Origin of the sequence: Pseudoalteromonas sp. SG43-1 (assembly GCF_014164415.1) — a bacterium.
Taxonomy (GTDB): Bacteria; Pseudomonadota; Gammaproteobacteria; order Enterobacterales; family Alteromonadaceae; genus Pseudoalteromonas; species Pseudoalteromonas distincta.
In genome coordinates this window covers 1-57,671 of the sequence record NZ_JACJFD010000025.1, presented here as the reverse complement: position 1 = coordinate 57,671, position 57,671 = coordinate 1, and the positions used below count along the sequence as shown (strand labels likewise).

The window sequence follows — 57,671 nt, the reverse complement described above, 5'->3', positions numbered from 1 at the left end:
CTATTGATTACGCTCCTTTTTCGGGGCATAAGCTTTACGCACCTAAAGGTATTGGCTTTTTATATATTCGTAGTGGCAGTGCGTACACACCTTTTATAGCGGGTGGCGGTCAAGAAAGTGGAATGCGCTCAGGCACCGAAAATCTACCCGGTATTGCAGGGTTAAATAAACTATTTAGTATGTTGCTTGATAAATCAGACGATACATTTAAACCAATTAGCATACTTAACTCTTATCGAAGCCAGTTACAAAGCGCGATAAAAGACACCTTTGGCGATATTACATTCAATCATGATTTTGCTTATAGCGTGCCTACCACACTTAACTTTGCGGTAAACGATTTAACGAGCAAAGAAGTGATTGATTTATTTGATGCTGCGGGCATTCGCGTAAGTGGTGGCTCGGCTTGTAGTACGGGCGCATCAACAAGTTTTGTTTTAGATGCAATGGGTGCAAGTAAGTGGCAAAGTGAAAATGCGATTAGGCTATCGTTTGGACCTGCGGCAACACAACACGATATTGATGATGCTTGTGTGCGGATTCGCGCTCTTAAAGCAATACTACAGGCTAACTGTTTAATTGTATCTGATAGCACTACACCACAACAAGAGGTGTGCGCACTTGGCCTTACTCAGTTTAGGCACCAAGGAGCATGTAGTTGGCTTTATGTAAGCGATGATAAGCGCGCAGTTATAATAGACCCGATTGTTGAGCTTATTCCGCGTTTTGAAAAAATAGCCAATACACAAAACTTAACTATATCAGCGGTGCTTAATACTCATCTGCATCAAGAGCGAGAGTCAGCGACTAATTTATTAACCAGCGTTCTTGCATCAAGAGTTGTAAAAGGTGAGGTTGATGCTTTAGGTTGGCCACTAAATGCAGAAAGTATTAGCTTAGCAAATGACGTACTTGAAAAAATAGCGACACCTGGGCACAGCAAAGATAGCGTAAGTTATTTATTAAAAAATAGTAATGGCGAAACGCGTTATTGTTTTTGTGGTGATTTAATTTTGCCTGCAGGGCTTGGCAATACATCGCTTATAGGTGGGGATGCAAAAGCAATGGCACGCTCTATTTTAGCAATAAGCGAGCAACTTAATAGCACCAGCATTATTTGCTCAGGGCACGACTACCAACAATGTTTTGCCATGAACTGGGCTGTACAACAAAACCAAACGCCATTACTCAATGCGTTAGTAAGCGGCAGTATTTCAGTTGATGAATTTACAATACAAAAGCAGCAGTACGACGCTTCAAAGCAAGTAAATAACACGCAATTGTGTGGTTATGTAAATGCATTGCCTGAGATTGATACACAGCAATTAAATTTTGATGACGCTAAAGCAATGTTAAACACCAGCGATGTGTATTTAATAGATACTCGGGAGCCGTATGAACATGGAGCAAATAATGTTGCTCAGTTATTTAATACACTAGATGAAAAAACATTAAATATACCGCTTAGCAGAATGGCAAATGCGGTATTTGAAGGGCAGTTAAGTAAAAATAACAACTATATTTTATTATGCCGCAGTGGTAACCGCTCAAAGATTGCTGCGAGCAATTTAATGCAGCTAGGATACAAAACTGTTTATAACCTAAGTGGTGGGCTAGCGCTTAGTAATTAAGCAAAGATTTTAATTTATACAAAATCGGCTTTAGAGCCGATTTTTTGTTTTTAAGGTTTATTTGTTTGCAAGGCAAACAATTACAGTAATTAGTGAATAACTATGAAAAGTAATTAGCAGCGCTTATAAAAATTCATTAATATTTCATTTTGATTGATTAAGCTATGCCGTTGCCTTTAAAATTACAGGTAAATTAATTTATAAAATTTTTATGATACCGGTGTCAAAAGCTAAAAATTGCGTTATCATCTGCACATAAAATTATAAAAACAGCACTTTTTTTGCATTTTTAGTTATACTATTTGCGCTTTAATTTAGTGTGAATAAGTAGTATTAAGAGTTTTGCTTTTATAAAAAACATTTTTAAATCAATTGATTGAAAAAAATAGAGGATATTTCCATGTCTAACCGAACGCAACTAGCAAGTTGGCAAGCACTAGAACAAAGTGCAGCTAAGATGAAACAAACACATCTAAAAACGTTATTTGCACAAGATGACACGCGCTTTTCTCAGTTTTCTACTCAAGTACCAGGCGTATTATTCGACTATTCTAAGCAACTTATTGATAACGATGTTTTTGCTAACTTAATGTCGCTTGCTAAAGAATGCGATATTGCATCGTGGCGCGATAAAATGTTTAGCGGGGAAAAAATAAATATCACTGAGGACCGCTCAGTTTTGCATACGGCACTTCGTAATCGTGCTCACACTCCATTAATTGTTGATGGCGAAAACGTGACACAAGCCGTAGACAACGAATTAGCTAAAATTAAAGTGTTTGTAGAAAAAGTTCGTAGCGGTAAATGGTTAGGCTATACCGGCAAAGCGGTAAAAGATGTTGTAAGTATTGGTGTTGGTGGCTCTAACCTTGGTCCACAAATGGCAACTGAGGCATTAAAAGCACTTGCTGATGATACGTTAAATGTTCACTACGTATCTAATGCTGACGGTGTACAAATTTCGTCTATATTAAAAGCCATTGACCCTGAAACAACATTATTTGTTATTTCGTCAAAAACATTTACTACGTCAGAAACCATGACAAACGCAAAGACGGCGGTTGACTGGTTTTTACAAACAACAAAAGATGAAAGTACAATTGCAAAGCATTTTGTTGCAGTAAGTACAAATTTAGAAAAAACGGCAGCCTTTGGTATCAGCGACGAAAACGTATTCACTATGTGGGATTGGGTTGGTGGTCGCTTTTCACTTTGGAGTGCGATAGGCTTACCAATTGCATTATATTTAGGCTACGACGCCTTTGAAGCAATTTTAGAAGGTGCGTTTGAAATAGACGAGCACTTTAAATCTGCGCCGTTTGAACAAAATATACCATTAATTATGGCATTGCTTAGTGTATGGAACACGAGCTTTTTAGGTTATACAGCGCAAGCTATATTACCGTACGATCAAGCACTGCATATGTTGCCTGCGTATTTACAGCAAGGCGAAATGGAAAGTAACGGTAAACACGTTAACTTTGCAGGCGAAACGGTACCTTATACTACGGTTCCAATTATTTGGGGCATGACGGGTATTAATGGCCAGCACGCATTTTATCAGTGTTTACACCAAGGTAATGTAATTGTACCTGCAGATTTTATTGCATCAGTTAAGCCACAAGTGAATGTTGATAAGCATCACGATATTTTATTATCGAATTTCTTTGCACAAACAGAAGCGATGATGAGTGGTGTAGATGCAGCGCAAGTTACAGCTGATTTAACCGCTAAGGGTAAATCGCAAGCAGAGATTGATGAGTTATTAAATCATAAAATTCATCAAGGCAATCGTCCTACAACGTCTATGCTATTAGATACAGTAGATGCTAAAACAGTGGGCCGTTTAATTGCACTGTATGAGCATAAGATATTTTGCCAAGGCATTATTTTAGAAATATGCTCGTTTGACCAATGGGGTGTAGAGCTGGGTAAAGGTTTAGCATCTAAAATTGAGAGTGAACTCACTGATGATAGCGTGAAACACGCTCATGATAGTTCTACAAACGGCTTAATGGCGTACTACAAACAAAACCGTACGCAGTAAAAAATTCGCTTACGCAAGTAAGTAAACCGAGTACCTTTGAACGGGTAGCGCTGGAGTGCTTAGGGTCTGTATTTTTGTGAGAGGAGATACAGGGCCCCTAAGGCTCATTTAATAAGCGCAATGATAAACAATAATAATAAATCATCGATACAGAACAATTCAGCAGGCTTTTATTTAAATACAGCTATAAAAGCCATCTAATCTAGCAATAAATAGGCATACCCGCGCATTTACAAAATGTACTGGGTATCACAACGTAGAGAGTAACTATGCTTAATCCTTTTGATATTATAATTTTTGGGGGCGGTGGTGATCTTGCGTTACGCAAATTGCTACCTGCAATGTACAGAGCATATCAAGAAGGTAACTTACCTGAAGGCTCACGTATCCTACCAACAGTGCGCGAAGAATCGAAACGTGCTGAATACATAGAAACAGCGCATAAAGCATTACAAGAATTTTTAAGCAAAGGTGAGTTTAACGCTAAAGATTGGAAAGCGTTTTCTACTTTTTTAGTGCCAGTGGTAAGTAATGTTACAGAAGCAGACGACAACTGGGATGTGCTAAAAGGCATTTTAGATGAGCACGAAAGCACTAAGTCTCGCGTGTTTTACTTATCGCTTCCGCCTGCTGTTTACGGCACATGTTGTGAAATATTATCGACTAAAGGTTTAATTACCCCTACATCACGCGTTGTTGTTGAAAAGCCAATTGGTTATTGCGGTGATTCTGCTGAAGCAATTAATGGAAAAATTGCAGAGTTTTTTAATGAAGAACAAATTTTCCGTATTGACCATTACTTAGGTAAAGAAACAGTACAAAACTTAATGGCGCTGCGTTTTTCAAACTCATTGTTTGAAAATATGTGGGATGCTAAATCTATTGATAATATTCAAATTAGCTTGTCAGAAACGGTTGGTCTTGAAAGCCGCGCTGGTTTTTATGATAAAGCCGGTGCACTTCGTGACATGGTTCAAAACCACTTATTACAACTACTTTGCTTAGTTGCAATGGAGTCGCCTAATAAGCTAAACGCTAACAGCATTCGTAACGAAAAACTAAAAGTATTAGAAGCACTTCGCCCGCTTGTAGATGGTGATGTTGATGAAAATATTGTTCGTGGTCAATACGTACCAGGTGACTTAAACGGTAAAATTGTACCGGGTTACTTAGAAGAGCTAAATGAAGGTTCTAGTAAAACAGAAACGTTTGTAGCTATTCGCGCGCATATTGATAACTGGCGCTGGGCAGGTGTTCCATTTTACCTTCGTACGGGTAAACGTATGGCTAAGCGCTGTGCAGAAATTGTGGTTGAATACAAAAAAGTATCTCACAATATCTACGAAGATAACGTGGGCAATATCGAGCCGAATCGCCTTGTTATTCGTTTGCAGCCAGAGGAAACAATTCAACTAACGCTTATGTCTAAGCGCCTTGATAATCTTCAAATGCAACTTGAGCCAGTAACAATGAATATTGAGCTTTCACAAGCTTACAGCAATGGTTTCCATTCAGATGCGTACAAGCGTTTAATGCTTGATGCTGCTGCAAATAACCCATCGTTATTTATTCACCGTGATGAAGTGCGCCAAGCGTGGAAGTGGATTGATCCAATTATTGATAGATGGCAAGGCAAAGGCAAACCTGCGCTTTACCGTTCTGGTAGTTGGGGACCTGATGATGCTGATGAATTATTAGCAGAAAACAACCACGTATGGTTTAACACAGGCGATAAGGTATAAGCATGGCAACATTAGTTGAAAAGTTTTTTGACGATAAAGACGCGTTAACAGCTGAGCTTTCTGCAACGCTTGAGCAATCATTACGTGATGGCATTAAAAACGATGGCCGTGCTGTATTAATGGTGTCGGGCGGCTCGTCTCCTGCGCCCGCTTATAAGCATTTATCAACGCTTGATTTAGATTGGCAACATGTTGATGTTGCTATGGTTGATGAGCGTTGGGTAGATCCAAACCATGAAAAAAGTAATGAAGCATTTATTAAAAGTACTTTATTACAAAATCATGGTAGTGCTGCCAACTTTATTACTATGAAGAACGCTGCAGCAACGGCTCAACAGGGCGCACAAGAGTGTGAAGCGGCTTATAGCGAGCTAAAAAGCCCATATGATGTAACTATTTTAGGTATGGGCCCAGATGGCCATACAGCGTCGTTATTCCCAAATGCAGACGGTTTAGAGCATGGTTTAACAACTGAGCAAACAGTATGTGCGATTAATGCGATACAAAGTGATGTGACGGGTAGTATTACTGAGCGAATGACGCTTACGTTAAATGCCATTGCGCAATCTAAAGTGGTTAAGCTTTTAATTAGCGGTGAAGAAAAACTCGCTGTTTATAAGCAAGCAAAAGCGGGCGGCGATGTTAATGACATGCCACTTCGCGCTGTGCTTAATCACCCAAGTATAAATATTGAAGTATATTGGGCGCCTTAATTTAGATGCCAATTTAACTTTTAAAGGCCGCTTATATAAGCGGCCTTTTTTATTTGCTTAAATTTAAGCCTAAACACTGCAAAAAAATAGCTTTGAACTGTTAACCAATGTTAATGAATAACTTTGGTTTGTATTAAAATTAACCACGAAGTGTGTTGTTTTTGAACAAAATTTATGAGTTTGAGCTGTATGTTTTTTAGCAACGTTCAGATTTAGTTAAATTTTATTTTTTCATGGTTGTTGTCATAAAAGTTTCCCTTCCTTTTTTAGCTCAAAAGCATTAGCCTAAAGGCATTAACAATGAAACATATAAATTAAAATAAACGGAGCAGTAACATGGCGGAGCAACAAGTACAGCCTTTACACAACGAAAAACATGCCAACACTAAAATTCAAAACGGCATCAATGTAGAATTCATGAAAACTCAACACTTAGTGCCAGTAGTTGCACATGAGTTTGCACGTGTAGCAAACGAGTTTCCAATGTCATTCGTTAAAAATAACGAAACCGGCACTTTTCAAGCAGTTGCTATGTTTGGCTTAGAGCCAGGCGAAAACCTTTTTGTAGAAGATGGTAAATGGACTGCAGCATTTGCACCTATGGCATCTACTCGTTACCCACTTGGTTTAGTTAAACACCCAGATCAAGATCAATACGGTATCGTAATTGACGAAGCAAGTGCGCTTGTTGGTGAAGACGAAGGTAATGCATTATTTGAAAACGGCGAAGAAACAGATTACCTAAAACGTCGTAAAGAAGCGCTAGTATCATTTATTGAGTTTTCTCAAGTAACTGAAGCGTTCACTAAATTCCTTGCTGATAAAGAGCTACTAATTGCGCAAACGCTAACAGTAGACATTAAAGGCGAGAAAAAAGACATCAACGGTATTTACCTTATCGATGAGAAAAAACTAAACGAGTTAAGCGATGCTGATTTCTTAGAGCTTCGTAAACGTGGTTACTTAGCACCAATTTACTCGTTCTTAACGTCTACTCACCAAGTAGCACGTTTAGCGCGTTTAAAAGCTAAACAAGCTTAATTACAAACACGTAAAATTTTAAAAAGCGCCTTAAGGCGCTTTTTTTATGCCATTAAACTCACTTTAGTTGAAATTAAGTCCGTAACCATTCACATTAGTTTATAACTTCCCCATAAAAGAACTCATTATGAAAACACCATTATTAGCGATTTTTGCGAGCAGCTTTGTTGCTTTAAGTAATAGCGCAGTAGCTGCAGAGACTCCTTTTGCCATTGCGATTCATGGTGGGGCAGGGACAATTGAAAAAGCACGATTTACACCCGCTCAAGAAAAAGAGTATCGTGCAAAATTAACGCAAGCAGTAGAGACAGGTTATAAAGTATTACACCAAGGCGGCGAAAGCTTAGATGCGGTAATTGCAGCAATTGCAGTATTAGAGCAATCCCCTTATTTTAATGCAGGGCGTGGAGCGGTATACACCTACGATGGCGGGCATGAGCTTGATGCATCCATAATGGATGGTCGAAACCGTGAAGCAGGCGCAGTTGCGGGTGTAAAGCATATTGAGAGCCCAATTAACTTAGCGCGTTTGGTAATGGATAACTCTGTACACGTAATGCTTAGTGGGCAAGGCGCTGAAGAGTTTGCTAAAGAGCAAGGTGTTGAGCTTGTCGAAAATAACCTATTTGATACCGAGCCTCGTTACAAAGCGCTTTTAAAAGCAAAACAAAAATTAGATAAAGCCAAAGCAACCAGTAAAGAGTACCAAGCCGCGCACAAAGCATTACCTAACTCTTACAAAATGGGCACGGTTGGCGCAGTGGCGCTTGATAAAAATGGTAATTTAGCGGCAGGTACATCAACAGGTGGTATGACCGCAAAACGTTATGGTCGTGTGGGGGATGCGCCGGTAATTGGGGCCGGAACATTTGCTGAAAATGAATCGTGCGCGGTATCGGCAACAGGGCATGGTGAATACTTTATTCGCTATAATGTAGCGAGCGATATATGTGCGCGAGTTAAGTACCAAGGTAAAACCATTGCTGAGGCAGGGGATGAAGTTATAAACGGTGTGCTTAAGCCTATTGGCGGCACTGGCGGCGTAATTATTATTGATACAAAGGGTAATATTAGCTTACCGTTTAATACCTCTGGCATGTATCGGGCAAGTAAATCGAATACGCAAGCGACCTACGTGGGCATTTTTAGTGACGAATAAGTCAACGTCATTTAATTTATTCAATGTAGTTAGCCCTGAAAATAATTGTTTAAAATAAATTTATTATTCACAGTTTAGTTCAATAGCAGCGTTTATATAACAAACAACCCCGCGTTATGCATTTTGTAGGATTAACCCCAGCCGTTTAATTTGATACAATTACGGCTCTTTAACTAATTTTATAAGGTATGCGGGTGGTAAACCTAGGTCAGTTGTTTGGCGAGCTAAAAACGTGCTTAAAAAAAGATCAATTCATTTTCAAAAAACGCTTACATGGCGTAAAAAAAATAACGGATGAAAACAAGCATGCCAACGCGCTTGAAAAAATAGCGGCTGATATAACCCGTAGCCAAGAATTACGCGATAAACGCTTAGCTGGCCTCCCTAAAGTGACTTACCCTGAGCAATTGCCGGTAAGTCAAAAAAAGGAATTAATTAAAGACGCCATTGCAAATAACCAAGTGGTTATTATTGCCGGTGAGACGGGCTCAGGTAAAACAACGCAAATACCTAAAATGTGTTTAGAGCTTGGTCGCGGTGTTGATGGTTTAATTGGTCATACGCAACCACGTCGATTAGCAGCGCGTACTGTGGCTAATCGTATTGCTGAAGAAATGAAGTGTGTACTTGGCCAGCAAGTTGGCTTTAAAATTCGTTTTAGCGATCAGGTATCTAATAATACGTATATTAAATTAATGACTGACGGTATTTTGCTGGCTGAAATTCAGCAAGACCGTTTTTTAAATCAATACGACACGATTATTATTGATGAAGCGCATGAGCGTAGTTTAAATATTGATTTTATTTTAGGTTACTTAAAAAACCTGCTTCCAAAACGCCCTGATTTAAAAATAATAATTACCTCAGCGACTATCGATCCTGAGCGTTTTTCAAAGCACTTTGATGATGCGCCCATTATAGAAGTATCGGGTCGTACTTTCCCTGTTGATGTGCGCTACAACTCTATTACTGATATTAATAAAGATGATATGGAAGCGGAAGGCGATCAGCTACAAGGTATTTTTGATGCCGTTGATGAGCTGTGTGCTGAAGGCCCTGGCGATATTCTCATATTTTTAAATGGTGAGCGTGAAATACGCGATACCGCAGATGCACTTAGCAAGCGTAATTTAAAACACACCGATGTATTGCCACTTTACTCGCGTTTATCCAACGCAGAGCAAAACCGTATATTTGCGCCGCATTCTCGTCGTCATATTATTTTATCGACTAACGTAGCCGAAACGTCACTCACCGTGCCAGGTATTCGTTATGTAATAGACCCAGGTACTGCGCGTATAAGTCGCTACAGCTATCGTACAAAAGTACAGCGCCTACCAATAGAGCCTATATCACAAGCAAGTGCTAATCAGCGTATGGGTCGTTGTGGACGTGTTGAAGCGGGTATTTGTATTAGGTTGTACTCTGAGGATGATTTTTTATCACGTCCAGAGTTTACCGACCCTGAAATACTGCGTACTAACCTTGCGTCTGTTATTTTACAAATGTTGGCGCTAGGGCTTGGTGATATGGCGCAATTTCCGTTTGTACAAGCGCCAGATAGCCGCAATATTAATGATGGCCTAACATTGCTTGAAGAGCTACAAGCGGTAAAACCAGCTAAACGCGATAGTAAAACCAGCCTAACGCAATCGGGCAGGGAGCTTAGTCGATTACCCGTTGACCCACGTTTAGCAAAAATGGTGCTAACAGCCCATAAACTTGGCGCATTGCGTGAAGTGATTATCATTGTAGCGGCGTTGTCTATTCAAGACCCACGTGAACGCCCACAAGAAAAACGTGCTGCTGCCAATGAAAAGCACGGTCGTTTTGATGATCCAGATTCTGATTTTATCGCTTTTTTAAACTTATGGAATTACTTAGAAGAGCAGCAAAGCGAGCTTACTAATAGCCAATTTAGAAAGCTGTGTCAAAAAGACTTCTTAGCCTATATGCGCCTGCGTGAATGGCAAGATATTGTTTATCAAATAAGTACTGTGTGTAACGAAATGGGCATGAAAGCAACCAGCCAAGCGGCTGATGGCGAACTTGTTCACAAAGCGTTATTAAGCGGAATGCTAAGCCATATTGGCTTTAAAGATGAAAAACAAATATACAAAGGGGCACGTAATAGTCAGTTTCATATTTTTCCAGGTTCAGGTTTATTTAAAAAGAGCCCCAAATGGATCATGTCGGCGGAGTTGGTAGAGACAAGTAAGTTATATGCCCGCACAAATGCAAAAATAGACATTAACTGGGTAGAGCCATTAGCACAGCACTTAGTAAAACGTAGTTACACTGAACCACATTGGGAGAAAAAACCAGGTGCGGTAATCGCGTTTGAGCAGCAAACTTTATATGGCTTACTTATTGTAAATAAACGCCGCTGTGTTTATAGCAACATAGACCCTAAAGTGAGTCGAGAGCTTTTTGTGCGCACTGCATTAGTTGAGCAAGAACTGGGCTTAAACGAGGGCTTTTTAGCGTTTAACCGTGAGCTAATAGAAGATATTCAAGTTCTGGAAAATAAGTCACGTCGTCGTGATATTTTAGTTGATGAGCAAACGTTATTTGAGTTTTACGATAAAAAAATACCCAAAGAAATTAATAACCGCGCTGCATTTTTAAAATGGTATAAAACACAAAAACAACAAAATAAGCATTACCTACACATGACTCGTGAAGAGCTAATGCAGCATGGTGCAAGTAATATCACTGAGTTTGACTACCCTGACACATGGCAGCAAGACAATATTATATTGCCGCTTGCTTATCATTTCGATCCAGGCCAAGCAGTTGATGGCGTTGCGGTACAAATACCGGTCGCGCTGTTGAATCAAGTGCAAGAAAGTGGTTTTGACTGGCACATACCAGCATTTAGGCATGAGCTAATAAGTGGGCTTATAAAGTCATTGCCTAAATCGCTTCGTCGTAATTTTGTGCCAGCACCAAACTATGCTGATGCAGTGCTGGCAGCTATTGAGCCAATGCAAGGGAGCTTAATTGATGCATTAACGACGCGTTTATTGAGAATGACAGGTGTAAAAGTTGATCCAGAGGCATGGGATTTAACCGCGCTTGCACCGCATTTACGATTACAGTTTGAAGTACGTGATGAACACGATAAGTTACTTGCACGAGGGCTTGATTTAGCCAAGCTCAAAGCAGAGCTGCAAGGTGAAGTAACCGAAACACTGTCTAAAGTAGCCGATAAAGGCATTGAAAAGTCAGACCTAACACAATGGGACTTTGGTGAGTTACCCGCTTCATACGTTAAAAAGCAAGGTCAATATGAGATAAAAGCATACCCTGCGCTGGTGGATAAAAAATCAGCCGCTGCAGTGGAGCTTTTTGATAGCGAAGCAAAAGCGCAGCAAGCACATCAACAAGGTTTGCGCCGTTTAGTACTATTAAATGTGCCATCGCCAATTAAGTACTTACAACAAAACTTACCGAATAAGGCAAAGCTGGGTTTGTACTTTAACCCATTTGGTAAAATAGCTGATTTAATTGATGACTGTATTGCCGCAGGTGTTGATAGCTTATTAGTAAAACACGGTGATATACGCGACGAAAAAGCATTTGAAACAGTAAAAGAGCAAATACGCGGTGAGCTGGGCGATGCCGTTGTATCGATTGCAACGCAAGTTGAGCAAGTATTAAGTATTGCTCATGCCCTGCATAAAAAAATGAAAGGGCGCGTTGATTTAACCATGATAACTGCGCACGGCGATATTAAGTCACAGCTTGAGTCACTTATATTTAAAGGTTTTGTGAGCGCGCATGGCGCAGATAAAATAGCGGATTTAATTCGTTATTTAAAAGCGATTCAAAAACGTTTAGAAAAGCTGCCTGTGGATCCAAATCGTGATAGGTTATGCGTACTAGAGCTAGATAAAGTTGCGCAAGAGTATAAAAAAGTAGTTAATAAAACGCCTAAAGGGTTACCTATACCACAAGAGGTAACCGCTATTTTCTGGATGCAACAGGAGCTTAGAGTGTCGCTATTTGCTCAAACACTAGGAACGCCTTACCCAATTTCAGCCAAGCGGGTACTTAATGCGATAAAAGAGATAGAATAAAACTTGCATTTTCTATTAAGCTTAGTACCTTAATAGAAGGATTTATTTTTGTTTTGAAAAGGAAGCGACATAGTTATGTCCTCATCGATTGAACATAAAACAAAGCGACTTTTAGTGGTAGATGACGAGTATTTTAATTTTGAAATGCTCAAAGCCGCACTAGCGTCGAAATTTGATGTTAGTTACGCAGATTCAGGGCAAAGCTGCCTTGCGTCAGCAATTGCGAGTCCGCCAGATATAATTTTGCTTGATGTTTGTATGCCTGGTCTTGATGGTTATGATACATGCCGAATGCTAAAGCACACACCTGAAACAAAAAATATTCCTGTTGTTATGGTATCGGGCCTAGAGTCCCCATCTGAAAAACAAGCAGGGTTTGATGCTGGTTGTAACGCGTATGTTGTAAAGCCATTTTCAGTGGGTGCTTTGTTGGAAGAAATTAACACGGTTGTTTAGAGGTAACATATGTTTACTGATGATAAGCGAAATTTTAGACGCATGCAGATTAACACTCCTGCAAATTTAACAACGATAGAACCAATAGCGGGCTTAAGTTTTGCCGCAGAGTGCGTGGATTTAAGTGCAACAGGTTTATCAATTCATTTAGATGAATTGCTTGAACCTAATACCTTACTGACGGTGAACATTGATTCGACTCATCCAAGTATTGCGCCTTTAAATGCAACTGCAAAAGTAATACGTGCCAGCAAAGAAGATGATGGCACGGTAACAGCAGGTCTTGAAATCATTCAGTTTAACTAAATCGAATTCAGTTAAACTCAATAGTAGATATTAAAAAACCTTACAGATTAAGCCTTTTAAGTAAAAGCCTTCAGGGTAGCTGCCAGCAATTGGATGATCGGCTGCCTGGTTTAATCGCTCCATTATCAGTAGGTCTTTACCTGCATCAAGTGCTGCATCGGCTACTACTTTTTGAAACAGGTTTTGTTCCATTAAACCAGAGCATGAGAATGTTAATAGTGTTCCGCCTGGTTTTAGTATTTGCATGGCAATCATGTTGATATCTTTATAGCCACGACACGCGCCCGTTAGCTGCGCTTTATTATCAGCAAATTTTGGTGGGTCCATTACGATGGTATCAAACTGTCTACCTTCGTCGCGGTATTGGCGTAATAATTTAAATACATCCTGCTTAACAAAGCTCACTTTGTTTAAATCTAAGTTATTATGCTCAACATTACGTTTTGCTGTATCTAAAGCGGGTTGCGATACATCTACGTTAGTTACATGCTCACATCCACCACGCAGGGCATACAACGAGAATGTACCTGTGTAACTAAAGCAGTTAAGGACAGTTTTACCTTTTGAGAAGCGCTCAAGTGCAGCACGGCTGTCACGCTGATCTAAGTAAAATCCTGTTTTGTGACCTTCAATTATATCAACTTCGATTTTTAAGCCGTTTTCTTCAATAAGCACAGGCTCTTTTGGTTCATTCCCCCAAAGTGCGCCTTTAATTGGTTCTAAGCCTTCTTTAGTACGTACATCTACGTCAGAACGCTCATATATGCTAGAGCCGGGGAAAATAGACATCAATGCGCCTACAATCTCGCCTTTATGGCGCTCGGCACCGGCGCTTAATAGCTGGCACACTAATACGTTGTCAAACTTATCTATTGTAACGCCTGGTAAGTAATCAGACTCAGCAGCACATAAGCGAAACCCTGTTAATCCGCCTTCTTCAATAACTTGGCTACGGGCTTCTAATGAGCGACGTAAACGGCGTTCAAAAAAGTGTTGATCGATGACTTCTTTTTCGTCAAAGCTCCAAACACGTGCACGAATTTGTGAGTGAGGGCTATACGCAGCAGTTGCTAAAAACTTACCTTCGCTGTCGTGAATCGTTACTGTGTCGCCTAATCCAGGTTTACCTTTAATTTTTTTGATGGCTTTTGAAAATAACCAAGGGTGTTTTCTTTTTAATGATTTATCGCGACCAGCTTGTAGGTAAACGGCAGATGACATAAGGCTTCTCAGTAGTAATAAATAAGCGCTGTATTTTAGTCAAGCAAGGAGCAACATACAATGAATGTTTTGCAAGGGGGGCATAAAGCACGGTAAAGTACGGATAATTCATTGATTAATTAGCTTTTTGGAACCTAACTTTGTCTGACGTCGCTTTAAGCCCTGATTTAGAAATACTTAACTCACAATGTAGAGGGTTTATCGCCTCTTTAGTGCATGCTGATGTTGCTCATGACATTACTCATATAGAGCGAGTGGTGCGTGTTGCAATACAGTTATGTAATGCGGAGCAGGCAAACATGTCAGTAGTATTACCTGCAGCGTGGATGCACGACTGTGTGGCGGTGGCTAAAAACCACCCTGATCGTGCAAAAGCCTCTACTATGGCAGCTGATAAGGCATTGGAGTTTTTAAAATCGATTAATTATGACGAGTCACTTTTTGATGAGATTCATCATGCAATTGCAGCGCATAGCTTCAGCGCAAATATAAAAATTAAAACCGTTGAAGCGCAAATAGTACAAGATGCCGACAGAATGGATGCATTGGGCGCTATTGGCGTTAGCCGATGCATGAAAGTTGGTGGCTCAATTTCTCGGTTATTATATAACCCAAATGACCCTTTTTGTGTTGAACGCGAGGCTGATGATAAAACATACACGCTTGATCATTTTTTCATAAAGTTATTACATATTGCAGATAGTATGAATACCCCATCAGCTAAAGCAGAGGCGAATAGACGAACAAGGTATATGCATGAGTTTTTAGAGCAATTAAAGTCAGAAATTGGTGAGAAACGTGAATAATACAAGCATACCGAAATTATCAGGCATTGATCATTGCCATTTAAATGTTGATAACTTAGCTAATGCCGTTAAGTGGTATGAACAGGTTTTAGGTTTTAGCGTAGTGCCAGAGCTTGCCTTTTGGAATGAGCATGGGCGAGGCCCTTTAACGCTTGAAGATGCTTGTTCAACCACTCGTTTAGCATTGTTTGAAGGAGAGGGGCGCAGTAAAGGGATTGCATTTTTAGCCTCAGGGGATCAATTTATTCAATGGCGTATTCATCTTGAGAGTTTAAATATAAAAGTAGTTTTAGCAGATCATGGTGTAACGTTTTCTATCTACTTTAAAGATGAAAGTGGCAATAGCCATGAAATTACGTCACATGACTATCGTTATATAAAATCTTGTTACCCAAATGTTGAGCTTGGCTCTCACAGTGCTAAAAAGAATTAGCTTTCTTGATTTGCATTTTTTATAGCAATAATATCGTCTAAGTTTTTTACTAATAGCTCGATTAGAGCGGGATCGAAATGAGTTCCTGCTTGCTCTTGCATATGCAAAACTGTTTTCTCTATGCTCCAAGCCTCTTTGTAAGGGCGTTTTGAGGTAAGTGCATCAAATACGTCAGCTATAGCAACAATTCTACCTTCAACTGATATTTTTTCGCCTTTGATCCCGTTAGGATAGCCTGAGCCATCCCATTTTTCGTGGTGTTCAATTGCAAGTGTATGCGCAAGTTGTAGTAAAGGAGATGATGAGTTTGCTAAAATTTGCGCGCCAATGCTGGCGTGTTCTTTCATATGATCAAACTCTTCAGAGGTTAACTTTCCAGGTTTGAGTAGGATAGCGTCAGGGATACCTATTTTTCCTACATCGTGCATTGGGGCGGCTTGACGTAAAAGTTCTGCTCGTTGTTCATCCATACCTAGTGCTAACGCTAATACTTTACTGTATTGGCTCATGCGCACTATATGTTCACCCGTGTCGGTGTCTTTATATTCCGCTGCACGGCCTAGACGTTCTACTAAATCTACATGAGCTTGCTTTAATTGCTCTGCTTGTACTAGCGACAAGTGAGTATTAACCCTTGCTCTTACAATGGCAGGGCTTATTGGTTTAGTAATATAATCTACTGCGCCTAACTCAAAACCTTTGTATTCATCGCTTTCATCGCCAAGCGCAGTTACAAAAATAATTGGGATGTGTGATGTTTTAGGATTTCTCTTAACTATTTGGCACACTTCAAAGCCATTCATATCTGGCATCATTATGTCGAGCAAAATTAGCTTAGGTAGCTCTTTTTCAAGTAGTGCCAGTGCGGCATCACCAGATTTAGCAAACGACATACGATACTGATTACCTAACACTTCGCGCATTACTTTTAGATTTGCAGGCTCATCGTCAACAATTAATACCCGTGGCCTATCTGTCGTAAAATCCATTAATTAATACTCATCGTTTGTTAGTTTTTCAAGTAAGGTTTCAAGTATTACGTGTGCTTTATCAAAATCAAATTCATCAAAGGCTTCGGCTATATCATCAACTTCATTTTGAAAGGTAGAAGGTGCGCCGCGTTGCAACTTTGCGAGTAGTTCATCATTTAATTCTGCGTTTTGCGCATCTTGATGAAGTGTTTCACACAATTGCTTAATCTCATCTATTGATAGAGTGTCTGAGCTATCATCTTCAGGCTTGCTATTTGGCTCATCGCAAGTATTTGATGACAGCAGTTGCGTTATAATAAGTAGTTCGTTTTTGATATCGTCTAAAATACTAATAACTTTAGTATCACTTTGCTTTTGCTCTAAATCGGCTAATAACTTCATTAACGTTATTAGGCCCAAATTACCAGCAACACCTTTGAGTGTGTGAATGAGGCTATCGACATCTTTTATGTTTGATAATTTATCATTAAATAATCTCTCAAACCGCTTATCACTATCACTTATAAACTTAGTAATCTCTGTAAGTTGCTTACACTTAGAACCCCAAAGTGCTAATCCTTTTTCAAAATCTATATGCTGCGCTTTAGGATCGCTTTGCGATATAACCATTTCTTTTGCAATACCAAGCCCCAACACTTGCGCTATTTCTTGGTTAAGCTGGTTTATATCGACGGGTTTATTGGCAAAGCCATTCATGCCTGCTTTTTTAGCCGTAAGCTTATCTTGCTGTAATACGCTTGCTGTGAGTGCGATAATTGGCGTGTACTTAAGCTGCCTTTGGTTTTCTATTGCTCTTATTTTTTGTGCTGCTTGTATGCCATCACACAATGGCATATGTATATCCATTAATATGACATCAAAGTCTTGCTCTTCAAATACTTTAATCGCTTCAAGTCCGTTTGACGCTTTGGTAACTGAATGCTGATCTCGTGATAGAAGCAAAGACAGTAGTTCTGTATTTTGCTCTATATCATCAACTACTAGTACTCTAAGTGCAGGCAGTTGGGTGTGTAGACCATCAAAATAATCTATTTTAGATTCGTCACCTAAAGTAAGCGGCAATGAAAAGTAAAAACAGGTGCCTTTACCTAGCTCACTTACTAAGTTTATTGTTCCGCCCATAAGCTCTACAAGTTGTTTACTTATGGTTGTACCAAGGCCTGTACCACCAAAGCGGCGGGTAGTAGTGCCATCGGCTTGTTCAAAAGGTTGAAATACAGCTTGAATACGATCTTTTGCAATACCAATTCCGGTATCTTGCACTTCAAAAAACAGATGCTGATTTTGTGTCATGCCAACGGTGACCGTAACAGAGCCTTTTTCGGTGAACTTAATCGCGTTACCAATTAGATTAGTGAGTACTTGTCTGAGTCGATCTGGGTCGCCGTAGTACGTAGAACTTACTGATTCTTTAATATGGAGTTTAAGTTCTAAATCTTTCTTTTTAGCTTCTAGCCAAAAAGTAGAAATAATACTGTCTATCACTGGTTTTAAGCTAAAGTGGACTGGCTCAATGGTGAGCTTACCGCGTTCTAGTTTTGCAGAATCAAGAATTTCATTTAACAATCTTAGCAATGAACGCGCTGCATTATTTACGGTAACCAAGTGCTTTTGTTGTTCTTGATCAAGTGGGGTGTCCATTAATAGATCGCTAAAACCTATTATAGAATTCATTGGGGTGCGTATTTCATGGCTCATATTAGCCATAAAAGATTGCTTTGCATGAGCAGCTTCTTCAGCTTTAAATTTAGCTTGCTCTAGTTTTTCTTCATATTCTTTGCGTTCAGTAATATCGACTAAAACACCATCAATCCACTTTGGGTTGCCTTGAGCATCAAAGTCGATACTCCCTTTATCTAACAACCACAAAATTTTGCCATTTCTATGTCTAATTCGGTATTCAATAGAATATTGAGACTTTGCATCAACAGCTTTAGTGACTTCATCAACTATTTGTTTTTGGTCTGATTTCAAGACCAAGTCATTAAACTCGATACAATGCTCTGTAAACTCATTTGGGTTATACCCTGTAAGCTCAATTATATTTGGACTAATAAATAACATAGTCCAGTTGTCATCAAACTTACATCTAAACGCTACTCCGGGCATGTTATCGATAAGAGAGCGGTATTTTTGTTCTTTCTCTTCTAAACTTTGTTGCAAAGCGCGTTGTTCGGTCAAGTCGGTAATAAAGCCAACATATAAAGGGTTATGGCCCGGCTGATTTACTTCGCCTATACCTAAGCGAATAGGAAAAACATGTCCGTTCATGTGTTTTGCATATACATCACGGTTTATGCCTATTATTTTACCTTGATCAACATTGTGAGCATTTAAGAGGTATTCGTCGTGGTGCTTGGCAATGTTATCGTCCATTAGCATTTTTACGTTTTTGCCTTGAACTTGGTTTTCTTGCCAGCCAAAAATTTTACTAGCGGCTTCATTAAAACTTAAAATAATACCAGCATGGTCAATGGTAACAATGCCATCTATAGCGGTACCTAAAATAGCATTTAGACGGGATTCTTTTGCCGACTTCTCCTCAAGTAGCATGCGATAGCGAACCATACCATTTATTACACCAACCACGCTTGTAATCGCGATAGTTGCTGTGGCGACTGCAATGGCGATAAAAGTTAGTCCTGCGGTTGCATTAGCATCATCATAGATTAGTGGCGATGTAGCTACAAAACGTGTAGCGGCCATACCCATGTAGTGCATACCAGCAACAGCACACCCTAAAATAACAGCGCTAATTGAGTTATTTTGAAGAGGTGATAAAGAGGGTAAAAAACGCTCAAGATTAAAGCGACTGTAAAGGGCTATAAAGGAGAGGGCTACAGCAACAATGATTGATAACGCAAAAATCAATGGATCATATCTAAGTAAAGGAGCAAGATCCATTGCAGCCATGCCGCTATAATGCATAGTGCCAATGCCAGCTCCTAGTAACACGGAGCAAATCGACAATACTTTTAGATTCCCTTTACTATTTACTAGCATTGATACAGCGTACTGACATGCTATAAATGCTGGTATAAAAGAAAGGAGAGTGATTGATGGATCATAATCAATATTAGTACACAGTGAAAAGGCAAGCATACCAATAAAGTGCATACTCCAAATACCAGCCGAAAAAACAGTAGCAGCGGTCACATTTGCTAAACGTTGGTAGCTAGGAAATTGAGTTTCTTTTGCGAGCTCTATAAGCCGAATGGTGAAAAAGGCTGCAAAAATAGCAATTAGCAATGACATTGAAACTAATAGAGGATCGTAAACGCCATTAATGATTAAGCTAGGATCTTGGTCTGTGATAAAAAAAGCTGATAACATAATGGCTCAAAATATAATCTTTATTTATCAAGTTTAATCTAATTAATTAATAAATAAACTGTTAATTCAATGAAGTGATTAAAATAACGAATTTATTACTTTTAGTTTTCTTTTATTTATCAGGCATTAGTTTTTTAGTTGGTGTTTTTTATTCTAATGTATTGCCTGTCACAGGACTAAGTTAGATTTATATGGTCATATTTAAGTTTCTATCGAGTAACCTTAATAAAACTAATGAATTGGCTTAACTAAGCGAAAATTACACTTTATTTGGTTTTATTAATTGCTGGTGAATTTTCTCGTAGCAATATCATTAATGAGTATGAAAGTGTTTGAATATCAGTTAAAGAAAAGTATAAAACGTAAAACGGTTGCCATTAAAGTACATAACAAGAAGGTGACTGTATATGCCCCTCAGTTTGTTAGTAATAAACACATTCAAGAATGGCTTTTTGATAAGCAGGTGTGGGTAAATGCTCAATTAACTAAACAGCACAATATTGCTGATAACAGACAGAACCCGCTCAAAGACAAACAAATTTTAATCTTTGATAGCATTGAAAACATAGAATTTAAGCAAGGTACTAAGTCCGAAGTAATAAACAGTAACGACAGCTTGCTTATTACGCACTCTTCGCGCGTTAAAAATACTTCGCAAAAATATCAGCAACTTCTTGAAGAATATTTAAAAGAGCAACTAACTGCATATATAGAAATGCGTTTAGCGTACTTCTGCGCACAAATGGGTGAAGAGTTACCTACGAGTCTAAAAGTAGCTATTTATAAGCGAAAGTGGGGAAGTTGTAACAGTAAGCGAGAGCTAACATTTAATTTGCATTTAATTGGAGCGCCTTATCATGCTATTGATTATGTGATTGTCCACGAGTTAGCGCATTTACGTCACTTAAACCACAGTAAAGCTTTTTGGCAACACGTTGAGCGTTTTTTTCCTAATTATAAAGCATCATCAACATGGCTAAAGAAAAACAGCATGAGTTTACAATGGGTATTTTGAAGTTAACCTGAATATAGGAATATAGGAATATAGGAATATAGGAATATAGGAATAAAAAAGAAGTGGTGGAGGGAGCTGGATTCGAACCAGCGAAGGCTGAGCCGTCAGATTTACAGTCTGATCCCTTTGGCCGCTCGGGAACCCCTCCACACTATTTTTGTTACATTTGGCCCCACTTAACTTAGCGGTAAGAAAAGTGGTGGAGGGAGCTGGATTCGAACCAGCGAAGGCTGAGCCGTCAGATTTACAGTCTGATCCCTTTGGCCGCTCGGGAACCCCTCCAATGCAACGGCGCTGATAATAGCAAATTGCGTATTTAAGTAAAGAAAAAAGCTAAAGAAAATTGAAATAAAGCCGATAAATATCTATCAGTTACCACAATCGACTAAAGACTATGCAATTAGATGATTTGTTAATCACAGAGAGTCAGTTAAACAGTAGGCTCAATAATAGTGTGCATGAAAATCGCCGTGGCGAATTTTCTCTATTATTAGCGATGCTGTCACATGACGCACTCGACTTTAGCCAATTTCATTTACCAAAAACTGAAATAGATAATTTAGTTATAGAAGAAGAGGCATTAAGAAAGCAATTTGGCGCAGGTCCAAAGCAACTTTTAGCCCCTGATGAATACAATATGTTGGTTGGACAGTTTAATGCATCATTAATATCTCAAGAAGGAGAGCGCTGCGGTCTGACAAGTATTAAGTTAAGACAGTGCTTAAAGCCTGAACCACTTGCGATTAGAAATGATGATAAGCATATTCCACTTAATATAATAGATAACTGTGAGCTTGCTGTCAGAAGAAGAATTAAAAGCGAACAAACACAACTTGCTAATCCTCCTATAGATGCAGCTGCTTTTTACGACAGCCTTAATAATGATGCAATACATCAACCACTTCAGCTTATTGCGGTGTGATATATGATTGTAATAATCATCAGTTAATATATGCTTTATAACGGGCCTGCTTTATATATTTGCTAATAATTGATTTAATGAAAAAAAAGCATCCAAAAATTAAATGCAATTGCTATAATGGCGTCAAATGGTATGACATGAAATGCCATTATCATTAAACCAAGGTAATTAGGAACGTAATGAAGAAAACATTCACGCTAAATCACGAGAAAATCAAATACCCTCGTATGGTTGATGCTGCAAAGCACGAAGTGAAAAAATATTTGAAAAGAGAGCGTAATAAAACGCTACCTGAAGATGCTGACTATTGGGCATTTGACTGTAAGTTTGGTAACACAGCTGAAGATGCGCAAGTTGTGCACGTTGCTGAATTAAGTAACCAAATTGGCGAAATTGAAAAGCAAGGTTTGACCTCTTTCTACGTAGAGATTTTAGCTCGACCTGCTCAACGTCAGCAATTAGATTTAGATGATGACGAATAATACTTAACTAAATTAAGTATTCAAAGTTATAAAATGAGCCCAAGTGGCTCATTTTTTGTTTTTATGCAATAAAGATTTACTAAAAAGCATTTTTATTAGTAATCAACTAAGTAGAACTCCTGTTAACTAACATTTGCATAACAAAATGTGATGCTATAGGCTGTTTTTAATTAAAAAAACAAAACATTTTTACTATGCCAATAAATTACTCTGACCATCAATTAAAACTAAGTTTAAAGAATTCTAAAGTACTTATAGTTGACGATCAGTTATTAAGCTTAATCGTATTAAAAAAAATATTATCTGGGCATTTTAATGTGACAACAGCTGGAAGTGGTGAAGAAGCAATTGAAATTTGTAATGTAAATGTACCCGATATAGTCCTACTCGATATTAATATGGGTGGAATGAGTGGTATTGATACATGTTTAAAATTAAAAAATAATACTGAAACACAGGATATCCCAGTTATTTTTGTTACATCCTTTGAAAACGAAGAAGAAGAGTGTTGGGAAGCCGGAGCTGTTGATTTTATTAAAAAGCCGATTATAAAAGAAACACTATTTAGAAGGGTTCGTGCCCATATAACGTTAAAATTACAACACGACTTACTCAATCAAAAAGTATTTTTAGATGATTTAACTAAAGTATTCAATCGCCGTTATTTTGATGCACATTTTTCTAAAATGGAACGAAGCGCCTTACGAGAAAAAGTTGACTATGCACTATTACTCATCGATATAGATTACTTTAAGCAATACAATGATATCTATGGTCATGTGCAGGGGGATACGGTGTTAAACCTAGTAGCACAAACTATTACTAATAGTTTGCAAAGGCCAACCGATTTTGTTGCGCGTTATGGCGGCGAAGAGTTTGTAGTTGTTCTACCGCATACAAGCACTGAAGGTGCAATTTGTGTTGCTGATAAAATTAAACAAAATGTGGCCGATTTAGGAATATTACACAAATATTCAGAATATGATTTTGTGACTATTAGTATTGGCGGTGCAACCCTACAACCATACGTAAATAACAAAAACACGTTGCAGATCGCAGATGAAAAAATGTATGAGTCTAAAATGCAAGGGCGTAACAAAGTGTGTTTTTAAGTTTAGTTAGCTAATAAATCACTCTGCCACTTAAAAACACCTTTTAGGTGATAAATATTAAATAAGATTATTTATTACATGCTATGACATTTTTTGTACTTTTTATTGCTACCGCATGGGCAGTCATCATTTCTGCCTACTTTAATATCTTCAACAGGATATATAGTGCCATCTAAATAACGCCATTGAGTGTTTTCTTTAATAAACTGCGATTTTTCATGAAGCTCACAAAATAAGTTTTGATAAAAATATTGGGCTTTAAATTCTACAGTTCCAGTATCGCCATCATGGCTTGAGTCAATTAAATCAAGATTTATAAATCGACAGCTGTTAGCAAAATCATTGATTTCTTTAACCGGATTCTCAGCTTGTTTTTCTTTTGCGTAGGTTTGATAAACATATTTTGCATTTTTAATAACATAAGCGCTGAATCGTGAGCGCATAAGTTGTTCAGGAGTGTCAGCTTGCTTTACAAATAAGTGGAGCGGCTCGCAGCAATCGGCATAATTGTGCCCACTGCTGCAAAAACATAATGTGGTATTGAATGAAGTCATAATAATAATACAGAATCTAAAACATTAGTTTAACAAGCTTATTGAGCGAGTGGTATCTCTGTGGTTTGAGCGTTTTTAGTAAAACAGTATAGTTTTGTATTCGTTTTACTTAAATCGAACGATAGATTTGTAAGTAGTTGGTTATTAACTATATCGGTCCAGGTAATTACCGCTGCAAAGTTTCCATTATGTAACGCAGAATTTAATACATACTCTAAATTTACTAGGTGCTTCTGTCTAATAACAAGTAATTTGCTTGTATCAATAGAGCATGAGTCAAGTAAAGCTTTGCTAGGTACATGATCTGGCGCAATTAGTAACGTCCATGCATTAGAGCTATTGTATTGGTGTAATACTTTTAAAAGCTCAAAGGTCGCTGAAATTTCATCTTCAATTTGGATCAAATTTACGCAATCGCTTTGCTCGTCTTGTTGGTAACTTTTAACTGTTCTTACGGTAATAGGCTGTAACATAGTTTCACTCACTGGGTTTTTATACAGTATTCATATACAGTAGTTTATACAGTGCTTTCGTGCAAGCATTTTATGCTATTTATTTGTACAGTTATTCAGCCTTTGATCATTATTTTTTATTTTTAAATCTATAATTCTTTATTAATCAAATTGTTATAGGCTTGTTTTTGAGGGGGTTGTTTTAAAATAAATTTTTGAGTAGTGTTTTCATTTGTGGGTTTTATACTGTGTAGGAGTATCTTTGTAACTATATACAGTATTTTTCAACACTGTATACAGTACTTATTACTTAGTTAGTTTATGTGTTTTCACTGGTGCGAGGGATCATATGAGAAAACTGGAGTTGGTGGATTTGTTCGTACAAACTTGCTGCATAACATTGAGCATCTTTAAATCGCTTAGTTTCGATATGTTTGCGTATATCTGTAACCGCTGCAGTGGCAGGTGCGTACCCTTGGCTACTCGCTAAGCTAAACCACGCTACAGCATGAAATACACTTTGTGGCACGCCTTCACCTTTTACAAAAAATAAACCTAAATAAAACTGTGCTCTATGGTTTCCTGCCATTGCAGCAAGGCGCATCCATTTTGCAGCCAATGGAGCTTGATTATTTTTTAAATAATATAGGGCTTTATTAATAGTACTTTGCTCATCTTTTTTATTATCAATGGGCGCGGGGCTGCTTTCTGGTTGAGTAACAAAACCTAAAATGTTGTCTAGCTGTTGCTCTAAGTCTTGCTCACAAGGTGTTGTTTTAAGCATATTGGTTCATTTATTATTTTAACTACTTTAACAGTTTAGTATATAGCAAGGTAAAATGTCCTGTAAAAGATAATTTTTATGTTAAAATCTCGTCACTTTTTACTATCACAAGTTTATTATGTTTGAAGCCTTATTTAAACTCAGCGAAAATAACTCAACAGTTAAACGCGAATGCGTTGCTGGCCTAACTACCTTTATCACTATGGTATACATTGTATTTGTAAACCCAGCTATGCTTGCTGAGGCAGGGATGGACCAAGGGGCTGCATTTGTAGCTACCTGTATAGCAGCTGCGATAGGCTGTTTTATAATGGGTTTGTGGGCTAATTATCCATTAGCATTAGCGCCTGGCATGGGACTAAATGCCTTTTTTACGTATGGCGTCGTATTAGGAATGGGTTATACCTGGCAAGCCGCATTAGGGGCTGTTTTTATGTCGGGTTGTATATTTTTATTTTTAAGCTTATTTAAAGTCAGAGAATGGATTATTAATGCCATACCTCTGGTGCTCAAGCGAGCTATCGCAACAGGTATAGGTGCTTTTTTAGCCTTAATTGCCCTTAAAAATGCAGGTATTATTGTCTCAAGCCCAGCAACACTAGTGCAATTGGGCGACATTACTTCCCCAGGCCCATTATTAGCTATATTAAGCTTTTTTGTAATTGCAGCGCTTTTATACCGCGATTTTAAAAGCGGTGTACTTATTAGTATTTTATTAGTGACAGGCATTGCACTAAGTTTAGGGCTAGTTGAATATCACGGTGTTATGGCTATGCCACCATCAATAATGCCTACTTTTATGCAATTAGATTTTGCCGCTGCTTTTGATATATCAATGATGAGTGTTATTTTTGCATTCTTGTTTGTCGATCTTTTTGATACTTCGGGTACATTAGTTGCAGTCACTCAAAAAGCTGGTTTAGCTGATGAAAAAGGTAACATGCCTCGTTTAGGACGCGCACTAAGTGCTGACAGCTCAGCAACAATTGCAGGTGCGATGCTAGGCACGTCTACGACTACATCGTATATAGAATCGGTTGCTGGTGTTTCTGTTGGCGGACGTACTGGCTTAACGGCTGTAGTTGTAGGTATTTGTTTTTTACTAATGATGTTTTTTGCACCGCTTGCACAAATGGTACCGGCTTATGCTACGGCAGGTGCTATTTTATATGTCGCTGTACTGATGTTACAAAATTTAAAGTTTGTAAATTGGGATGATATGACCGATGCAATTCCTGTTACTGTGGTATTACTAATGACACCATTAACGTTTTCGATTGCGCACGGTATTGCACTTGGTTTTATATCTTATACGGCGGTTAAAGTTTTGTGTGGTAAGCAAGATCAAATCAGTATTAGTGTTTGGATATTAACAGCCTTGTTTGTTTTCAAGTTTGCATTTTTGTCTTAATGACTAACAAATAGACAAAAAAGCCTGCATAAATTTAATTTGTGCAGGCTTTTTTAATGCTTTTATAAAAGAATTACCATTTCTTTTTAGGAGCAAACAATATATCTAAGTCGTCTTGCTCTTCTTCTGTTTTCTTTTTAAGTGCGCTTGCATTAGAAGCTCTTAGTTCAACACTAATTGCTTCTAAGTAACCTTCAACTTCTTGGCGTTTTGTTGTTACATATTCATCGGTGTATGTAACTGCATTGAGCGTTGCCTGTGCTTTTTCAAAATACTGTCTTGCTGAGCCAACCATACTCGCTGAGCGGGCAGATAAGCCACGTTTTATTTGGCTTTCGATATTAATACGCAGTTGTAGTTTTTCAAGACGTTTATCTTCTAAAACAAAAACTTGGCTATCAATACGACCTTTATTATGTTCAGAGCGTAAAATTGAGCGTAATTTTTTAATACCTTGAATTAGGCCAACAAGCTGTTTGTCATTACTCGGTAACGTTAGGGCTTCACTGCTGTTGTCTAGAACTGCATTGGTGAGGTGCGTTTTAGCCTCACTTAAGCGGCTTTTAAGTGCTTTAGATGTTGGCGAATTAGTAACCATCGTGTTTAATGCTTCATAAATACGGCGTTGCAATACACGGATTATATTTTCAGAAAGAGGTATATTGGCACTATTCATTAGTGCTTCTTCTGTTTCTTCTATTATAGCTTTTTGTTTTGTAAGCTCTTTGCGGCGTTCCGCTTCTTGTTTTTCTTTGTGTTGTTGTACAGCACTTACCCAAAGTGCAATCACAATCAATGCAACTATAAGCACTATTATAATAGAAACGATCATGGTGTAATTCTCGGATATATAACCTAATTATTTAATCTTACATTAAATATACGTTAACAGGGTAGCTTTGCGCCGATTAACTTAAAAAATACACCAAAAAATTGATAGGTTGAGCTCTTTATAAACCGTAGTCACCCTAAGGGCTTATAAACTAAAGCTGAATAAACATCGCTACCTCAAGCATATTTATTATGCTAGCCTTGAGCTCTAATCAGATAATTGCACACCTAAAGACCTAAAGTGATATTTTACGTAAATAACACTTGGTTTTAAGCGGTATTGCCTTTATAAATAATATGAATAATAACGTTAAAATTTGCAGCCATGAAATTACAACAACTCAGATACATCGTAGAAGTACAAAATCATAAATTAAATGTTTCAGCGACTGCTGAGAGTTTATTTACCTCGCAGCCAGGAATTTCTAAACAAGTACGCATGTTAGAAGATGAGTTGGGTGTACAAATTTTTGGTCGCAGTGGTAAACATTTAACGCATGTAACCGGTGCTGGCGAAGATATAATTAATATTTCTCGTGAAATACTCTCCAAAGTAGAAGGTATTAAAGCCGTTGCTAATGAGCATACGCTACCTGATCAAGGTAAGTTGAATATTGCCACAACACATACCCAAGCTCGTTATGCTTTGCCTAACGTTATTCAAGGGTTTATGAAAAAATATCCTGCGGTATCGCTTCATATGCACCAAGGTACTCCACAGCAAATATCGGATGCTGCAGCACGCGGTGATGCCGACTTTGCTATTGCAACAGAAGCACTGCATTTGTATTCAGATTTAGTTATGCTGCCTTGCTACCATTGGAACCGTAGTATTGTTGTTGCTAAAGACCATCCGCTCGCTAAAAAGGCAAATAGTTTAACTGTTGCTGACATTGCCCAATATCCACTCATTACATATGTATTTGGTTTTACGGGCCGCTCAGAGTTAGATAAAGCATTTAGCGCACACGGACTTGAGCCACACATTGTATTTACTGCAACCGATGCTGATGTTATAAAAACATACGTACGACTGGGTTTAGGAGTTGGTGTTGTCGCTTCAATGGCGATAGATCAAGTGAGCGATACCGATTTAGTGTGTATTGATGCAAGCCACTTATTTGAAGCAAGCACGACCAAAATTGGTTTTAGAAAGGGCAGCTTTTTACGTACTTACATGTATGATTTTATTGAACGTTTTGCACCGCACTTAACTAAAGAGCGCGTAGAGCGAGCAAGCTTGTTACGTAACCAAGATGACGTAGATAAGTTATTTGCAGATATAGAGTTACCCGTTAAATAAGGTGATTGCATTGAACGAACAATAAAAAAGCTGCCTATTTTAAAATAGACAGCTTTTTCTCTCTATAGCGAGCTGATTAACATTCGATAATATTAACTGCTAATCCACCGCGAGCGGTTTCTTTGTATTTGGTTTTCATATCGTTGCCGGTTTCAAGCATGGTTTTAATCACTTTATCAAGTGATACCTTTTGCTCGCCACTGCCACGAATAGCTAAACGTGAGGCATTAATTGCTTTAATCGCGCCCATTGCATTACGTTCAATACACGGTACTTGTACTAAGCCACCAACAGGGTCGCACGTGAGGCCTAAATTATGTTCCATACCAATTTCTGCTGCGTTCTCTACTTGCACAACATTGCCACCAACAATTTCTGTTAATGCGCCTGCAGCCATAGAGCACGCAACGCCAACTTCACCTTGGCAACCTACTTCAGCACCCGATATAGAGGCATTCTTTTTATATAAAATACCAATAGCAGCAGCCGTTAATAAATAACGTGTGGCTATATCGCGGTCTACTTCTTTCACAAATGTGTGATAGTACATAAGTACAGCCGGTAAAATACCCGCAGCACCATTAGTTGGTGCGGTAACTACACGGCCACCTGCCGCATTTTCTTCGTTTACGGCAAGGGCAAATAAATCAACCCAGTCCATTGCACGAAGTGGGTCGTTACTGACTTCTATATTTAGTTTTAAGTATAAGCTGGGCGCACGGCGTTTTACTTTTAAGCCGCCAGGTAAAATACCTTCGGTACGCATACCACGGTCAATACAGGCCATCATTACTTTCCAAATATGAAACAGCGTGTCTTTTATTTCATCTTCAGTGCGCAGTGTTTTTTCGTTCTTCATCATTAAGCTTGAAACACTAAGCCCTGACTCTTTACACATCTCTAGTAGCTCTTTTGCGCTACCAAATGGGAAAGGAGCTGGGTTTTCTTCTCTAATATTAAGGGCTGCTTGTTTTTCGTTTTCAAACTCTTCATCAGTAACAATAAAGCCACCGCCAATAGAGTAATATACTTTGCTGTAAACTTTTTCGCCGTTGTTTGAGGCGATAATTTCCATTGCATTAGAGTGCTTAGGCAGCGTTTTGCGACGATGAAAAACAATAGCGCCTTGTTTTGGAAACTTAGCTTTGTGTGTTTTGTTTAGATAAATAACCTGATCTTTTTCGATGGTCGCTAAAATGTCGTCGACTAAATCGGCATCTATAGTTTCAGGGTCATAACCGGCTAAACCAAGAATTACGGCTTTACCCGATCCATGGCCAACACCTGTTTGTCCCAAAGAGCCATAAAGCTCTACTTTAATATCGGTAACATTTGCTAATAATTGTTGTTCTTGTAGGTCATTAACAAATAAGCGTGATGCGCGCATTGGGCCAACGGTGTGTGATGACGAAGGGCCAATACCAATGCTAAACATATCAAATGCACTGATCATAATGTGTGTCTCTACTTTGTTTTATCAGCACGAAGCTGCTCTTTGAACGGTCGAGCATGATAACGTGGAATTGTGATTGTGTAACTACTAATAACGAAGATTTAAACTGGTAAGGCGAGTTGTTTTGTAAAGTTTTTTATAATGCTTGCAGTCGCACCCCAAAGTAAACCATGTGGGGTTTTAAAACCTTGCAAAATAACCGCTTTCCCAAATCGTTGAAAAGGTAAGGGTTGCCAATTAGCTTCGTTATTTAACTCAGTGACCGAGAGTAAAAAGCTCGCTTGTACTTCATTATAGTCATTTTCCCAGGTGGTGCCTTTATTAAGTAAACCCACATAGGGGCTAATACTAAAACCCGTTAATGTTGAATACTCAGGTAAGTGACCTATTACATTAACGTTGTTTTGGGCAATATTTAGCTCTTCTTTTAGTTCGCGAAGGGCTGTGGTGCGAAGGGTAATGTCGCTTACTTCAAACTTACCCCCTGGCAAACAAATCTCCCCAGGGTGATGGTGTAAATAAGTAGGGCGTTTACACAGTAAGATATGTGCATGATTATCTATATCAATAATTGGCAGCATAACAGCGCTAGCACGTTTTTTACGCGTGTCTTTTAACTGGTTTGGCGCAGCTGTAGGGCTTAACAGAAACCGCGCCATAATGTGTTCACTATTCAAAGCGACCTACTGTTTTAATAAAGGGAGGATTTTATTTACTTTATCGTAAGTTTCTTGATATTCCAATTCGACTTTAGAATCAGCTACTATTCCGCCGCCTGCCCAGCAGTAAATTTGCGCTTTGTGGCACACCAAGGTACGAATAGTGATACTCGTATCCATATTTCCACATGCACTTAAATAACCAATTGAACCACAATAAATGCTGCGGCGATGTGGTTCTAGTTCTTCAATTATTTCCATCGCTCTAATTTTGGGCGCACCGGTGATTGAGCCACCCGGAAAAGCCGCTTTTAACTGATCGACCGCTGTTTTGCCTTCATCAAGTTCTGAGGTTACCGTGCTTACTAAATGATGCACTGCCGGAAAGCTTTCAATAGCAAAAAGGGAAGGGACGTGGACGCTGCCAGGTTTTGCCACTTTGCCTAAGTCGTTACGCAGTAAATCAACAATCATTACGTTTTCAGCGCGATCTTTAGCTGATGCTGCGAGTATTTGGGCTTGGCGTTGATCCTCCAGCGCATCCGCTTTTCGCGGCAGAGTGCCTTTAATAGGTTTGGTTTCTACAACGTTATTATTTACAGATATAAAGCGCTCAGGGGAAATTGATAAAATTGCCCCTTGAGGGTGATTTATAAAGCTCGAAAATGGCGCTTTATTTGCCTCACGCAGTTTAATATAAGCCGCCCAAGGGGAGCCTTCAAACTGAGCGTTAAAGCGCTGCGCTAAATTAATTTGGTAACAATCGCCACTTTTTAGATACTCCTCAATTTGGGCAAACTTTGCAGCGTATTCCGTTTCGCTCATATTTGATTGCCAGTCGCTGTTTAGGGCAAAGGACTGCGTATTAACTTGGGAGTTAGCGTGTGTATTTAAGTATTGCTCATAAAGCGCTAATCGATCGGTGTTTGGCTGCGATACATAAAACCAGCTTTGTTGCTGCTTGTCGTAAAGAAGGGCATCTAAGTAAAGACCAATAGCCATTTGGGGAAGATTAATATCTTCAATAGCACGAGTGGGGATGTTTTCAATTGTACGCCCTAAGTCGTAGCCAAAGTAGCCAAGCCAGCCGCCGTTAAAGGGTAAATCGTAATCGGCTTTTGTTTTAGCAAGATGCGAAAGCTCATTATTCATAATTTCAAAGCAGTTATCACTACTTTCTATATTATTTAAAAAGCTTTTATTATTTTTTACTTCAAGGGTACTTTGCGGCTCAATAGCAACAATATCAAAACGGCTGTTTATATGATTACTATTTGCAGAATCTAATAGAATTGCATAAGGCAAATGTGAAAAATGCGCAAAAACGTCAATGCAGTTTTGTGTTATGCCTAATTTAATACAATTTTTTTTATTGTTTAGCATTTACTGCCCCTTTAAGAACTGGCTCGAAACGGGCTGGGAGGGTATCATAAGTCAAATTTTTTGGCAGCACTAAGCTGCAAAAAACAGTGCAAACCACCGTCACCGGTTTGATTTAGATTACGCGACAACGCGTAACGGTAACTTAAGGAACCACTATGAGTACAATTTGTCAGCAAGACTTTATTGATAGCATTGAAGATGCATTGCAATATATTTCGTTCTATCACCCACTTGATTTTGTTCAAGCTCTCGAAAAAGCGTACAACAAAGAACAAAGTAAAGCGGCTAAAGACGCCATTGCACAAATTTTAATTAACTCACGCATGTCGGCTGAAGGCAAGCGTCCACTTTGCCAAGACACCGGTATTATTACCTGTTTTGTTAAAGTAGGTATGGATGTTAAGTGGGATAAAACAGATTTAACCGTTCAACAAATGGTTGATGAAGGTACTCGTCGTGCATATTTGAATCCAGATAACCCTTTACGTGCATCTATTGTTGCAGACCCTGCTGGTACGCGTAAAAATACTAAAGATAATACGCCTTCGGTTGTGCATATTGATTTAGTAGCGGGTGGAAAAGTAGAAGTAATGGTTGCGGCTAAAGGCGGCGGCTCTGAAAACAAAAGTAAAATGGTTATGTTAAACCCGTCAGATGATGTTGCTGCATGGGTAGAAAAAACACTACCAACAATGGGTGCTGGTTGGTGTCCGCCAGGCATGCTAGGTATAGGTATTGGTGGTACGGCTGAAAAAGCAGCAGTAATGGCTAAAGAGTCGTTAATGGATCCGGTTGATATTCACGAGTTAATAGAACGCGGCGCAGAGACAACTGAAGAAAAACTGCGTTTAGAAATTTTTGATCGTGCTAATAAATTAGGTATTGGCGCACAAGGCTTAGGCGGTTTAACAACGGTTGTTGATGTTAAAATTAAAACGGCACCAACGCATGCCGCTTCAAAACCTGTAGTAATGATCCCAAATTGTGCGGCAACTCGCCATGTACATTTTACGCTTGATGGTTCTGGTCCTGCTAATTTAAAAGCACCTAAACTAGAAGATTGGCCACAAGTAACATTTGAAGTGGGCGAAGGCACACGTCGTGTTGATTTAAATACACTGACTAAAAAAGATGTTCAAGAATGGAAAATGGGTGAAACCGTTTTACTTTCGGGTACTATTTTAACAGGTCGTGATGCAGCGCATAAACGTTTGCAAGATATGATTAACTCAGGTGAAGGTTTACCTGAGGGCGTAGACTTTGATAATAAATTTATTTATTACGTAGGCCCTGTGGATGCGGTACGCGATGAAGCAGTAGGTCCTGCTGGCCCTACAACAGCCACTCGCATGGATAAATTTACCGATATGATGCTAGAAAAAACAGGCATTGTAGGCATGATTGGCAAAGCTGAACGTGGCCCTGCAACGGTTGAGTCTATTAAAGAGCATAAATCTGTTTATTTGATGGCTGTAGGCGGCGCAGCTTACTTAGTATCTAAAGCGATTAAAAAAGCGCGTGTTGTAGCTTTTGAAGATTTAGGTATGGAAGCTATTTACGAATTTGAAGTAGAAGATATGCCAGTGACTGTTGCAGTAGACAGTGAAGGCGCCAATGCGCATACACAAGGCCCTGCTATCTGGAAAGCTAAAATTGAAGAGCTTGATAGCAAGCTAAAATAACGTACGTTTTGTGTTTTTAAAAAGCGAGCCTAGTGCTCGCTTTTTTGTTTTTTTAAATAGGGTTATTAGTAAGTTTACAGCTCTGACCAGTTTGCGAAAAAGCTCACTTTTTACTGAAAACCTATAGGCAGCGGTACGTAGCGGCCAGGTAGCACTTGTATATTAAACTTTACATGCAACAATTGTATTACGTTCACGTAAACGTAAGTCGGTGTGGTTCTTATATTTATAGTATTTAAAACTTAAAAATGACGGTTTTGTAAATTTTTTATCTATATAAAAGTTTTAATTAGGTTATTTAATTTAAGCTTAATGTTTTCATTGGTTTTATCATCTGTGAGTATAGCGAACACGTATATGAAGTGATAAAGTCTCGGCAATTTCCAGCGCGCATACCCTCTCACGGGTTAACTATTTCGGAGTATTTTAAGTGGCTGTGTTTAATCGAGTTGAATTTGATAACCATGAACAAGTGGTTTTTTGTTCTGATGAAGAGTCGGGTTTAAAAGCAATTATTGCTGTACATAATACCAACCTAGGTCCTGCAGTTGGCGGATGTAGAATGTGGGATTATGCGAACGACGAAGATGCTGTTTATGACGTGCTACGTTTATCAAAGGGCATGACTTATAAAAATGCAGTTGCGCGCTTACCCTTTGGTGGTGGTAAATCTGTAATTATAGGTAACGCGAAAGAAATTAAATCTGAGCAATTATTCCGTGCATTTGGCCGCCAGTTAGAGCGATTAAATGGCAGCTATTACTCAGCAGAAGATGTAAACATCACATGTGCTGATGTAGCTATCATGAATAAAGAAACTAATTACGTACTGGGTCTTGAAGGTAAAAGCGGTAACCCATCGCCATTTACAGCATACGGTACGTTTTTAGGAATTAAAGCAGCGCTACAGCATCAACGCGGTCATCAAAATTTTGCAGGTGTGAAAGTGGCTGTTCAAGGTTTAGGTGCTGTTGCTTATGGTTTATGTAAACATTTACATGATGCAGGCGCTGAGTTGTTTGTAACTGATATTAACCAAGCTGCCATTGACCGTGTAGTAAGTGATTTTGGTGCAACTGCGGTTGGCATTGATAACATTTACGACTTAGATGTTGATGTTTATGCACCTTGTGCATTAGGTGCAACCGTTAACGATTTAACGATACCGCGTTTAAAAGCGACTATTATTGCAGGCTGTGCTAACAATCAGCTGGCAGAATCTCGCCACGGTGAAGTTATTCGTGAAAAAGGCGTTTTATATGCACCAGATTACGTAATTAACGCCGGTGGTATTATTAATGTTTATTACGAAACAGCGCCAGATGGTTACAGTGCAGCAGCGTCTAATAAACATGTTGAAGGTATTTTTAATACGTTAACTGAAATCTTTGCCCGCAGCGAAAAAGAGCAAAAATCAACGCATTTAATTGCTGACGAATTAGCGCAAGAGATCATTAAAAACGGTCTGTAATTTAAGTTCTAATTTACATAAAGGTGTGCAATTGCACACCTTTTGTTTATCTGTAAGTTAATGCAATTATTACTGAACAGCGGTACACTTTATTTTTAATTTTGTGCGGCAAATTATGACTCCCTCAACTTCTCTCATGCAGCCTATCGATTTAGATAATTGGCCTAGAAAGCAACACTTTGAATTATTTAAACACTTTTCTCAGCCTTATTTTAATGTGTGTGTGCGTTTAGATGCTCAAGCACTTTACGACTATTGCAAAACCAATCAATTTTCTTTTTTTCAAGCGTATGTATATTGCACCTTAAAAGCGTGCCATGAGTACGATTCAATAATGCTACGTATGATAGATAATCAACCATGGTTACTTAATAGTGTTCGCGCCAGTGTGGTTGAGTTGTCTGAAAACGATACGTTTGTTTTTAGTTATTTTAACAGCACAGGCGAGTTTAAAGAGTTTGCAAATCATGCAAGTGACGTAAGCAAAAAAGCGAAACAACAGCCGTTATTTTCTGATGCATTTGCCCAAACAGAAGGGCAGGCCGACTTAATTCATATATCTGTTTTGCCGTGGCTGAATTTTAGTGCGTTTTCGCATGCATTTAGTGAAGGGCAGAGTTTAGGGATTCCTAAATTTGTATTTGGTCAGTTTGATAAACACACAGGTACAATGCCTTTAGCTATCGATGTACACCACTCATTAATGGATGGTTTGCACGTAGCGAAATTTATAAGCACATTGCAGGGTACATTTGATACCTTTTGCAAAGGTTAACTTAAACACGTCATTTAACGGCAGTGCAAAGCAGTAATTAACCTGAACTCTGGATAATAAATCTATCTCAAACAGCTATTTTTAGCGCTAACTGCGTTGAATTTACTTGCAATAGGCCCGCTATTGACGCGTAAATTCGCCTTGTTTTCACTAAAAATCTCTGGCTAGAGAAAATAAATTTAAATATCACCATGATCCAATACATTAGTAAATCTCTTAACCAAAGTTCAGGTTAAGTAATCTATAAGCAATACGATGTGAATTACTTTATATTCAAATACATAACCTTGTATGCTTGAAAAGCACGTGTGCTGGACATATTTATATACCATACCTTAGCTCAGGAAACCCCTATGATAAATGGACTGTTAATTGTTGTTTTAATTCTTTTTGTGGTGATTTTCTGGCGTTGGCCATCAATTCAAAACCGATTATGGCGCAGTAAATATAAAGATTTTGCTTTAAATTCGCAGCAAAAAGATATTTTACTGCGTTGCATGCCCATCTATAAAAAAATGACCGACGCTGACAGAGAAAAGTTAGAGCGACATATTACGTGGTTTTTAAACGAAAAACGCTTTGTCGGTTGTGATGGCTTAAGGCTAACGTCTGCAATGAAGTTAATTGTTGCCGCCGATGCGTGTGTATTAGTGCTTAATAAACCGTGGCCGTTATATAGAAATGTAAAAGAAATTTTATTATACCCCAGTGCTTATTACGCCCCGCAATCAACTCGCGATAGTGCAGGACTTGTGAGTTACCACAATACGGTAAGACTAGGCGAATCATGGCCTGGCGGCACACTTGTACTAAGTTGGCATGACGTGCTTGAAGGTAACCGCTTGCCAAGTGATGGACATAATTTAGTTTTTCATGAGTTTGCGCATCAACTCGATCAAGAAACAGGTAAAACAACGGGCACACCCATTTTAAAAAGCTCAGCAGATTACAAAGAGTGGGGCCGAGTATTTAGCCGTGCTTTCACCCAATTAAAAAGTCACGTTGCTTATAGCATGCCGCATGTTATTCACAGCTATGGTGCGACTAACGAAGCTGAGTTTTTTGCTGTACTCACCGAAACCTTCCTCGAAAAACCCGCAGAGCTTCGCCGATACGATCCTGAAATTTACAGTATGTTAGTTAATTACTATCAATTTGACCCTATTGTTTGGCATTAAACCTACATAAACCGCGCTTTATCATATAACGCTGGCAAGTTGCGTTTGTTTTTGTTGCAATCATGTGAAATAGTTTTTACTGCAACAATAACAAGCGAGAAACGCATGAAAAAAATGCTTCATACAGTATTAGCATTGTCGGTGTCATTAGCGATAGGGCAGGTACATGCCGCCGAAAAAGACGAACAAAAATGGCAAGTAGATTCACCTAAGGGGCAATTTGTTGACGCTGCAATTAGCGTTGAGCAAGGCACATGGATGAATATAGATGTTAGCCCTGATGGTAAAACCGTGGTGTTTGACTTACTTGGCGATATTTACACTATGCCAATGAGTGGTGGTACAGCTACAAAGCTCACCTCTGATATTGCATGGCAAATGCAACCTCGTTTTAGTCCTAGCGGAAAAAGTATTGCGTTTACCTCCGATCAAGGTGGTGGCGATAACATTTGGATAATGGACTTAAATGGCGAAAACCAACACGCTGTTACCGATGAAACCTTTAGATTACTAAATAGCCCAGCATGGAGTCCTGATGGCGACTACTTAGTTGCGCGTAAACACTTTACAGCTAGCCGCTCATTGGGAGCAGGTGAAGTGTGGTTGTATCACAAAGCGGGTGGCAAGGGCGTACAGCTTACAAAACGGGAGAACGATCAAAAAGATTTAGGTGAGCCAATGTTTTCACCTGATGGTCGTTATGTATACTTTTCGCATGATGCAACACCCGGTAAAACCTTTCATTATTCAAAGGATTCTGTAGCGGGCATTTATAAAATTAAGCGCTACGACCGTGAAACGGGTGAAATTGAAACCATAATCGATACGATGGGCGGTGCTATTAGGCCTACACCGTCACCTGATGGAAAAAAACTGGCGTATATAAAGCGTGATGATTTTCAAACTAGTCTTTATTTATATGACTTAACCAGCGGTGAGCACACTAAGCTTTACGATAAGCTTGAGCGAGATATGCAAGAAACATGGGCTATTCATGGTGTATACCCAACCATTGCCTGGACACCAGATAACGAAGAGTTGGTATTTTGGGCTGGTGGCACAATTCACAAGCTAGATGTTGCAGAGAAATCTGTTAAAACCATTCCTTTTAAAGTGCAAACAAGTAAAAAAATTCAAAAAGCGGTGCGCTTTACACAAAACTTAGATACTGATGAGTTTGATGTAAAAATGCTGCGTAATGTGCAAGTAAGCCCAGATGGCGAAACGGCAATTTTTGAAGCGCTTGGACATATTTATAAACGTGATTTAGAGTCGGGTAAAATTAAGCGTTTAACAAAGCAAACTGATCATTACGAATTATTTCCACAGTACTCTCGCGATGGTAAAAAAATAGTTTACACCACATGGGATGATAACAAACAAGGGTCAGTGAGAGTTGTGTCTGCGCGCAGTGGTCGTGGTGATACAGTTACTAAAGAGCCTGGCAAGTACGTAGAGCCAACGTTTAGCCCAGATGGTAAAACGGTTGTTTATCGAAAAGCCACTGGCGGCAGTATTTTAAACCCTAAGTGGTCACTTAATCCGGGGGTTTATAGCGTAAGCGAAAAAGGCGGTAAAAGTGAGCTTATTTCAAAAAGTGGTTATCAACCACAATTTGGAGATGCAAACGATCGCGTTTTTATAATGAGTCCTTGGCCAAAACCAACGCTTAGCGTAGTTGAGCTTGAAAGTAAAAAAGTTCGCAAACTGTACGAGTCAGAACATGCGACAGAATTTAGAGTATCACCAGATGGGCAATACCTCGCTTTTGCTGAGCGATTTAAAGTATTTGTAACGCCGTTTGTTCAAAGTGGTAAAACAATTAATATTGGGCCTAAAGACAGTCAATTTCCAATAGAGCAGTTATCGGTACGTGCTGGTGAAAACATTAGCTGGAGTGCTAAGAGCAACACGCTTTATTGGACATTAGGGCCTGAGCTTTATCATGCAAGCCTTGAGGGGATGTTTGCCATTAACAAAGCCGAAGATGCCGACTTTAAAGTGAAAAGTGGCGATAATATCGGTTTCAGTAAAAAAATGGCAGAGCCTAAAGGCATGATTGCGCTCACTGGTGCAAAAATTATTACTATGGACGGCGAAAAGGTTATTGAAAATGGTGTTATTATCACCGATGGCAAGCATATCAAAGCAATTGGTACAGCCAGCGAGATAAGCATTCCTAAAGGTGCTGAGGTTATTGATGTAACAGGCAAAACAATTATGCCTGGTATTGTTGATGCTCATGCACATGGCTCGCAAGCAAGCGGTGAAATTATACCTGAGCAAAACTGGAAAAACTTTGCAGGTTTAGCGCTGGGTGTAACTACAATTCACGATCCATCAAACGATACCTCTGAAATATTTACCGCAAGCGAAATGCAAAAGGCAGGCATGATTGTTGGCCCGCGTATTTTCTCAACGGGTACTATTTTATATGGCGCAAATATGCCAGGTTATACGTCGCATATTGACTCGTTAGACGATGCTAAATTTCATTTAGAGCGCCTTAAAAAAGTAGGGGCGTTTAGTGTTAAATCGTATAACCAGCCACGCCGAGAGCAGCGCCAACAAGTTATTGAAGCAGGCCGTGAACTTGAAATGATGGTTGTCCCTGAAGGTGGCTCATTATTACAACATAACTTAAGTATGATTGTAGATGGACACACAGGTATTGAGCATTCAATCCCTGTAGAGAACATATACGACGATATAAAGCAGTTATGGTCGCAAAGTGATGCTGGTTACACACCAACACTTGTAGTGGCTTATGGTGGCATTTGGGGTGAGAACTACTGGTACGATAAAACTGATGTGTGGAATCACCCGCGTTTAAGTAAATTTGTGCCAAAAAATCAATTATTACCACGCTCTATGCGCCGCATTAAAGCGCCCGATCATCACTATAATCACTTTAATAACGCACGCGTTGCTGCTGAGCTGCAAGACCTAGGTGTATTAGTTAACTTAGGTGCGCACGGTCAGCGTGAAGGCTTAGGTGCACACTGGGAGATGTGGATGTTCGCACAAGGCGGAATGACACCGCTTGAGGCAATACGTGCTTCAACACTCGATCCGGCTAAGTATTTAGGGCTTGATAAAAACGTAGGCTCGCTTGAAGTGGGCAAACTGGCTGATTTAATGGTTATAGATGGCGATCCGCTTAAAAATATTCGAGATTCGGATAAAGTAGATTACACCATGATCAATGGTCGACTATTCAATGCAGAGACAATGAATGAAGTGGGTAAAAAAGAACGCGAACCACTTTATTTTGAAGAACTGTAATTTATTTTATACTTTGTTAAAGCGGCTACATAGCCGCTTTTTTTAGCCTTACACAACTTATAAAGCTTTATATTTTTGGCAAATAATGGATATAAAAAAACCGCTTAACGCGGTTTCTTTTAAAAATCATAAATGTTGATTAAACAACACCGCGCGGTAAGCGACAGTCATGATCTTTACGAGCTAAAATTACAATCCAAAGTTCTTCCGCTGTGTAACCTTCTTCATTTTCGGTAACAACAGTGAATGGCGCTTTTTTCTGTGCTTTAACAGGAGCAGCTGCTTTTGGTTTTTTCGTTTTAGTTGTTTTACCAGAGTTTAATTTTTTAGTAAGCTCTGCTACGTCAGCTAGGCGTAAATTTTTACCGCCATCAATGCTGTACCAACCAGGTTTGGTTGTGATTTCAGGTTTTTTACCATTGGCAGTTTCGTACGCTGCTTCAAAGGCAGATAACACTTCTGTTTTGTCTAGTTTGCTCATCAGAGACCCTATACGTTGTGAACACAGATAAAGAAGAGGTATTTATACCTATTTTAAAACAGTTTTTCAATTTTTTGCGATTTTCCTTCCATTTTAGGCCTATAAACGCCAAAATTTGCACAAAATTCAGTGCTAAGTAAGGTAAGCAGTATGCAACGTAGAGAATTTAACCAACTCCTAAATGACATTTTGAAACCTCATTTAATAAAAGATTTTTGCCCAAATGGCTTACAGGTCGAAGGTAAAAACGAAATTAAAAAAATTGTGACGGGTGTAACCGCAAGTCAAGCTTTAATAGAAGCTGCCATTGAGCAACAAGCAGATGCTATTTTGGTTCATCATGGTTTTTTTTGGAAAGGGGAATCTCAACCAATAACGGGTATGAAAAAGCGTCGTATAGGCGCACTACTAGCAAACGATATTAATTTATTCGGCTATCACTTACCACTCGATATTCATCCAGCAGTTGGCAATAACGCACAACTTGCAAAGTTATTAGATATTGAAATTGAAACAGGGCTAGAGCCAACTTCAAATAGCGTAGCAATGAAAGGGCGTTTAAAAACACCATTAAGTGGTGAAGATTTTGCAGATAAAATTGCAAAAGTGCTTAATCGAACCCCGCTCACAAGCTTAGTACGCTCAGCTAAAATAGAAACCATTGCACTGTGTACTGGTGGTGGGCAAGGATATATTGACTTAGCAGCAGAGCAAGGCATTGATGCTTACTTAACGGGTGAAGCATCGGAGCAGACAATTCATAGTTCTCGTGAGCAAAACATTGATTTTTTTGCAGCCGGGCATCATGCAACAGAGCGCTATGGTGTAAAAGCACTAGGTGAGTTACTTGCTCAAGAGCATGGTTTTGATGTGACATTTATAGACATAGATAACCCAGTTTAATTAGGCTATATAAGTTACAGCGCCTCTGGATCTATCCAGCGGCGCAAACTTATCCATATATTTCCTACTACTTCGTGACTGTATTGAGTAACCACAAGTAAGGCATGAGCATTGGGAATAAACTGCTTGCTCCATGGAAGTGCAGCAAAATTATGATAATCAGTGGCTGCGGTTATGACTTCAATACCTTGAGCATTAAATAAGTCTTTGGCACGGGGCATGTGCAGTACAGATGTTACTAGTGCAACTTTAAAGTCGACTAATTTTGATGCCAGTAATTTAGCTTCTTCACCTGTATCCATTGCTTTTGGATTTTGGAAAATACGGCTCTTATTAACGCCTAAACTAATTGCCGTTTGATACATAAGCCCGCTATTAGTGGTATTTTTATAACCCCCGCCTGAAACTATAAGCTCTGCATTAGGGTAGTGTTTCGCCAGTTTTACACCTTCTACCAAGCGCGTTAGCGCACAATTACCTAATTGATTATTTGAACTTAAAGCCGAATTTGGGTTTATATCGCAACCTAGTACAACTATTTTGTCTATTTTTGGATGCTTTAGAGTATTAAATGCAAGCGACGCAGGTTCATTATTTTGGATAATTAAATTGGCGATAAAGGGTGTGCTCAATGCAAGTAATACAATTAAGCTTAAAGTAGATAAGAAGAGAGCTGATTTGCGGCCTTTAAATGCCAGTAGGAGCATCAGGCACGCAAATAAACCAAATAGAGGCAGTGGCATAAGTAAACCACCAATCATTTTTTTAATAACAAACATAAGAGTTAAACGCTGTAGAGTTAATTACAGCGATATTACTTATTATATTGATGATTATCGACCGTTATTTAGCTTACATGTATTTAAAAAGTGACGATAAACAGGGTTATCTTTCATGTCTTTTTTCATCGCTAAATACATAGGACGAGTAAGGCCAAGAGCGCCCAGAGGAATTGATTTAATTAAGCCTTGGCTTTCATAAGGTGTAACTAGCCAATCAGGTAAAGCGGCAACGCCCATGCCGGCACTTACTAGTTGAAAAATAAGTAATCCTTGGTCAACCGTTTTTAATGTACCGTCAAAACGTGCATTTTGAATGAAATGCTTAAATATATCTTGGCGTTCTCGCGGGATAGGGTATGAAATAATAGTTTCGTTTTTTAAATCAAGCGCTGTTACATACGCTTTTTTAGCAAGTTCATGATCCGGTGCCACAATAAGCTTCAATTTAAAATCAAATAAGTGCGCGTATTCTAATGTGTCGGGTTCGCGTATGTCAGACGTTAAAACTAAATCGAGCTCATCGCTTAGTAAGTCAGGAATAGCGTCGTAACTAAAGCCACGTTCATAATCAATTTTTATATCAGGCCAAAAGTTATTAAATTCTTTAATAGTAGGTAATAACCAATGAAAACATGCATGGCATTCCACGCTCAAACGTAGTTGAGAAATAGGCTGGTTTAAGCTTTCTTTTAAACGACATTTAGTCGCTTCCATTTTTGGCAATATTTCGTGAGCTAATTCAAGTAATAGCATTCCCTGAGGGGTAAAGCGGACTGGTTGAGTTTTACGCTCAAATAATTGGCAATCCAATTTATTCTCTAAATCTTTGATTTGATGAGATAAAGCAGACTGTGTCAAAAATAACTCTCGTGCTGTATTAACCAAAGATCCTGTTTCTTTTAGGGTTGCTATGGTTTTTAAATGTTTAATACCAATCATCTTTAAAAATTCTCATGGGAAAAGTGAGTTCAGCTCAGATTAATTACATACTACGCCTATATAAAAAACGTTTCAACGTCTAGATGGCTAAAGTTATGCGTTTTATTGCAGTTTATTGCTATGAATCGTGAAAATATTAGAGTTAGTAATGATAAAAGTCATTTGAAAACTGGTTTGATGAGTTTTAGATGAGTTTGCTTCATGTTGTATTTTAAATATAACGATTGCTGTGCGTTTTAGCTCAGCGTGAGTTTTAACCATGCTGATAACGGTATGAGGTGAGGTTTGTTGAATGCTTACTTTAGATTGTGCTTTAAAAAATAGAGTCGTTTTGCCTTATAGCTTAAGTTTAGCCCAATGGGAGAGTATATGCGTAATACCTAAGCCAGCGACCTACTCGCTGGCTCTTTTTATAAGGGTTTATTAATTAGTAATATGGCTTCTTTGGCAGTAACAGGTTTTGATTTTAAAAAGCCTTGACCATAGTCGCACGCGGTGGATTGCAAAATAGTTAATTGCTCAACTGTTTCTATTCCTTCAGCTACAACTTCAAGTTTTAATGATTGCGCAAGTGATAAAATGGCTTCAACAAGTGGGTTAGTAGAATCCTGTAGATGGTCAATAAAGCTTTTATCTATTTTTAAAATATGAATAGGCAGTTGGTGCAAGTAGCCTAGTGCTGAATAACCTGTTCCAAAATCATCAAGACATAATTTTACTTTTAAAGGTGAAAGACCTTCAATTATTTGAGTGGCGAGTTCTAGATTTTCTATTAAGCCAGATTCGGTAATTTCTAAGCATAAAGAACCAAGAGGTAATTGGTACTTATTATAAATGGAATGTATTTGCGCTACAAAATCGAGGCTTGCAAAGTGTCGTGACGATACATTAACGGTGACTTTTAAAAAGCGATGGCCTTGTTGGTGCCAATTTGAAATATGCTGGGCCGCCAAATCAAGTAAATGTAAATCAAGATTTATAATTTGCCCTGTAGTTTCAGCTATCGGTATAAAGTCATTAGGGGGTACAAACCCTTTTGTAGGGTGATGCCAACGAACAAGTGCTTCAAAGCCGATAACTTCACTGGTAGTAATTGTGAAAATTGGTTGAAAATAAAGTTCAAACTCGTTGTGTTCAATACCGTGTTGTAAGTCGTTTTCTATATCGGCATGGGTTTTAAGTTTTTTACGCATCGTGTTATTAAAAAACTTTACCTGACCACGTCCGGTTGACTTAGCTTCATACATAGCGGCATCGGCTTGTTGCAGTAATATATAAGCTTTGTCGTTTACGTTATCTGTATAGGCAACCCCAATACTCGTTGATGCTTGGAGTAAGTGGTTATCTATATTTAAAGGTTTTGATAATGCGTTTTTAATGCGGTTTAAAGCTTCATTAACTTGGTTTTTATGCGTGATGTTTTCCATAAAAATTGCAAATTCATCGCCGCCTAAACGTGCAAATGTATCCGTGCTTCGTACTGTACCTTTAATCAAGTCGCATATTTTTATAAGGAAGTGGTCCCCAACTTCATGCCCGAGCGAATCATTAATACTTTTAAAACGGTCAAAGTCTAGATACAACAGGGCATGGCTAGTACTCTTTTTAGCACGCGTTAAACGTAAAATAGCATGTTTTATACGTTCAATAAGTAGTGAGCGGTTAGCAAGGCCTGTAAGCTCGTCATGTAATGCTTTGTGCTCAAGTTCTTGGCGGGCTAATTGCCTATCAATTGCCATACTTATTTGGCGACTTACATACGTTAGAAGAGTACTATCGTGTTCGTTGTAATGCAGTGTTTTATCGTAGCTTTGTACAACGATAACCCCGCTTATACGATCACTTGTTTGAAATGGAACACCTAACCAAGACTCAGATTGCCGACCTACCATTTTAAAATCACCGTTATTAATGTGACTTTGAAAGGCATTTTTGTTGAGTAATAGGGTTTGCTCTGTTTTTAGAAGGTAATATGAAGCGGTGTCTTTAAGTTGTTCTTTAGATATTTTTTGATGGGTTTTAGTGTTTATACCTTCTTCGACTATATAAACGAGGTCAAGTATATCTACTTTTTTGTCGTATAGAGCGATAAAAAAGTTATCGGCTCGAAGTAAGTTATTTATGATTGAATGCAAGGCTTTAAAAAATGTATCTAGGTCATTCGCTTTGTAAGTTAGGTTAGCTATTTGTAATAAGCTGTTTTCTAATTTTTGTGCATTGTTGAGTTGCTCAACTGTTTTTTGTAAGTTGTTTACTGTATTAACCTGGTTAATCTTGGCACTGAGTAAGTGAGCAACTGTTGTAAGAATTTCAAGGTGTGCATTGGTAAAATAACCTTTGATTGGGTGCTCACAATCAATAACACCTAAAACTTGTTCTTTATATATAAGGGGAACACATAGTTCTGATTGAGCAGGGCGTTCATCAGCGATATAACGGCTGTCTTTCGTTACATCGTTAATAATTACCGCTTTTCCGGTCGTTGCAACAGCGCCCGTTATACCTTCACTAAAACGTATTATTTTACGTTCCGCTTGATATTTGTCCCGCGCGTGTGCAATACCCATTGATGCAACTTGGTTTAATGTATTTGCATTATTGTCAGCTAGATATATGACACAATCAACAAACCCTAAGCGATTTACAACGTGTGTTGTAACATACTCAAACAATTCTTCTAATGTATCGAGTTGCAATAGACTAGATGAAAATTGATTAATGATACTTAGTTGATCAGTTTTTATCTCAAGCGCTCTAGTCGCATCAGTTTTATAAGACATAGGCAATTTATATTATTCTTGTTATTTTTAAATTCACAGTTAAGTTAACCTAATCTTGGGTTTTTGTACAAATTAAAGCGATGAGTGGTTTCAATACTCTGTAAAGTTTTAATATAGCGAGTTTTAATTAATCATAAATCATTACAATAAGCTAATAGCATTGAATTTGCTCATTGTGCTTTTAAATAGTACCTCAGTAATTTTATCCATATAAAAACTTTATTTTTAATAAAATCTTTACTCGAAAACATCATATGCCTATGATCGGATAAATTCAGCCGTGGAACAAAGTAATGACAAGTAATAATACAAACTCTGTAACAACCCTTACTATCACTCGCCCTGATGACTGGCATGTACATTTACGTGATGGTGACCAGTTAAAAGACACTGTACGGGATATTAGCAGGTACATGGGCCGCGCTATTGTTATGCCAAACCTTGTTCCGCCAGCAACGTGCACAGATACGGCATTGTCGTACAGAGAACGCATTATGTCTGCAAATCCACAAGGCAACTTTGAGCCATTAATGGTTTTGTATCTCACGGATAAAACTACACCAGATGAAATAATAAAAGCTAAAGCGACAGGTAAAATAGTAGCAGCTAAGCTTTACCCTGCTGGCGCTACCACTAATTCTGACTCGGGTGTTACATCAGTAAAAAATATTTATCCAGCTTTAAAGGCAATGCAAGAAGTAGGCATGTTGCTGTTAGTGCATGGGGAAGTGACAGATTCGTCGATTGATATTTTTGACCGTGAAAAAGTATTTCTGGATACAATTTTAGGAGATGTAGTAAATGACTTTCCTGAGCTTAAAATTGTACTCGAGCATATTACGACTAAAGATGCAGTAGAGTTTGTAGTTAATGCACCTAGCAATGTAGCGGCAACAATTACAGCGCATCACTTGCTTTATAACCGCAATCATATGTTAGCGGGTGGAATTCGCCCACATTATTACTGTTTGCCAATTCTCAAGCGTAACATTCACCAGCAAGCATTAATGGCTGCAGCAATAAGTGGAAATAAAAAATTCTTCTTAGGAACTGACTCTGCACCACATTATAAAGATAAAAAAGAAGCAGCTTGTGGGTGTGCTGGTGCATACACGGCTCATGCCGCTATTGAATTATATGCTGAAGCATTTGAGGATGCAGGAGCTTTGGACATGCTTGAAGGGTTTGCAAGCCACTTTGGCCCTGATTTTTACGAATTGCCGCGTAATACAGATACAATTACATTACAAAGAAAACCGTGGAAAGTACCTGCAAGTTATACATTGGGCGACTCTGAAGTTGTGCCTATAAAGGCTGAAAATACAATGGATTGGTCTGTCGAATAACCAATAATATATTTAAATCTAAAGCCGCTTAATTTTTAATGCGGCTTTTTTGTTTGTGCTTTTGATATTATTGAAGCGTAATTCGACGACAGGGTGGTTGTAGGTGGCTTTTGATCTCGCTTACAGCAATAAATATTACAATAATACTTATAGTTTTTTGCTTGTAAATTAGTCAGTTAAAGGCGATTTAAAACAAATTTATATTTTTAAGAAATAATTCCTAATTAATAGAGCGAAAAAAAATATAATGTGTTAATCTTACCTTGCTTTGAGTTTTTATGTATTGAATTTACGGATATTGTGCTGCGTTTAAGGTTACCGGTTAGGTTATTACTTGTTCCTGTACTGTACCTCCATATTTTTGAGCATTGACTCAGGGAGGATATTGCCATAATAATATGGCTGAATTTTAATTATTGACTTACAGGAAAATTTAGTATGTCGGTTACTGGTAAAGTAAAGTTTTTCAACGAAGCTAAAGGCTTTGGTTTCATTGAACAAGAAAATGGTCCTGACGTGTTTGTACATTTCAGCGCAATCACTGGTTCTGGTTTTCGCACTCTTAGCGAAGGTCAAGCAGTGACATTCAGCATCAAACAAGGTCAAAAAGGCCCTGAAGCTGAGAACGTAGAAGCAGCATAATTTATTATGTGAACTCTAGTTCATCTTGGTGAAGCAGGTTTCTGTTTCACCATAATTCCCCTTCCTTAAATCTATTTATTTTAATACCTCAAATTCTCCTTTTTTTTAAATCTAAAAAACTACTCAAATATTCTATCTTTGCAAAGCTAAACAACTAATAATCTAACGAACAAAACAATCCTCTAATACTTTTAAAAACCATTCATAAGAATTTATTCAATGGGCCTGATACCAGCTTAAATAAAATCGATGCTCAATATCTATCCATGCAAATTCTGTTTCAAGCTTACTCTGTGTGACGAAGGCTACTCATTGATAAGGGCTTCTTGGTGCTTCTATTACTTTATTATGTGAACGTAAAGCTTCATTTATAGTGTATTACTAATAAAGTAGGGTAACTCTTCATGATTAACTTAATTACTGAATTAACCTTAACGTTAAAATAGTATTAAAGAATACTTTAAAGCGGTAAATACAACCTGTTTAATTATCAAAAGCTTTTATGCTGATAAAAGAAATGCATTGTTGAGTTTATTATTACTATTTATGGAAAAACACGTTTTAAAATAGCTTTAAAAGTAACGTATATAAAGCGTGAGTATCCGATATTAAATATTATCCAGTGTTGTTTTTTTGTGCGACAAATGGTTTGTTTTTTCAGATGAAGTGTAACTGAGGTGATAAAACACGATAAAATCGTGTAAAAAATAACTTTTGTTATATCAATTTATATTTTTTTTAGTTTTTTTTCAGTGCGAATTCAGCTTTAGCTAAATGTTGCAATAATGTTGTTTTATGTCAGTGCAATGCGAATAAATACACCCCTTAAAAGGCTTTAATAGAAATATTAAGAAAAAGCTTCGTTGCAATAATGTTAACTGTTGTGGGCTGGTACTTTCGTTTAAGCATTAACTTAGCTATTTATTTACTGAGATTAGTAAACATCAAGTTGACAGCGCTAATTGCATTTAGCATTATTGGAAGGTTGATATCTATTAAAAGATATCAGGGTTGTTCTCCTCGGAGGATAATTAAATTATAAAAGTAACATTACTTAATTGGTTGGGAACTATGTCTGTTAAAATCAGAAAGAGTCTTGTAGCAACTGCGTTGGTTGGCGCATTTGCATTTGCAAGCAGCAATGTGATTGCAGATCCTTTGAATGACGTGCAAAAAGCAGGTCAACAAATTCAAAAGGCTGCGGTTAAGTCTCAAACTAAAATTGACAATGTATATGGTCAAACTCAGGAGCTAATCGCTGAGTACCGTAGCGTTGTTGATGAGACTGAACTTATGAAAGTGTATAACGATCACGTGTCGCGCTTGGTTGATAGCCAAAACGCTTCAATTGAATCGTTTGATCGTCAAATCGCGACTATTGATAACACTAAACAAAACGTTGTGCCTTTGATGTATCGCATGATCGATACGCTTGAGCAATTCATCAAAGCGGACGTTCCATTTAATCTTGAAACGCGTTTAGGACGTGTTGAAAGACTACGTGAGATCATGGTTTCTGCGTCTGTAACGACGTCTGAAAAATTCCGTCAAGTACTTGAAGCTTACACTATTGAAACAGCATACAGCTCTCTTGTATCTGCTTCACAAGGTACTCTAGAAGTTGATGGTAAAAGCATTAACGTTGATATCGGTCAGTTAGGTCGTATCACTTACGTTGCTCAGTCTTTTGACTTGAAACATGCTTGGGTGTGGGATAACAACACTAAACAGTGGAAAGAATTAGGCGAAGAATACCTAAAACCTGTTAAAGAAGTTATTCGTATGGCGCGTAAGCAAGCGACATTAGAACTTGTTAAACTACCTATCTTTGGCGCGGAGTAATCAATAATGAAGAAACTATTTAAAGGTTTTGCTGTTGCAGCAGTACTAACTGTTTCTGCAGGTACCGCGCTTAATGCACATGCAAATACTGGAGCTCTAGATAAAATTCTTGAGCAAGTAAAGCAAGAGCGTATCTCTGAAGGTAAAATCAATAAGCAACGTGAGCAAGAGTTCTTATCAGAACGTGCTGACAAGCAAGCATTACTTAACAAAGCTAAAAGCCAACTTGCTTCTGAGAAGTCTCGTGGTGAAAGCTTAGCTAAGCAATATGCACAAAACGAAAATACGCTAGCTGAAAAAGAAGCAGCTCTTCAAAGTGCCCAAGGTACTTTAGGTGAGATGTTTGGTGTTGTGCGTCGTGCAGCTCAAGATGCCATCGGTTCTATCGAAGCGTCACTAGTTAGTGCTGAAAAACCAGGTCGTGCTGAAATCTTACGTTCGTTAGCAGCTGCTAAAGAACTTCCTACAGTTCGCGAACTTGAAGAACTTTGGATTTCACTTCAAACTGAAATGACAGAATCAGCTAAAGTTTCAACTTTTGAAACTGAAGTTGCTGGTCTTGACGGTAACCCGTCAATGAAAAAAGTAACACGTATCGGTAACTTTAACTTAGTTACAGACGATGGTTACTTAATTTATTCACCAGAGACTAAGTCTATCCAGCCTCTAGGTAAGCAACCAGACGGTTATATCTTAGACGGTATCACGGCTCTAGAAAATACATCACCAGATAACTACGCTGGTGTTTACATCGATCCGACTCGTGGTGCTATCTTACGTATCAACACTCAAAAAGCGACCCTTATGGAATACTTCCATCAAGGTGGCGTAGTTGGTTATATCATCACGGCTTTACTTGGCCTAGGTATGCTAATTACTCTAATCCGCTTTGTTGACCTTACACTTACTACTAGTAAGATTAAGAGCCAGCTTAAAAATGTTGCTACACCGAATACAAATAACCCACTGGGTCGTATTCTTAAAGTGTACCATGACAACAAGAACCAAGATGTTGAAAACCTTGAGCTTAAACTTGATGAAGCGATTCTACGTGAAACGCCACGCATTGAAGCTGGTATCAATATAATTAAGATTCTTGCTGCAATCGCACCGTTACTAGGTCTACTAGGTACAGTAATCGGTATGATCTTAACGTTCCAAACAATCACATTGTTCGGTACGGGTGATCCGAAGATCATGGCAGGTAACATCTCTCTAGCACTTGTAACTACAGCGCTAGGTCTAATTGCTGCATTACCACTAATTCTACTTCATGCTCTTGTAGCTGGTCGTAGTAAGTCGGTATTACACATCCTTGATGAGCAAAGCGCGGGTATCGTTGCTACTCACGCGGAGAAGGAGAAAGCCTAATGCTAGTCCTGATGGAGATATGGGAATCTATCAGGGATTTTGTTGGCACAGGCGGCCAGGTTTTATACGTGGTCGCGATAGCACTCTTTCTTATGTGGGTTTTAATGATTGAGCGCTATTGGTTCCTACTTGCAGAATTTCCTCGCACAGCGAAAGAAATTGTAGCAAAGTGGGATGCCCGCCAAGACACTACGTCTTGGTACGCACACAGAATCCGTGAAGCATGGATTTCTGAAGCGTCTGAAAAATTAGATCAGCGTATGTTGTTGATTAAGACATTAGTAGCTGTTTGTCCTTTAATAGGCTTACTTGGTACTGTTACTGGTATGATCTCGGTTTTTGAAACCATGGCCAACCAGGGTACGGGTAACGCACGTTTAATGGCATCAGGTATTTCAATGGCAACAATCCCAACAATGGCTGGAATGGTTGCGGCATTATCTGGAGTATTTTTTAGCTCACGTCTTGAGACAAAAGCTAAAATGGTGAAAGCCAAACTTATTGATAGTATGCCTCATCACTAGAGAGAGAATTAAATATGGCACGTAAACAACGTTTTCGTGAAGAAGAAGAAGCAGCGGTTGATATGACGCCAATGCTTGACATCGTATTTATCATGCTTATTTTCTTTATCGTAACTACATCGTTCGTTAAAGAGGCTGGTATCGAGGTCAATAAACCTAAAGCGGCTCAAGCTACTAAGCAAAAAAATGCTAACATTTTTATTGCTATTCGTAGTAACGGCGAGATCTGGATTGATAAACAGCAGGTTGATGTTGAACGTATTTCAGCAAAAATCGAAAGTTTATTAGCAGAACAACCTACTGAAGTTGTAATTTTGCAAGCTGATAAAGAAGCAAAACACGGCGTAGTGGTTAAAGTTATGGACCAGATTAAAGCGACGGGTGATAACCTGAGAATTTCAATAGCTGGAGATCAGTAATGATTCGTTTTCTGTTTTCACTGATTGCAGGTGGGGCAGTTACTTTCGGCTTGTTCTACTTCATGGCATTCCTCATCTCTGGTGGGGCTGACCGTAATACGGAACAAAAAGAGCAGATCATAGTCGAAATAATGACGAATCCGCCTGAATCTAAGGTGCAGGAGAGGAAGCGTGTACCGCCTCCTCCTCCGCCACCGCCAAAGCAGCCGCCTAAACCGCAGCCGCCACAGCCGGAAAATAATAATCCAAATCCTGGTGCTATGTCATTTAATATGGGAAGCATTGATGTTGGTAGTTCGGCAGGTGGACTAAGTGGTCCTGGTGCATTTGGACGAGATGGTGATGCGACACCTATCGTTCGTATAGAACCAAAATATCCAACGCAAGCAGCACGTGATGGTAAAGAAGGTTGGGTTCAACTTTCATTCACAATTGATGAGCTAGGTGGAGTAACTGACGTTGAAGTAATTGACGCAGAACCGAAACGTATCTTTGACCGTGAAGCTAAACGTGCACTGCGTAAGTGGAAGTACCGTCCTAAGATCATTGACGGAAAACCACAGAAACAACCAGGTTTACAAGTTCAATTAGACTTTAAACTTAACCAAGGCAACTAAGGAGGCGAGTAATGAGAAATTTTTCTAAAGTAACTGCTCTTGCAATTCTTATGTCTGTGTCGGGTGCTACTTTAAGTGCATCTGTTTTAGCAGCGCCGGATTACGCAAAGATTGAAGAGCGTAAAAAAGCAAAAACTAAAATCATGGGCGAGCGTACTGGTAAAAAAGTAATTAAAGCATTTGATTTGTACAACGAAGAAAAAGTTGATGAAGCAATTGTTTTGCTTAGAGAAATCGAGCCTTCGAATGACTTTGATAAAGCGACCGTAAATCGTTACTTAGGTAGCATGTACGCTCAAAAAGAAAAGTATGACGAAGCGATCAAGTACTCTAAGCAAGCCGTTGCACCTGATGTTTTAAACTTTGCTGATCAAGAACAAACTCTTAAGTTGTTAGGTGACTTATACGCTGGTACAGAAAAGTTCCAAGAAGCTAAAAAAGCATATGTAGCTTGGATGGACTTTACCGGTGAAGAGGACCCTACGGTTTATACACGTATTGCTCAAGCTAACTATCAGTTAGAGCAATACCGTGATGTTTTTGAACCAGCAGATAAGGCAATAAAACTTCAAAAAGAGCCTAACAAAGGCCCTTACCAATTAAAACTTGGCGCATACTTTGAGCTTAAAGATTATGCAAACATGGTTAAAATTGGCGAAGAAATTGTTCGTGTATGGCCTGATGATAAAAAAGCTTGGGTTAGCTTAGGTAAGTATTACCTACAAACTGAAGATTATTCTAAAGGTTTAGCAACTATGGAAGTTGCATACAAGAATGGTTACTTTGAAAATGAAGTTGAGTATAAAGTCTTATCTAACTTTTACTCTCTAAATGAGATCCCTTATAAAGCAGCTGTAACGCTAGAAAAGGCCATTAAGAGTGAAAAAGTAGAACGTACAAAGCAGAATGTTAGCGCGATTGCGAGTAATTACCATCGTTCTAAAGATTTAGAAAAAGCTGCTAAGTACTACGAAGATGCTGCTAAATTTGATGACGACGCTGAGCTTTACCGCAAAGCAGGTTCATTACTTTTACAATCTGAAAAATTCAGTGCTGCTATTGTTCGCTTGAACAAAGCATTAGAGCTTGGCTCTGACAAAAAAGGCACAATTTATTCAGATTTAGCTGAAGCGTATTACTACCAAGGTAAGTATAAGCAAGCATATGCTGCAATTACTAAAGCTATGGATGACCCTCGCACACGTAAGTTTGCAAAAGGTTGGTCTACATATATTAAAGATAAAGCCGCTCGCAACGGTGTTAAAATTTAATTTTAATTAGCTTAAGCAACTTATAAAAAGCCCCTCTGGGGCTTTTTTTATTGGAACTACTATGTATAAAAAGCTCTTTTTATCATCACTACTGTGCCTATTTTTAGCTGCATGTTCAAAGCAGCCTCAACCTTATGAGTCGTTTGAGGACGCACAAGTCGCTTTAAAAGCTTTAAACATGGCGCTTGTACAAACAGGTGCTACTAAAGGCAATAACATTGAAAAAGATCAATTGGTTTTCTCTGATGCTTACTTAACAAAACGCCATACTATTTATCAGGGCCTAATGGGTATGGAGCTTAATCTAAATCAAATTGCGCAAGTAAACTATTTGGTAATTGCAGAGCGTTTCCCTGAACGCTACTTTAATTGGCCAGCCCAAGTAAATGTTTTAGAAAACATGCTCGCTTTTGAAGGCTCAAAAAACACACCTGATAATGTTATTACTTGGCTCAAGTTAACCCAAGATACCCTAGACAGTGCTCAACAAAGCAATTTAAAGCTGAACAAGGTTGAACTTACATTGTTACAAAGCTATGTATTAAGTGCGATAGCAAGTAACGATGTTCAACCAGCGCTTAAAAGCCATATAAGAGCTTTTAGCGATTATTTAGCTAGTTATAAGCCAAGAGGAAGTGTGGGTCTAAGAGGTCTGCCAAATGGCACTCAGTGGTATCAGAGCAAACTTAATTACTTTAGTGGCGAAGTACATTCACCGTTAGAATGGGTTACTCTTTTAAACGAAAAAATAAAAGTATTAGATCGTGTTGCATTCGACAGTAAGCTGCCAACTTCTCACCAAAAATCGTTTTTAGTTCAGTATTTATCTGATGAAAAATTAATAGAAGGCTTAGATTGGCAGGCTAACTATCAAGACTTACCTGCAATGGCGAGCGCTATGGATATGTCTAATAAAGATAAAACATTGATGCTTGCGATGATGGAATCAGATATAGGTATTCACTACCATGCGTGGACTTTGCCTCAAGCAAAGGTAAACCTTATAAAGCGCCTACAAATGAGTCCAGAAGAGGCCCAGTACTTGGTTGAAGATATAATTCTCTACCCAGGGCAATCATTTAGCTTTATACAACACATTATATAATGATTTGAAAGTGCGCTTATTGTGCGCACTTTGTACACCGTTGAGTTGCGGGGTCTAGTTCAAGTGACTTAGCTGATATTTTTTCTTCACAATCACAGCAGTAGCCATACTGGCCAATTTCTATTTGACTTAGTGCGGCTTCTAGTTTGGTCATGCGACTGATTAAAAGTGCATACTCAGGGCCTAACTTCTCTGCGGCGCAGTCTAACCATTCATTATTTGCTGTATCAGCTAAAATTTGTATTAAATGGTGATGTGCAGGGTAAGCTGATTTAGAAAGCATGGTTAATATATTTAATTTAACTTGTGCTATTTCATCGTTAAGTCTTTTTTGATGATGCATTATCAGTACAACCTTATTAAATGGGCTTTACGTTATTCTGATATTATCTAGAGTCTTTAAGTTAGTCGTTATGATTTGAATCAAGTTGAGGTGCTTTGGCATATTTGTTTAATACGCTCGCCACATCTTCTTTACTTTTTAAACGTCTGATTTCATCAAACAAATCGATAGCTTGCGGGTACTGGCGTTTTAGATAACCAAGCCATTGTTTAGTACGTGAAGCAAAGTATTTTTCATCCTTCGCGGGGTCTTGATGAATAGCTGAGTGAATTAAGTGATAAATAATATGCTCCCACTCAAGGCTATCATATTGCTCATTATTTACATGAGCTTTAATTTTTTTTGCTAAATCAGGGTGCGAAAGGGCGCCACGACCAAGCATTAAATCAGTGCACCCACTTCGTTTTTGACAAAGCATTGCGTCCTCTACTTGCCAAATTTCACCATTGGCAACAACGGCAATATTCTTACCTTTTATTATTGGTGGAATTTTTTCCCAATAAGCTGGCGGGTTATAACCATCTCGTTTGGTTCTGGCGTGAATAGCTACACTATTTGCACCTGCACTTACCACAGCATCAACAATTTCTTGGCTGTTACTGTCATCATCAAAGCCTAAGCGAATTTTTGCACTTACTTCATGTTTATCATCTACAGCATCTCGGACTGCTTTAATAATCGTATACATATGGTCAGGGTCTTTAAGCAGTACAGCCCCCCCTCGGCTACGATTAACTGTTTTTGCTGGGCAACCAAAATTTAGGTCGACCCCATGGGACCCTAATGCGATTGCTCTTATTGCATTTTCGGCTAACGGATTTGCTTCTTGACCGAGTAATTGAACACGCACAGGAGTACCTGCTCGTGTAAATCCATTATTATGTAGTTCAGGGCAAAATCGATGAAAAACTTTGTCAGGTAAGCATGTTTCAACCACTCTTACAAACTCTGTAACGCACAAATCGAACCCACCAATGTCTGTGAGTAATTGGCGCATTTTAAAATCAACGACACCTTCCATAGGTGCTAAAACAAGTTTCATAAAGAGATTAATTTTGATAAAAAACTGGAGGCATAGTTTACCTGTAAATCACACATTGATAAATCTGTAATTACCGCCCATATTTGATGTATAAATTGCAAAAGTAAATATTATGAAAATAAATGAAAGTTTTTATTTTTGTACGGGTCTACTTAAGCATACAAGCAATTTAAAAATACATTTTTATTGCTGAGATTTACAATCCTTGATTAAAGAGAGTCATAAAATGAATACAGTTAAAAAAAATACAATCGCGTTAACTTTAGGTGCAGTAGTAGTTGGCTCTGCAAGTTTTGTATCTGCAGATGTACAAGCTAACCCATTTGAGTTTCAACAACTAGTAACAGGTTACCAATTAGATGCTGCAGAAGGTAAGTGCGGTGAAGGCAAATGTGGCGGTGACGCAAAAGATAAAAAAGAAGGTAAATGCGGCGAAGGCAAATGTGGTGGCGACGCAAAAGATAAAAAAGAAGGCAAATGCGGCGAAGGCAAATGTGGCGGCGATGCAAAAGGTAAAAAAGAAGGTAAATGCGGCGAAGGCAAATGTGGT

Annotated in this window: 49 protein-coding genes and 2 tRNA genes (1 of these 51 running past the window's edge); 33 read left to right on the top strand and 18 right to left on the bottom strand. The window is 38.6% G+C overall.

The genetic code is table 11. From position 1 onward, the window contains the following. The 9 genes from H5159_RS16120 to H5159_RS16080 all read left to right on the top strand — a co-directional run. Nucleotides 1-1,631 carry the 3' portion of an aminotransferase class V-fold PLP-dependent enzyme gene (locus H5159_RS16120; protein WP_182780647.1) on the top strand. Its footprint begins 625 nt before the window's first position, so the window shows 1,631 of its 2,256 coding nt (coding positions 626-2,256); its start codon lies off the left edge, out of view; it ends in the stop codon at nucleotides 1,629-1,631. A gap of 400 nt (nucleotides 1,632-2,031) precedes the next feature. After that, the gene (gene pgi, locus H5159_RS16115) at nucleotides 2,032-3,678 is read left to right on the top strand and encodes a glucose-6-phosphate isomerase (RefSeq protein WP_039487336.1); all 1,647 of its coding nucleotides are present in this window, start codon (nucleotides 2,032-2,034) and stop codon (nucleotides 3,676-3,678) included. Between the two features lie 269 nt (nucleotides 3,679-3,947). Next, the gene (gene zwf, locus H5159_RS16110; RefSeq protein WP_182696114.1) at nucleotides 3,948-5,420 is read left to right on the top strand and encodes a glucose-6-phosphate dehydrogenase; all 1,473 of its coding nucleotides are present in this window, start codon (nucleotides 3,948-3,950) and stop codon (nucleotides 5,418-5,420) included. A gap of 2 nt (nucleotides 5,421-5,422) precedes the next feature. Beyond that, nucleotides 5,423-6,133: a 6-phosphogluconolactonase gene (gene pgl, locus H5159_RS16105; RefSeq protein ID WP_182693523.1), complete on the top strand. Its 711-nt coding sequence runs from the start codon at nucleotides 5,423-5,425 to the stop codon at nucleotides 6,131-6,133. A 336-nt stretch (nucleotides 6,134-6,469) separates the two neighbouring features. Continuing rightward, entirely contained in the window at nucleotides 6,470-7,174 is a 705-nt protein-coding gene (locus H5159_RS16100; RefSeq protein ID WP_024597622.1) for a SapC family protein, read from the top strand. A 127-nt stretch (nucleotides 7,175-7,301) separates the two neighbouring features. Then, nucleotides 7,302-8,333 (top strand): isoaspartyl peptidase/L-asparaginase family protein, encoded by a 1,032-nt coding sequence (locus tag H5159_RS16095; RefSeq protein WP_029752414.1) that lies wholly within the window; start codon nucleotides 7,302-7,304, stop codon nucleotides 8,331-8,333. 194 nt (nucleotides 8,334-8,527) lie between these two features. Beyond that, the gene (gene hrpA / locus H5159_RS16090) at nucleotides 8,528-12,415 is read left to right on the top strand and encodes an ATP-dependent RNA helicase HrpA (protein ID WP_182780646.1); all 3,888 of its coding nucleotides are present in this window, start codon (nucleotides 8,528-8,530) and stop codon (nucleotides 12,413-12,415) included. Between the two features lie 75 nt (nucleotides 12,416-12,490). Then, on the top strand, nucleotides 12,491-12,871 hold the full coding sequence (locus H5159_RS16085; RefSeq protein WP_024597850.1) for a PleD family two-component system response regulator: 381 nt from the start codon (nucleotides 12,491-12,493) through the stop codon (nucleotides 12,869-12,871). 9 nt (nucleotides 12,872-12,880) lie between these two features. Then, the gene (locus tag H5159_RS16080; RefSeq protein WP_007581065.1) at nucleotides 12,881-13,177 is read left to right on the top strand and encodes a PilZ domain-containing protein; all 297 of its coding nucleotides are present in this window, start codon (nucleotides 12,881-12,883) and stop codon (nucleotides 13,175-13,177) included. 30 nt (nucleotides 13,178-13,207) lie between these two features. Here H5159_RS16080 and H5159_RS16075 read toward each other — a convergent pair whose 3' ends face one another. Beyond that, entirely contained in the window at nucleotides 13,208-14,398 is a 1,191-nt protein-coding gene (locus tag H5159_RS16075; protein WP_002961441.1) for a class I SAM-dependent methyltransferase, read from the bottom strand. A 140-nt stretch (nucleotides 14,399-14,538) separates the two neighbouring features. Here H5159_RS16075 and H5159_RS16070 point away from each other — a divergent pair, with 140 nt between their 5' ends. Further along, the gene (locus tag H5159_RS16070; RefSeq protein ID WP_182748513.1) at nucleotides 14,539-15,204 is read left to right on the top strand and encodes an HD domain-containing protein; all 666 of its coding nucleotides are present in this window, start codon (nucleotides 14,539-14,541) and stop codon (nucleotides 15,202-15,204) included. Then, complete coding sequence (locus tag H5159_RS16065) at nucleotides 15,197-15,637, top strand: VOC family protein (protein WP_182780645.1); 441 nt, start codon at nucleotides 15,197-15,199, stop codon at nucleotides 15,635-15,637. Before H5159_RS16070 ends, H5159_RS16065 begins: the two co-directional genes overlap by 8 nt. Here the strand turns inward: H5159_RS16065 and H5159_RS16060 are convergent. Both H5159_RS16060 and H5159_RS16055 read right to left on the bottom strand, forming a co-directional pair. Beyond that, nucleotides 15,634-16,626: a two-component system response regulator gene (locus tag H5159_RS16060; RefSeq protein WP_182780644.1), complete on the bottom strand. Its 993-nt coding sequence runs from the start codon at nucleotides 16,624-16,626 to the stop codon at nucleotides 15,634-15,636. The genes H5159_RS16065 and H5159_RS16060 overlap by 4 nt on opposite strands. 3 nt (nucleotides 16,627-16,629) lie before the next feature. Further along, entirely contained in the window at nucleotides 16,630-19,962 is a 3,333-nt protein-coding gene (locus H5159_RS16055) for an MHYT domain-containing protein (protein ID WP_182780643.1), read from the bottom strand. 316 nt (nucleotides 19,963-20,278) lie between these two features. Here H5159_RS16055 and H5159_RS16050 point away from each other — a divergent pair, with 316 nt between their 5' ends. Beyond that, nucleotides 20,279-20,977: a M48 family metallopeptidase gene (locus H5159_RS16050; protein WP_182694637.1), complete on the top strand. Its 699-nt coding sequence runs from the start codon at nucleotides 20,279-20,281 to the stop codon at nucleotides 20,975-20,977. A 63-nt stretch (nucleotides 20,978-21,040) separates the two neighbouring features. On the opposite strand, the gene H5159_RS16045 is transcribed toward H5159_RS16050, so the two are convergent. Both H5159_RS16045 and H5159_RS16040 read right to left on the bottom strand, forming a co-directional pair. Continuing rightward, a tRNA-Tyr gene (locus H5159_RS16045) sits at nucleotides 21,041-21,125 on the bottom strand. Nucleotides 21,126-21,174: 49 nt separating this feature from the next. Then, nucleotides 21,175-21,259: transfer RNA gene (locus tag H5159_RS16040), tRNA-Tyr, on the bottom strand. A gap of 112 nt (nucleotides 21,260-21,371) precedes the next feature. On the opposite strand from H5159_RS16040, the gene H5159_RS16035 reads away from it, so the two are divergent. The 3 genes from H5159_RS16035 (at nucleotide 21,372) to H5159_RS16025 (ending at nucleotide 23,493) form a co-directional block, all read left to right on the top strand. Beyond that, entirely contained in the window at nucleotides 21,372-21,899 is a 528-nt protein-coding gene (locus H5159_RS16035; protein WP_182711546.1) for a VC2046/SO_2500 family protein, read from the top strand. A 179-nt stretch (nucleotides 21,900-22,078) separates the two neighbouring features. Beyond that, nucleotides 22,079-22,381 carry a DUF6172 family protein gene (locus H5159_RS16030; protein WP_002961433.1) on the top strand — a complete coding sequence of 101 codons (303 nt, stop codon included), beginning with the start codon at nucleotides 22,079-22,081 and terminating at the stop codon, nucleotides 22,379-22,381. Between the two features lie 194 nt (nucleotides 22,382-22,575). Beyond that, nucleotides 22,576-23,493 (top strand): diguanylate cyclase, encoded by a 918-nt coding sequence (locus tag H5159_RS16025; protein ID WP_182711547.1) that lies wholly within the window; start codon nucleotides 22,576-22,578, stop codon nucleotides 23,491-23,493. 74 nt (nucleotides 23,494-23,567) lie between these two features. Here the strand turns inward: H5159_RS16025 and H5159_RS16020 are convergent, their stop codons facing one another. The 3 genes from H5159_RS16020 to H5159_RS16010 form a co-directional block, all read right to left on the bottom strand. Beyond that, the gene (locus tag H5159_RS16020; protein WP_182780642.1) at nucleotides 23,568-24,047 is read right to left on the bottom strand and encodes a YchJ family protein; all 480 of its coding nucleotides are present in this window, start codon (nucleotides 24,045-24,047) and stop codon (nucleotides 23,568-23,570) included. Between the two features lie 38 nt (nucleotides 24,048-24,085). Next, nucleotides 24,086-24,520, bottom strand: coding sequence for a SulA-like leucine-rich domain-containing protein (locus H5159_RS16015; protein WP_002961428.1), 435 nt, complete (start codon nucleotides 24,518-24,520; stop codon nucleotides 24,086-24,088). 298 nt (nucleotides 24,521-24,818) lie between these two features. Then, on the bottom strand, nucleotides 24,819-25,283 hold the full coding sequence (locus H5159_RS16010) for a tetratricopeptide repeat protein (RefSeq protein ID WP_182711549.1): 465 nt from the start codon (nucleotides 25,281-25,283) through the stop codon (nucleotides 24,819-24,821). A gap of 118 nt (nucleotides 25,284-25,401) precedes the next feature. Between H5159_RS16010 and H5159_RS16005 the strand changes: the two genes are divergently transcribed. Beyond that, on the top strand, nucleotides 25,402-26,694 hold the full coding sequence (locus H5159_RS16005; RefSeq protein ID WP_002961426.1) for an NCS2 family permease: 1,293 nt from the start codon (nucleotides 25,402-25,404) through the stop codon (nucleotides 26,692-26,694). A 73-nt stretch (nucleotides 26,695-26,767) separates the two neighbouring features. Here H5159_RS16005 and H5159_RS16000 read toward each other — a convergent pair whose 3' ends face one another. After that, complete coding sequence (locus tag H5159_RS16000; protein ID WP_182769891.1) at nucleotides 26,768-27,526, bottom strand: hypothetical protein; 759 nt, start codon at nucleotides 27,524-27,526, stop codon at nucleotides 26,768-26,770. A 324-nt stretch (nucleotides 27,527-27,850) separates the two neighbouring features. Between H5159_RS16000 and cysB the strand changes: the two genes are divergently transcribed. Continuing rightward, entirely contained in the window at nucleotides 27,851-28,828 is a 978-nt protein-coding gene (gene cysB / locus H5159_RS15995; protein ID WP_002961670.1) for an HTH-type transcriptional regulator CysB, read from the top strand. Nucleotides 28,829-28,904: 76 nt separating this feature from the next. Here the strand turns inward: cysB and H5159_RS15990 are convergent, their stop codons facing one another. From H5159_RS15990 to pabB, 3 genes are all read right to left on the bottom strand, one after another. Next, nucleotides 28,905-30,281 carry an L-serine ammonia-lyase gene (locus tag H5159_RS15990; protein ID WP_182780641.1) on the bottom strand — a complete coding sequence of 459 codons (1,377 nt, stop codon included), beginning with the start codon at nucleotides 30,279-30,281 and terminating at the stop codon, nucleotides 28,905-28,907. A 101-nt stretch (nucleotides 30,282-30,382) separates the two neighbouring features. After that, complete coding sequence (locus tag H5159_RS15985; protein WP_182720090.1) at nucleotides 30,383-30,958, bottom strand: CoA pyrophosphatase; 576 nt, start codon at nucleotides 30,956-30,958, stop codon at nucleotides 30,383-30,385. A gap of 6 nt (nucleotides 30,959-30,964) precedes the next feature. Then, complete coding sequence (gene pabB / locus H5159_RS15980) at nucleotides 30,965-32,323, bottom strand: aminodeoxychorismate synthase component I (protein ID WP_182711550.1); 1,359 nt, start codon at nucleotides 32,321-32,323, stop codon at nucleotides 30,965-30,967. A 155-nt stretch (nucleotides 32,324-32,478) separates the two neighbouring features. Between pabB and H5159_RS15975 the strand changes: the two genes are divergently transcribed. The 5 genes from H5159_RS15975 to H5159_RS15955 all read left to right on the top strand — a co-directional run bounded on the left by H5159_RS15975 (nucleotide 32,479) and on the right by H5159_RS15955 (nucleotide 40,714). Further along, nucleotides 32,479-34,005, top strand: a complete 1,527-nt coding sequence (locus tag H5159_RS15975; protein WP_165742758.1) for a fumarate hydratase — start codon at nucleotides 32,479-32,481, stop codon at nucleotides 34,003-34,005. 430 nt (nucleotides 34,006-34,435) lie between these two features. Then, complete coding sequence (locus H5159_RS15970; RefSeq protein ID WP_182780640.1) at nucleotides 34,436-35,476, top strand: Glu/Leu/Phe/Val dehydrogenase; 1,041 nt, start codon at nucleotides 34,436-34,438, stop codon at nucleotides 35,474-35,476. A gap of 136 nt (nucleotides 35,477-35,612) precedes the next feature. Next, nucleotides 35,613-36,251, top strand: coding sequence for a CatA-like O-acetyltransferase (locus H5159_RS15965; protein ID WP_182780653.1), 639 nt, complete (start codon nucleotides 35,613-35,615; stop codon nucleotides 36,249-36,251). 353 nt (nucleotides 36,252-36,604) lie between these two features. Beyond that, nucleotides 36,605-37,429, top strand: a complete 825-nt coding sequence (locus H5159_RS15960) for a M90 family metallopeptidase (RefSeq protein ID WP_002961680.1) — start codon at nucleotides 36,605-36,607, stop codon at nucleotides 37,427-37,429. Nucleotides 37,430-37,534: 105 nt separating this feature from the next. Next, nucleotides 37,535-40,714, top strand: coding sequence for an amidohydrolase family protein (locus H5159_RS15955; RefSeq protein WP_182738215.1), 3,180 nt, complete (start codon nucleotides 37,535-37,537; stop codon nucleotides 40,712-40,714). A gap of 139 nt (nucleotides 40,715-40,853) precedes the next feature. Here the strand turns inward: H5159_RS15955 and H5159_RS15950 are convergent, their stop codons facing one another. Beyond that, nucleotides 40,854-41,195 (bottom strand): hypothetical protein, encoded by a 342-nt coding sequence (locus H5159_RS15950; RefSeq protein WP_002961684.1) that lies wholly within the window; start codon nucleotides 41,193-41,195, stop codon nucleotides 40,854-40,856. Nucleotides 41,196-41,345: 150 nt separating this feature from the next. On the opposite strand from H5159_RS15950, the gene H5159_RS15945 reads away from it, so the two are divergent. Continuing rightward, nucleotides 41,346-42,098: a Nif3-like dinuclear metal center hexameric protein gene (locus H5159_RS15945; protein ID WP_182198005.1), complete on the top strand. Its 753-nt coding sequence runs from the start codon at nucleotides 41,346-41,348 to the stop codon at nucleotides 42,096-42,098. Nucleotides 42,099-42,112: 14 nt separating this feature from the next. Here the strand turns inward: H5159_RS15945 and H5159_RS15940 are convergent, their stop codons facing one another. The 3 genes from H5159_RS15940 to H5159_RS15930 all read right to left on the bottom strand — a co-directional run bounded on the left by H5159_RS15940 (nucleotide 42,113) and on the right by H5159_RS15930 (nucleotide 46,599). Next, nucleotides 42,113-42,877, bottom strand: coding sequence for a YdcF family protein (locus H5159_RS15940; protein ID WP_182715829.1), 765 nt, complete (start codon nucleotides 42,875-42,877; stop codon nucleotides 42,113-42,115). Between the two features lie 54 nt (nucleotides 42,878-42,931). Then, entirely contained in the window at nucleotides 42,932-43,819 is an 888-nt protein-coding gene (locus H5159_RS15935) for a LysR family transcriptional regulator (protein WP_002961689.1), read from the bottom strand. A 410-nt stretch (nucleotides 43,820-44,229) separates the two neighbouring features. Continuing rightward, nucleotides 44,230-46,599 carry an EAL domain-containing protein gene (locus H5159_RS15930; protein ID WP_182720086.1) on the bottom strand — a complete coding sequence of 790 codons (2,370 nt, stop codon included), beginning with the start codon at nucleotides 46,597-46,599 and terminating at the stop codon, nucleotides 44,230-44,232. 293 nt (nucleotides 46,600-46,892) lie between these two features. Here H5159_RS15930 and pyrC point away from each other — a divergent pair, with 293 nt between their 5' ends. The 9 genes from pyrC to H5159_RS15885 all read left to right on the top strand — a co-directional run bounded on the left by pyrC (nucleotide 46,893) and on the right by H5159_RS15885 (nucleotide 55,736). After that, nucleotides 46,893-47,945, top strand: coding sequence for a dihydroorotase (gene pyrC / locus H5159_RS15925; protein ID WP_182673530.1), 1,053 nt, complete (start codon nucleotides 46,893-46,895; stop codon nucleotides 47,943-47,945). Between the two features lie 438 nt (nucleotides 47,946-48,383). Next, nucleotides 48,384-48,587 (top strand): cold-shock protein, encoded by a 204-nt coding sequence (locus tag H5159_RS15920; RefSeq protein WP_002961702.1) that lies wholly within the window; start codon nucleotides 48,384-48,386, stop codon nucleotides 48,585-48,587. Nucleotides 48,588-49,658: 1,071 nt separating this feature from the next. Continuing rightward, nucleotides 49,659-50,429, top strand: coding sequence for a DUF3450 domain-containing protein (locus H5159_RS15915; protein WP_024590812.1), 771 nt, complete (start codon nucleotides 49,659-49,661; stop codon nucleotides 50,427-50,429). 6 nt (nucleotides 50,430-50,435) lie between these two features. Then, a complete protein-coding gene (locus tag H5159_RS15910; protein ID WP_002961707.1) occupies nucleotides 50,436-51,800 on the top strand; it encodes a MotA/TolQ/ExbB proton channel family protein in 1,365 nt (454 codons plus the stop codon). Continuing rightward, nucleotides 51,800-52,324 (top strand): MotA/TolQ/ExbB proton channel family protein, encoded by a 525-nt coding sequence (locus tag H5159_RS15905; protein WP_002961709.1) that lies wholly within the window; start codon nucleotides 51,800-51,802, stop codon nucleotides 52,322-52,324. Before H5159_RS15910 ends, H5159_RS15905 begins: the two co-directional genes overlap by 1 nt. Before the next feature lie 14 nt (nucleotides 52,325-52,338). Continuing rightward, entirely contained in the window at nucleotides 52,339-52,743 is a 405-nt protein-coding gene (locus tag H5159_RS15900; protein ID WP_002961710.1) for a biopolymer transporter ExbD, read from the top strand. Continuing rightward, a complete protein-coding gene (locus H5159_RS15895) occupies nucleotides 52,743-53,360 on the top strand; it encodes an energy transducer TonB (RefSeq protein ID WP_024603667.1) in 618 nt (205 codons plus the stop codon). The genes H5159_RS15900 and H5159_RS15895 overlap by 1 nt, the downstream gene beginning before the upstream one ends. Before the next feature lie 11 nt (nucleotides 53,361-53,371). Further along, nucleotides 53,372-54,631: a lipopolysaccharide assembly protein LapB gene (locus tag H5159_RS15890; RefSeq protein WP_002961712.1), complete on the top strand. Its 1,260-nt coding sequence runs from the start codon at nucleotides 53,372-53,374 to the stop codon at nucleotides 54,629-54,631. 61 nt (nucleotides 54,632-54,692) lie between these two features. Beyond that, a complete protein-coding gene (locus H5159_RS15885) occupies nucleotides 54,693-55,736 on the top strand; it encodes a hypothetical protein (protein ID WP_182780639.1) in 1,044 nt (347 codons plus the stop codon). 16 nt (nucleotides 55,737-55,752) lie between these two features. On the opposite strand, the gene H5159_RS15880 is transcribed toward H5159_RS15885, so the two are convergent. After that, nucleotides 55,753-56,079: a hypothetical protein gene (locus H5159_RS15880; protein WP_024603666.1), complete on the bottom strand. Its 327-nt coding sequence runs from the start codon at nucleotides 56,077-56,079 to the stop codon at nucleotides 55,753-55,755. A gap of 61 nt (nucleotides 56,080-56,140) precedes the next feature. Beyond that, nucleotides 56,141-57,121, bottom strand: coding sequence for a tRNA-dihydrouridine synthase (locus H5159_RS15875; protein ID WP_182720083.1), 981 nt, complete (start codon nucleotides 57,119-57,121; stop codon nucleotides 56,141-56,143). A 226-nt stretch (nucleotides 57,122-57,347) separates the two neighbouring features. Here H5159_RS15875 and H5159_RS15870 point away from each other — a divergent pair. Then, on the top strand, nucleotides 57,348-57,671 hold a 324-nt coding region (locus H5159_RS15870), incomplete at its 3' end, for a hypothetical protein (protein ID WP_182780638.1).

Bases quoted from the DNA above. Each gene is read 5' to 3' on its own strand.
- pgi (WP_039487336.1), top strand. From the start codon at position 2,032: ATGTCTAACCGAACGCAACTAGCAAGTTGGCAAGCACTAGAACAAAGT.
- zwf (WP_182696114.1), top strand. From the start codon at position 3,948: ATGCTTAATCCTTTTGATATTATAATTTTTGGGGGCGGTGGTGATCTT.
- pgl (WP_182693523.1), top strand. From the start codon at position 5,423: ATGGCAACATTAGTTGAAAAGTTTTTTGACGATAAAGACGCGTTAACA.
- H5159_RS16100 (WP_024597622.1), top strand. From the start codon at position 6,470: ATGGCGGAGCAACAAGTACAGCCTTTACACAACGAAAAACATGCCAAC.
- H5159_RS16095 (WP_029752414.1), top strand. From the start codon at position 7,302: ATGAAAACACCATTATTAGCGATTTTTGCGAGCAGCTTTGTTGCTTTA.
- H5159_RS16085 (WP_024597850.1), top strand. From the start codon at position 12,491: ATGTCCTCATCGATTGAACATAAAACAAAGCGACTTTTAGTGGTAGAT.
- H5159_RS16080 (WP_007581065.1), top strand. From the start codon at position 12,881: ATGTTTACTGATGATAAGCGAAATTTTAGACGCATGCAGATTAACACT.
- H5159_RS16075 (WP_002961441.1), bottom strand. From the start codon at position 14,398: ATGTCATCTGCCGTTTACCTACAAGCTGGTCGCGATAAATCATTAAAA.
- H5159_RS16060 (WP_182780644.1), bottom strand. From the start codon at position 16,626: ATGGATTTTACGACAGATAGGCCACGGGTATTAATTGTTGACGATGAG.
- H5159_RS16055 (WP_182780643.1), bottom strand. From the start codon at position 19,962: ATGTTATCAGCTTTTTTTATCACAGACCAAGATCCTAGCTTAATCATT.
- H5159_RS16050 (WP_182694637.1), top strand. From the start codon at position 20,279: ATGAGTATGAAAGTGTTTGAATATCAGTTAAAGAAAAGTATAAAACGT.
- H5159_RS16035 (WP_182711546.1), top strand. From the start codon at position 21,372: ATGCAATTAGATGATTTGTTAATCACAGAGAGTCAGTTAAACAGTAGG.
- H5159_RS16030 (WP_002961433.1), top strand. From the start codon at position 22,079: ATGAAGAAAACATTCACGCTAAATCACGAGAAAATCAAATACCCTCGT.
- H5159_RS16025 (WP_182711547.1), top strand. From the start codon at position 22,576: ATGCCAATAAATTACTCTGACCATCAATTAAAACTAAGTTTAAAGAAT.
- H5159_RS16020 (WP_182780642.1), bottom strand. From the start codon at position 24,047: ATGACTTCATTCAATACCACATTATGTTTTTGCAGCAGTGGGCACAAT.
- H5159_RS16015 (WP_002961428.1), bottom strand. From the start codon at position 24,520: ATGTTACAGCCTATTACCGTAAGAACAGTTAAAAGTTACCAACAAGAC.
- H5159_RS16010 (WP_182711549.1), bottom strand. From the start codon at position 25,283: ATGCTTAAAACAACACCTTGTGAGCAAGACTTAGAGCAACAGCTAGAC.
- H5159_RS16005 (WP_002961426.1), top strand. From the start codon at position 25,402: ATGTTTGAAGCCTTATTTAAACTCAGCGAAAATAACTCAACAGTTAAA.
- H5159_RS16000 (WP_182769891.1), bottom strand. From the start codon at position 27,526: ATGATCGTTTCTATTATAATAGTGCTTATAGTTGCATTGATTGTGATT.
- cysB (WP_002961670.1), top strand. From the start codon at position 27,851: ATGAAATTACAACAACTCAGATACATCGTAGAAGTACAAAATCATAAA.
- H5159_RS15990 (WP_182780641.1), bottom strand. From the start codon at position 30,281: ATGATCAGTGCATTTGATATGTTTAGCATTGGTATTGGCCCTTCGTCA.
- pabB (WP_182711550.1), bottom strand. From the start codon at position 32,323: ATGCTAAACAATAAAAAAAATTGTATTAAATTAGGCATAACACAAAAC.
- H5159_RS15975 (WP_165742758.1), top strand. From the start codon at position 32,479: ATGAGTACAATTTGTCAGCAAGACTTTATTGATAGCATTGAAGATGCA.
- H5159_RS15965 (WP_182780653.1), top strand. From the start codon at position 35,613: ATGCAGCCTATCGATTTAGATAATTGGCCTAGAAAGCAACACTTTGAA.
- H5159_RS15960 (WP_002961680.1), top strand. From the start codon at position 36,605: ATGATAAATGGACTGTTAATTGTTGTTTTAATTCTTTTTGTGGTGATT.
- H5159_RS15955 (WP_182738215.1), top strand. From the start codon at position 37,535: ATGAAAAAAATGCTTCATACAGTATTAGCATTGTCGGTGTCATTAGCG.
- H5159_RS15950 (WP_002961684.1), bottom strand. From the start codon at position 41,195: ATGAGCAAACTAGACAAAACAGAAGTGTTATCTGCCTTTGAAGCAGCG.
- H5159_RS15945 (WP_182198005.1), top strand. From the start codon at position 41,346: ATGCAACGTAGAGAATTTAACCAACTCCTAAATGACATTTTGAAACCT.
- H5159_RS15940 (WP_182715829.1), bottom strand. From the start codon at position 42,877: ATGTTTGTTATTAAAAAAATGATTGGTGGTTTACTTATGCCACTGCCT.
- H5159_RS15935 (WP_002961689.1), bottom strand. From the start codon at position 43,819: ATGATTGGTATTAAACATTTAAAAACCATAGCAACCCTAAAAGAAACA.
- H5159_RS15930 (WP_182720086.1), bottom strand. From the start codon at position 46,599: ATGTCTTATAAAACTGATGCGACTAGAGCGCTTGAGATAAAAACTGAT.
- pyrC (WP_182673530.1), top strand. From the start codon at position 46,893: ATGACAAGTAATAATACAAACTCTGTAACAACCCTTACTATCACTCGC.
- H5159_RS15920 (WP_002961702.1), top strand. From the start codon at position 48,384: ATGTCGGTTACTGGTAAAGTAAAGTTTTTCAACGAAGCTAAAGGCTTT.
- H5159_RS15915 (WP_024590812.1), top strand. From the start codon at position 49,659: ATGTCTGTTAAAATCAGAAAGAGTCTTGTAGCAACTGCGTTGGTTGGC.
- H5159_RS15910 (WP_002961707.1), top strand. From the start codon at position 50,436: ATGAAGAAACTATTTAAAGGTTTTGCTGTTGCAGCAGTACTAACTGTT.
- H5159_RS15905 (WP_002961709.1), top strand. From the start codon at position 51,800: ATGCTAGTCCTGATGGAGATATGGGAATCTATCAGGGATTTTGTTGGC.
- H5159_RS15900 (WP_002961710.1), top strand. From the start codon at position 52,339: ATGGCACGTAAACAACGTTTTCGTGAAGAAGAAGAAGCAGCGGTTGAT.
- H5159_RS15895 (WP_024603667.1), top strand. From the start codon at position 52,743: ATGATTCGTTTTCTGTTTTCACTGATTGCAGGTGGGGCAGTTACTTTC.
- H5159_RS15890 (WP_002961712.1), top strand. From the start codon at position 53,372: ATGAGAAATTTTTCTAAAGTAACTGCTCTTGCAATTCTTATGTCTGTG.
- H5159_RS15885 (WP_182780639.1), top strand. From the start codon at position 54,693: ATGTATAAAAAGCTCTTTTTATCATCACTACTGTGCCTATTTTTAGCT.
- H5159_RS15880 (WP_024603666.1), bottom strand. From the start codon at position 56,079: ATGCATCATCAAAAAAGACTTAACGATGAAATAGCACAAGTTAAATTA.
- H5159_RS15875 (WP_182720083.1), bottom strand. From the start codon at position 57,121: ATGAAACTTGTTTTAGCACCTATGGAAGGTGTCGTTGATTTTAAAATG.